Here is a 57,671-nt window from a genome sequence, read left to right as displayed (position 1 = left end):
GTTATTGCCTGAAGTAGAACAACAAAAACCTAAATACAATAAGGCCTACTATGAACGCCTTTAATCGATTACACACCAAAATCCTAAGTCTAATTCTTGCGATGATCACTATCGTACTTGCGATTTCTTTGTGGTCTATCCTAAATCGTACCTATACCCATTCTGAGCAACAGATTTCGAATAGGTTAGCAATTGCATCCAATGTGGTACAACACACACTACAAGCAGACATGGCACTGATTCAACGTTCATTAAAAAACATCGGCCAAGACTTCACTATGAAGCAGCTCATCGCGAGTGGAGAAGACGACCCTGACTCTTTACTCTCTGCCTTCAACAATTTTCAACGTCGTATTGAGTCAGACATTATTTTGGTTATTTCACCGAAAAACAGCATCATTGCCAGCACGCGTCCTCTTAGTACCCAACAGGTTCCCTTTTCTGTTCCCAACTTGGCCGACGCGACATTAACGGTTATCGAACTTGAAAATGTTTATTATTTGGCGAGGTCTGTTCCTGTAAAATACGTAGAGCGCTCCCCACAGCCTGACGCTTGGTTAGTCGCTGGCCTCAAATTAGACTCTATTATCAACCAAGAACTTGTTAATTTATCTGGCTTCGATGTCACTCTTATGACCCAAGGGAATGTCAGTGATAAACAAAAATTCAACGTCCTATCTTCTACATTAAACCAAGAGGTTTACTCTGATTTACAAACTTCAAAAGAGTTACCTCTTGGTAAATTTGTAGCGCTAGACATTGCTTATGAAGGCTATATTGCCCAGCGCTTTTCGTTAGGAAAACAAGGGCCACTTCCTGTTTACCTGACACTGACAACTTTAACTACTGCTGCATTTTTGTCATTCCACAGCTTAATTGGCCAACTCTTTATGGTGATTTTTATCTCATTAGTGCTGGCTTTCTTAATCACCTATTTTGTCTCTAAAGGGGTTACACGCCCACTAAATTCGTTGGTCCTCATAGCCAAAGGGATCAGCCAAGGTGACTATTCCAATAAAATCCCTCCCTCTTCCACCTACGAAGTACAATCTTTATCTGATGCTTTTATTGCCATGCAAGGTGACATTAAAGTCAGAGAGCGGGAAATAAACCAATTGGCCTATTTTGATCCACTGACTCAACTGCCAAATCGTAATCACTTTTATTCACAGCTTGAACAACGTTTAAGTCAAAACACATCACCCGCCTCGGAAATTGCAGTACTCCAAATAGATATAGATAGGTTTAAAGAAGTCAATGACACTCTCGGCCATGATTTTGGTGACAAGCTCTTAAAATCAGTTGCGGAACGTTTACAAACCTTCAGTGATAAAAATGTTTTTATTGCTCACCTTTCTGCTGACGTGTTTGCCGTCATTTTCTCAAAGCTCAATACCGTACCGCTCACTACCATTATTGAACAATTCCACCAATATTTTGAATTGCCCTTTGTTATTGATGGCATCTACTTAGATTTAAACGCCAGCATTGGTATTGCCTGCTACCCAGAGCATGCCGACAATGCCCCTAAATTAATGCAGTGTGCCGATATTGCTCTCAATTCATGTAAAAATAAGCACACCTATTACCAAGTCTACGACACCAAGCTGAATACACATTCGGTGATGCGCTTAAGCTTATTATCCGAGCTAAAAGCAGCCATTGCTAATGATCAGTTAGAGCTCTTTTACCAGCCCAAACTCGACTTAAAACAGAATAAAATTGTAGCGGTAGAGTGCCTTGTCCGCTGGCATCACCCGACTCATGGTTTTGTTCAACCCGATGAATTTATTCCTCTTGCCGAGCAAAGTGGCCATATTCGAGATCTAACGCACTGGGCAATCAAAACCGCACTAAAACAGCATAAGGAATGGAAAGAAGCGGGTTATATTTTGCAAATGGCCGTGAATATTTCTGCCATTGATTTGATTGATTTTAAACTCCCCGTTTATACCACCGAGATGCTGGCCGAATACAACCTCACTCCTGACATCTTAAAACTGGAAGTCACAGAAAGTGCAGTGATGTCTGAGCCTGAACAAGCCATCAAAGCCCTTTCCATGTTAAGTACAATGGGAATCAAACTGTCTATTGATGACTTTGGTACTGGCTTCTCTTCCATGGCTCAGTTGAAAAAAATGCCTGTTAACGAGCTTAAAGTAGATAAGTCCTTTGTGCTTGAACTGACCAGTAATGACGATGATGAAGTGATTGTGCGCTCTACCATTGAACTGGCTCATAATCTTAACTTAAGCGTGGTTGCTGAAGGGGTGGAAGATCTCGACGCCATGAACATGCTGACTGATATGGGCTGCGATGTTGCACAGGGCTATTATTTATCCAAACCTATGCCTAAAGCGGATTTTCCGAATTGGTGGGCTAACAATACTGAAGATGATCAAACCTTTAAACCAAGGTGAACAGACAGCGATCTTTTGAGCATTCAGAAGAAAATTAGGTCAGCGTTAATGACACTGACCTAATAAAATAACACGAACAAAACGCGCATTATTTACAAATATGGATTATTTCTCGACAACTAAACGTGAGTTAATTGGCTGTAATGGACGGTTATTGTCCCCCATCACGTCATGCAGTGATGCCAGTTGCTTTTTAGAAGCTTCCACAGGCTCTTGCAGTACAAACCAACGTACCCCTTCACTACAAGGTGGTGTGGTTAATGAACCCGTGAAACGATAGTAATGCTCCGTATCTGGCAGCAGCTCACTTAACTTAACTTGATTTGATAATGTAACACCTTCTTTGCTGCCCGGAATATCTGCCAGAAGCTTCGTTAAGTTTGCATCACGCTTATCACCCACTTCGTACATCACAGCAACAACGGCTAAATTACCGGCTTCATCTGCATGAACAAAGTGAGCCTCTAATGGGTATTGTCTATTTTTAATGTAGTTTTCAGATGGTGTGTGGAAATGGAATTGTTTTAAGTCGAACTCTTTGCCATCCACCAGTAATGAGTTAAAACCACTGATTTCTGACTGAACCGTATGGCCATTATTAATTAGGCCTGTTACAACACCTTGATACTGAATGTCTAACGAGCGTAAATCCGCATCAACAGCTTGATTAATATTAATTGGCGTTTGGTTTTTTCCCTCACCACAAGTTGCAAAGGTATCGCCCCAATTCTCTGCACCGTGCTCTCCTGTGTATGACCATTCCGCAGCCATCACAGATGTAGAAGAAAGAGCTAATCCAAGTAAAGCAGTAGACAATAACGTTTTTTTCATTACAAAATCCTTGTAGTCACGATGGTTTAAACATTAATTGCGCACTAATGAATGCGTTTGAATATGTTAGACCAAATAAATCAAAGACCTGCAATTTTGTTTGAGAGACTTATCTAAAAAATACCACGTAAAAATGGTTGCTATTTACGTGCTAGTACGAAAAAGGCGCTTTACTGGAAAGCGCCTTCACTATAAATAATTGTATTATTAGCCTTGTATAAAAAGGTGATCTCCCTACTCCCAAAGGTAAACTCTACATAACATCGACATTTACCATCAGAGCCTCAAAGCGTTCGTTACCCCGCAGCATTTCAAAATCCGCCTCTTCTGCGGCTAACTCTCTCAATGAGGTACTTCCTTGAATAGCATGTTCGAGATCAGAAAGTGCTTGATCTTCAACACCTAAACAAGAATAAGCACAAGCTCGCTGATATAAAGCATTCGCATTAGTATCGTCCACTTCCAATACCCTATTACATAAGCTGAGTGCCCAATGAAACTCACGTATCTCCATGGCAGCATCGGCCTTATACGTTAACGCTTCCAAATCACCAGGGCGGATTTTTAAAATCTCATCATAGACTTCCATTTTTTGCTCTGGTGTTTGAGAGCTTTGTGCTCGTAGCCACAAATTATGGACTTCATTAATAATTTCAATTTCTTTGTTATTATCACTAATACTGCGTGTTTTTCTTTTTAGCTCTCGCTCTAGATCTTGAAACTTCTTCTCATATTGATCCGCTATAGTACGCAATTGCTGATCAGCCACTTTTTTTGTATTCGTTCTGATCTCTTTAAGAGACTGCCAGCCAATCAAGGCGATTAACGAGGCAACCCCAGCGATGATGTAGAAGAAATACGTAACCGTAACATTAGCGTAATTTAAAGAACGATCGGCGACAGATAACTCACGCTCTGTGATTTCGATAATTAAACGACGTTCTAAGTCTTGCTGATCATGGCGTAATGACTTCAGCTCATCAAGAACATAGCGTTCCATCAAGGGCTTATCGTAGATACTTTTTTCTGAATAGGCTTCATTTTCAGCACTACTAAAAAAAGGCATCATCAATAACATCAGCATCACTAAAGCCATTCTTAGCATAGGCAGTTCCTTTATTAAGGTATTAACAAAAAAATCACCTTAACAATTTAATAACACAGCCGCCATAGATAATTACCTACACCTTTATGCTTTATCCATTGTTAGTAACCAGCTCTGATACCAGACTTTCAAGCATTCAATAGAGCGTGGTCTACACACCAAGTAGCCTTGAATGAGTGCATTCTCATAATTGTCTGAGAGATATTGGTATTCTTCGATGTTCTCTATACCTTCAGCCACTAATTTAATATTCAGTTGATCCGCTAAATCATATAACGACTTCACTACCACCTGACAAAATGTATCTACGTGAATATTAGTGATAAAGCTACGATCAACCTTCACTTCCGTAAACGGCAAGCTTCTAAGTTGATTGATGTTCGTAAAACCTGTACCGAAATCATCGAGAGATACACCATAACCCATCATTCTCAAACGGTTTAACGATTCCAGTTGGACCGTTGTTTTCAGTGCGTATTCTTCCGTAATTTCTAAAATAACCTGTCGGCTGCTGATCTTATATTTGGTTAATATTTGTTCTAGCTGTGTAGGAAAAGACAGATCAGATAACTGATTAGGAGATAAGTTAAACCCTATTTTTACAGTAGGACCGAACACCTCCTGCAACGTAGCATAATCTGCAGCCACCTCTTCAATAATTTGCAAAGTCATTTGATCAACTAAATCACAAGCTTCAGCTGTAGGAAGAAAGCACCCGGGTAAAATAGGGCTTGTTTGCCCGGGTTTAACAATTCTTGCTAATACTTCGACGCTTTCGACTTGATTCGTCTTAGTGTTCAACTTAGGCTGGTAATAAGGCTTCAACCTTTTATCTTTTAATGCAGCGATAAGCTCTAACTGGGTCAGCTTTTGATATTTAAAAAAGCTTTTCTCTTCCAATTGCTCTAACTTATTCAAAGCTTTAGATAAAGCATCAACCTGAATAGGCTTACTCAAACTGCCGATTAAGCACACCTGATTGCGTTTCGCTATCTGAGAGGCTAACGTTACTACTCGTGAATCCATGGCAGAAATAATAATAATCCCACCTTTGAATTTTGCTTCCCCTAAATGACGGATTAATTCCATACCATCCATGCCAGGCATGTTTAAATCCGTTAGAACAGCTGAAAATTTATCTGGTTCTTCTGAAATTTTATTTAATGCTGCTTCTGCTGAATCTTCAGTATAAACATTGTAACTTTCATACTCTTCCAACACTGATGCCATAAACATTAAAATGGCAGGTGAATCATCAATCACAATCAGGTTTTTCTTTTTCCTCATTGCATGTCCCTACAATATGCAACCAATTTACTAAATCTAGTTTAATTTGCTCATCTTGCCACCATGAAACGAAGAAACAAGACAAAATTATCATTATGACTACATAGAGCCATAAGGGAGGTGGATTATACGTAAGACGATGAGAGTGTTAAAGAATATATTTAACAACAAAATAAAACACTACATGAACAACATTAAAATAATTGAGAGGTCCACCTAGCGCCACCTCGGCGTGGGTAACACCATTGTCTTTCTCGTTTTAAATTTATCTATCATCGCCTCAAACAAACTTCGCTCCAAAGCCGTGGAAAAACAGGCTCTAAGTTCATAATTTGTTTGATAGTTATCTAAAAAAACAATATCGAATCGAGCAGCCATAGACGAAGAAAGAATATAACTAAGTTGGTATTCATCAATGACAACCGCATCAACTCGTTCATGAAACAACTTCTTGACATTTTGTTGGTTATTGGTAGCAAAACTGTATTTTAAATTCTTACCTTTAAATAAAGAAGTCACCGAATCATTAATTTCATTTCCCCTCACCATGCCTATATGTTCAATCTCATTATCAAGATTGCTTTTCTTTACTGCCAAACCCGCAACCGAATGCCACAGCGGCTTAGAAGGGTATAACCCCTCACATCTCACGGCAGGGAACCAAAAAGAAGAGTCTGTTTTTATCGTCCTTTTATCTCGCGCTTTTGGCACTTTTTGTATATTTAATTCAAAACCATTATTTAAAAATGCCTCTCGAATATAATCTCCCATAAAACCGCTATTACTATTTTTCAACTCAGTATCTACGATAATATAAGGCTCATCTTCAGAGGTATATGTATTTAAAACGGACAAATAAGAATAAGAACGCTCATCGGAATAAGACCAGCGCTTGCCCCACTCCTCATACAGATCATCTTGCTTTTTATACCAATAACCTTTTCCTTTCCCGTTTGGAAACACCTCAGGCTTAATTGGTTGTTCACTGCGCCACACAATATCAATAATGCCCGTATCATCCACTTTACCTATATAGGACTCTTGGGAAAAATGATTATTGTTCGGGTGGTACTTCATTTTCCCCGCCGGTGTTTGGTAAGTCCCAGCAAGATTAGGAACAACATGATCAATAAGAGTATTCCCTGCCCGAGTGACAGCTTGAGCCCATACAAGCACACTAGCGTATGAAGAAGCCATAACTGCACTAGCTTCATTAATGGATAACTTACTTTTCAGCTCTTTTTTAAAACTGCGATTTTGTTTGGTATTTAAACTATCAAAATACGAAGAAGATACATAATGGCCGACAATTTCAGAAGTGGGCATTTCTTTGATATCACTTTCCCCTAAACTAAATGACACCACGGGCAGCTCTGTCGCATTAAAACCAGATTCATGAAGGGCATTAAAAAACGTAATATTACTGCTGCCATTTAAGCTATTCAGTATCACATCAGGAGACGTGTTTTTTATATCATTAATAACAACATCAAAGTTACGACTGCCTAATGGCACATACTTTTCTCCCACAATAGTCATGCCATACTCTTTGACATATTGATGGGCAACCAAGTTAAACATTTGCGGAAAAATATAATCAGAACCAAGTAAATAAATACGCTTTTTATCTTGCTCTGCTAGCCACTTTAATACTGGGGTCAATTGCTGGTTTGGGGTAGCGCCCGCATAAATAATATTGGATGACTCTTCCATCCCCTCGTATTGAACAGAATAAAACAGCAATACTCCGCTATTTTCAAAAATAGGCTTCACAGTTTTACGACAAGCTGAGGTCCAACAGCCAAATACGACATCCACTTTTTCATCATGTATCAAGCTTTCCGCTTTCTGCTTGAACTTTTCCCCATTTGAGCCCCCGTCGACAATAATAGCTTCCAATTTACGGCCTAATAATCCCCCCCTATCATTAATTTGTTTAATCGCTAGTATGACTGCATCCACAACGGGAGTTTCGCTTATCGCCATGGTGCCCGACAGAGAATGCAAAACCCCAACTTTAATGGGCTCTTCTGAATGCAAAAAAGAGGAATGAAACAACAGTGCAATAACAAAAGACAAAAAAGAAAAACGCCTTAAAGCACACTGTATCCAAACCATTTATCCGCTCCCTGGTTTCAACCCAACTATAATGAACATTTCATTCAAAAATGTAGCTGACCTATGCCCTACACAGCCGTCATAAAGTACAAGTCACGGTTAACATAATACGCCTGATACATCCCTTCTTTGAGTAATACCAAACCTTGACCATCCGCTTCTGGGATCACTTTAATAGTCATTTGTGTTAACCCCATATCACCTAGAGTATGGTTAAACGACTCTAAAGAATATTGAGTATTTGAAGGGCCAAAAACACCCGTCATTTCACCAGTTTCACTTTCATCGGCAAACGGAGCAAAGTTTTGACTGACTAACTTCAGTGGAGAGGCAGATAGCATGAACGAGCAAAAACAAAAAGACAACAGTAATACTCGCATAAGACTTCTCCTTATGGTTTCCACTAAGCTTAGTGTGAGTTACTGACTTCTGCTACTCGTTCAGAATCACATCAACACCATTAATGATTTGATTTATTGCACCGTAAGGACTTTATTTAATAAGTGTTTAGCAAGTGATGCACTTATTGACTCTGATTTGATAAACACAACCAAATTGGTCGTTATCTCATTTTAGTGGTTAGGAGCAAACATGAACGCAGCACCACCCGTAACAAGCCGCTTAGTGCGGTGCTTGCAAGCTCAATCATCTTTACTATATATCACTTGTTTTTTCCTTCTTACCTTATCCCTGCTCTCTACGCCGACAGCTATAGCTGATAATTTGCCTATTAAAGTCGTTTCCATTGAGCCAACACCGCTAGAATTAAAAGTTAATCGTATTGGTAAAGTGGATTTCAGACATAAAGCGAACCTGTCTTTTAAAACCGCAGGGTACATACAAAAACTTCTGGTCGATGTAGGCCAAACCATGCGATCTAATGCCACGATCGCCACCCTAGAAGCTAATGATTTGGTCGCGAACCAAAAATCAGCTCAAGCAAGCTACCGCAAAGCGACCCAAGATTTAGAACGTGCCCGTAAACTATACAGAAATAGAACCGTCTCAAAAGATTTTTTAGAGCAAGCAGAAACGGCCCAAATTCAAGCTAAGGCACAGTTAGAAAATACCCAATACGACATTAATAAATCTGAAATTCAAGCGCCATTTCATGCCATTGTTCTTGATAGGCTTGTACAACCTGGTGAGCTTGTGGCGGCGGGATCTCCCGTTTATTTAATTGCTTCATCCAACCCTGATAATTTAGTCGTCAAACTGGATCTAACTCAAAGTGAAATCGAGCTTCTGAAGTACTCAGTGAATATTCAAGTTACGCTACCAGACAACCAGAAAGTGAGTGGAGAAATCGCTTCCATTGCAGCCATCACCAATCCACAAACTGGGCTGTATGAAATAGAAATATTGCTCGATATCGATAAAACCAATCGACCTTACGCTGGGCAATGGCTACAAACCACCTTAACCACAACAAACACAGAGCAGTTAGTCTACTCCATCCCTCTTTCCGCTCTGGCAGGCATGAAAGATGAGAACGCAATCATTTGGGTATCAAAAAAGGGAAAAGTGGCCCAGAAGAAAGTGAAAGTACTTCGCCTCGATCATAACCAGTTTTTAATAACAGCCAACCATGAGCCCCTGAATGTCGTTGTACATGGGTGGGGAAAACTAGGACAAGATCTCCCAACCGATAACAAATAGAGGGCAATCGGATGTTTTTACCTAAAGCGGCGTTAAAACATACCCAGTTTACTTTTGTCATTATTGCGCTTTTGGTTGCTCTTGGTGTTGTCTCGTATTTAACCATGCCAAGATCAGAAGACCCTCAGTTTGATTTACCCATTACATTAATCGAAGTGGTGTACCCCGGTGCTACCCCACAAAATGTAGAAGCACTGGTTGTAGATCCTATCGAAGAGGCTGCTTCTGAGCTGGATGACATTCTAAAAATAGCCACCGACATCAATAACGGTGGCGCTCGCATCGAAATCACGTTTGTATATGGTGTCGATCCCGATGATGCTTACGAAGACGTACTAAGAGCGGTGAATAAAGTTCAGCCTTCTTTGCCACTAGAAAGCCAAATTTTTATCCTGAAAGCCTCCCCGACCTCGGTCAATATTTTACAGTTTGCAATGTGGTCTGAGCCGATGGATTATCGCTTAATTGATCGCTATTCCGAGCAATTAGAAAAACAGCTAGAACGCTTTCAAGAGGTGAATAAAGCTGAACGCTGGGGGCTGCCAGAGCAAATTATTGAAGTGACCGCTCAACCTAATGCCCTGACTCGCCACCAGCTTAGTATCAACCATTTAAGCGGGGTACTTGCAGCCAGAGCCGAAAACGTCATCCCGGGCTTTGTGGATGGCGAAGCAAGACGTTTTAATTTAAAAGCCAGTGGCGATTTCGCCGACCTTGATGAAATAAAACAAACCATCATTGCACAAACAGAATTTTCTCCCATTATTGCTGATGACATTGCTGTTATTGATTACGCCAGTAATGAGCCCACCTACTTAGCTTATTTCAAAAATAAACCCGTTGTCTTTATTACTGTAGAGCAAACGAAAGGCTCTAATATTTTTGAAGTCACCGACAAACTACTGAACGATGTAGAACAATTCAAACAATCATTGCCAAGTAATATCCAACTTGAACTGCTTTTCAAACAAGCTGACAGTGTTGAAGAACGGGTTGATGGTTTCTTTGACAACCTGATCCAAGGCCTAGTTCTGGTCGCCCTTTTGTCTTTATTGTTTTTAGGTTTTCGTGCCTCTTTACTCATCACTTTTACCGTGCCCCTTTCGTTTGTTATCGCCATGGGATTTTTAGATATTACTGGCTTTGGTTTAGAGCAAATGTCCATTGTGGGTTTAATCATTGCTTTAGGCTTGTTAGTGGACGACGCAATTGTCGTGACTGAAAATATTCAATCTTCATCGTTTGATTTGCACTCCCCTTTACAAGCCGCCATGTTAGGAGCAAGCCGAGTCGGCTGGGCCAGCACCTTAGGCACATTCACCACTGTATTCGCCTTTTTGCCTATGCTGATGCTGCAAAGCTCCAGTGGCGATTTTATGCGTTCTATGCCAGTCACCGTCAGCTTTGTTTTAATCATCTCGTTGCTGCTGTCTCTTACGCTTACTCCAATGATGGCAAGTCGCATATTAAAAGCTGGAGTACAGAGTAAATGGACACTACAACATCTCATCAGCTGGTTTGCTAATACGGGTTATCAAACCATTATTCACGGCGTATTACGCCATCCTATTATCGTCATCATTATTGCTATTGTGTGCCTAGTCGGAATGCTGTCCTTTTTTCCGAAAATAGGGTTGGCTCTCTTTCCAAAAGCCGAAAAGCCTTTCTTACTGGTTGATATTGAAGCACCACCAAATACTTCTATCGCCCGAACCGATGTGATTGTGCGCTCTGTTGCCAAGCAAATCGAAGAAGAACCATTAGTGTCTTCCACTGCACTCAACATTGGTAATGCCAACCCAAGAATTTACTACAATGAGATCCCACGCAGAGGCCAACCACACTATGGTCAAATACTGGTGCAGCTCAACCATTACGATGCCGATAGCGTAAACCAACTTATCGCCGACTTACGTGACAAATTTGCCACCATGCCCGAAGCCACCGTGCAGATCCGAGAAATGCAGCAAGGCCCCGTCACCGATCCTCCAATCACATTACGCTTAATGGGTGAAAACCTAGATGAACTGGCCATGCTGGCTGACCAAATAGAGCAATACATGAGAAATACTGAGGGAATGGTTAACATCCGTAATGTGATTTCAGAACCTCAAGTTGAAGTGAACTTGAGTATTGATTATTCAAAACTCGCCATGAGCCAAATCGCCGTCACCGATCTCGACTCTTCATTGAAAGCATGGCTGACTGGAACCCGTGTCGGGAATCTAACTGATCCCCAAGGAAATCAATACCCTGTAGTTGTAAAAGGCCCAACTCAAGACATCAGTCAACTTGATTCTATTCGTATTCCGAACTCCGATAACGAATTGGTTCCCTTGCAGCAATTTGTTACCCCAACACTACAAGAAGGTCAGCCAGAATTTTTCCACTTCCAAAAAATTCGCACCGCCAAAGTCTCTGCCGATGCCGCCAGAGGGTACTCGGTGAATAGGCTAACAGTGCAATTGGCCGAACACCTAGAAACCATAGATCTACCCGCTTCGGTTAGATACGAGTTTGGTGGGGAAGAAGAAGCGAGGAAAGAGAACTTCGAAGGACTTAGTCAAGTCATGCTAGTGGCCGTATTCAGCATTTTTGCCTGCTTAGTACTGCGCTTTCGCTCTTTCTTTCAACCTATTGTTATTTTTACTTCCATGCCATTTGCCATTGGTGGTGCTACAGTATGTTTATATGCCACAGGCTACCCTTTTTCGATTATGGCCTTTGTGGGCATGATCAGTTTGTTTGGTATTGTGGTCAATAACGCCATTATTTTGGTCGATACGGTAAATCATAATTTAGATCAGCACCAAAGCTTATTTGACGCGGTGAGTAATGCTAGCTCAAGGCGCTTACCACCGATCACATTAACGACACTAACCACCATTGGCGGTTTGATCCCTCTGACTTTATATGGTGGCAATTTATGGGCACCGCTTGGCTGGGTAATTATTGGTGGATTATTAGCTTCAACCCTATCTAGCTTAATTGTGGTTCCTATGCTCACTTACCTATTTACCAAGGAGCCACCTCACGCGCACACAAACCAATAAACTCATGGATTAGAGTTAAAAGGTAAACCCAATAAAGGAGTAACAGCATTGAATGGATTCATTGGCATCGTTGGTTATGGCGCAACAGGGCTTGGCTACCTCTTTCTCTTTTTGCTACTGCTGACCACACGACAGCACAGTTTGCCTAAGAAAATATTAATGATCTCCAGCATCATTAGTTTAGTGTGGGCACTCAGTGCAATGATTGTGATCCACTTTCAATACCCCATTGAACTGCACCTAAGCCTAGAAACCCTTCGTAATATTGGCTGGTTTTTGCTCTTAGCCTGCGCACTGTCAGATTATAAAAAAATACGTGACGTCATTTTTGCAAGTCCTGCAACAAAAACCATTTCAGCGCTGCTCTTAATCGTAATGGTTAGTGAATTACTCAGCGCGTTTTTTTCTGGTTATTGGTTACTAAGTACGGTCAATAAATACATGCCACTCATTCACTTAGCTCAATCCGTACTTGGTTTATGGTTAATTGAAAATTTATATCGCCAAACTGAACGAAGCGCCCGCTGGACAGTAAAGCCACTCTGTCTAGGCCTTGGGCTTTTTTATGCCTATGATTTTGCTTACTACGCAGACAGCCTATTAACCACGTCTTTTTCAGCCACATTTTGGTACGCTCGTTCATGGGTTGTACTCATGACAATTCCACTTATTGTGCTCACTGCCCGACGAGTAAAAAACTGGTCTGCTCGAGTCTATGTATCTAGAGACGTCATTTACCACAGCACACTTTTGTTAGCCGCTGGGGGGTATTTATTATTTATGGCGTTGGTTGGCTATTACATCAAATACGTTAACGGCCACTGGGGGCAGCTCCTTCAGAATGTTTTCTTCGCCATGAGTGGCTTAATTCTCGCTAGCCTTTTTCTGTCTGAGCCACTACGTCGAAAAATGAAGGTATTTATCACCAAACATTTTTTCGCGAACAAATATGAATACCGTGAAGAGTGGATGCGTTTTGCTTCGATTTTAAACGAACCTCAAGCATCTCCTTATATTGCTGCCCTCAATGCAGTAATGCACCCATTTGCTTGTAGCTCAGGTCTTATCGCCTTAAAGGAAGGAAGTACGTTTGTCACTAAGGCTCAAGTAAATGTCTCAGAACAAGACGAAATGACCCAAGAAATCCTTGATCAGCTATCAAATTTAGCAATCCAATACCATTGGATCGTTGATATTCATGAATTAAAAAATGAATCAAAATGGCAGCCTTTTGCGTTTAATACCAACCTAATTCCAGATAATCTTGCATTTTCCTATATTATTCCTTTCACTAATGCCGAAGGCTTTAATGCCGTTTGTCTGCTTTCCCATCCCACGTCAACCGAAACCATAAACTGGGAGGATCGTGACTTAATGCGTGCCATTAGTGCCCAAATCACCACTTATTTGCATCTATACCATACCAATATTGCTCTTGCCGAAAGTAAACAATTCGATACCTTTAATCAAATGTCTGCCTTTCTTGTGCATGATCTCAAGAATGTCGTTGCCCAATTACACCTACTTTCTAAAAATGCGCAAAAGCACAAACACAACCCAGAGTTCATTGATGATGCCTTTGAAACCGTCGACTCCGCCGTCAACCGACTTACGAAAGTCATGGATCAACTGCGAAATAAACGCACCGCTAGCATACAAACAGAAACGGTGGATTTACATCAGGCCTTAGCGGTAGCTTGCAAAACCCGATCCGGTGATTTGCCCAAACCACAATTACACTTAGACGACAACTTTGAGCCTAGAGTCACCGTCAATAAAGAGCGCTTAACCAATATGTTGTCGCACTTAATTCAAAATGCGCAGGATGCCACTCATAACGATGGTTCTATTACCGTTTCCACATTACAAGAGAACCAGCACTGTATTGTTACCATCAGTGATACAGGCTCAGGTATGAGCGAAGAATTTATTAATGAACGCTTATTTAAACCTTTTGACACCACCAAAGGTAATGCCGGGATGGGAATTGGCGCATATGATGCAAAAAAATTAGTCGAAGAAATACACGGTCATATACAAGTCAGATCAGAAATAGATAAGGGAACACATTTTAAATTGCACTTTCCCATTACAGAAAATCATAAACATACTATTGCACAATAACGACTAAGCCAGATCCAGCGACTATACTTACTAACGGCAGGACGACAATTACACATAAACCAAGGAAAGGTTATTACGTCATGGATACTTTACTCGTAGTTGAAGATGATATCGGCATTCAAAAACAGCTAAAATGGACGTTAAGTGATTACGACGTTATTTTAGCTGGCGACCAAGAGTCAGCCATTAATGCCTTACGACGTCATGAACCCTCAGTGATCACACTCGATTTAGGTTTACCACCTGATGAAGCTAATGCCAGTGAAGGCTTGGCCACTTTAAAACGTATCATAGAGCTCGCACCCAGTACCAAAGTGATTGTTATTACTGGTAATGATGATAAAGAGAACGCCTTAGAAGCCATCTCCATGGGAGCGCACGACTTCTATCAAAAACCCATTGATGACGACACGCTCTCTATCATTATTAGCCGTGCCTTCTTTGTCGCCAACATCGAAAAAGAAAATGAAATTTTACGTAGTGCGTCACTAGACAATAATGGCTTTATCGGCAACAGCCCACAAATTCAGCAAGTATGTCGAATGGTTGATCGCATCGCTCCAACGGAAGTAACCACATTATTACTCGGCGAAAGTGGTACTGGTAAAGAAGTACTTGCTCGTGCCATTCACGATAAAAGCCCAAGAAAAGACAAACCGTTTATCGCCATAAACTGTGCTTCTATCCCCGAAAACTTATTAGAAAGCGAATTATTTGGTTTTGAAAAAGGTGCCTTTACTGGTGCCCATAAAACCACCATGGGTAAAATCGAATGCGCCGATGGAGGTACACTCTTTTTAGATGAAATTGGTGATATGCCCTACCCCTTACAAGCAAAAATCTTACGTTTTTTACAAGAAAAGGTCGTTGAACGTGTTGGCGGTCGCCAAGAAATCCGGATCGACGTAAAAATCGTGTGTGCAACTCACCAAAATTTACAGGGTATGGTGTTAGAAAAAGCATTCCGTGAAGATTTATTCTACCGTATTAGTGAAATCACCATTAATATTCCACCACTCCGGGAGCGTGGTGAAGACATCCTGCTCCTAGCCAGAGCGTTTTTACACAGCTTTAACCACCAGTTGAAACGCTCTATTTCTGGGTTTAATGAAGAAGCCGTTCAAGCCCTACGCAGTCATGTATGGCCAGGCAACATCCGAGAGTTGCAAAATAAAGTAAAATCAGCAGTGATCATGGCCGACGGAAAACACATCACACCAATGGATTTAGCGCTATTCCCTAATGCAGAGGCAACAACAACACCATTAAATTTACGCCAAGTCAGAGAAGAGGCAGAGAAAGAAGCGATCCAAAATGCACTCACAGTGAGTGACGGTAACATGTCCAATACCGCGAATTTATTGGGTATTACTCGTCCGACTCTTTACGCACTAATGGATAAGTACTCACTTGAGAAATAGGAAAACACAGAAAACGGGTAACCCTCAACTATAGAGAGCTACCCGTTTTCATTCAGTGTATTGAGCTTTAAAGGTGCAAGTTTTTTCCAACGCTATTCACTTGCTGCTGAGCAATAGCTCGGTATTCGCCCGAAACCCAACGACCTTCGATTCCCCAATAATCTTCCGCACGTTTACCATTCACCACTGAGTTTGCAGCCATAGTGATTAATGTTGCCTGCCCTTTTTGCGTGGCAATCACATCCGTTGGATATGCCGCCCAATCAATAACAGTATCTAAACGTCGGCCATTCATCGTTACTTTATATGGTTCATAAAACAAACGATCTGCACTTTCAAAATTACGTACACTTCGGTGATCGTATTTATCGATGACTTGTATATTATCCATAGGGCGATAAACCACTGCGAGCAAGATATAACCATCACGTTTTGCTGTATCGATGCTAGTTAAAATATAATTCTCTGCTTTAGGTACGCCATATTGCTTCAAAACTGTTTGAAAATGGGTACTCGCGTGCTTCATGCGACGGAACACTTCACCCGTGTCACCGCTTTCCTGCACCGAAGATAACCGAGTTCCATAAGCAGCTTCGTAGGTATCATCTAATGTGATCTGCGCTTGGGCTGCAATTAGCCCTTTATTAATTTCGTGTACACCAGATGACATGTAGTAAGGTACGGCAGCGACCCCTTCCAATACCCCTGCTGCAATTTGCAAAGGCGATAAAACCAAATTAGCGAGACCAATAAACGCAGATGACATTCCATGTGCAGGGCTAGGGCCGCTTTGATTTGGCGCAGCACATGCAACTAGGCTAGACACACAAATCATGCTTAATAAGAACTTTTTCATTTCATCTTCCTTAACTTTCTATACTGGTCAGAAATAATTGAACACCGTTTTATTGTGGTCCCATTTTTTATAATTTGCAACAAAAGAAATCAACAAAATGTAAAAATTTATTAGGAAGAGAAATAGAACAACAGTGAAATATACAAATTAGAAGAGAAAATAAGCACAAAGAAAAGAAGTAAAATTAAGGGGTAACTACATGATTCTTGGAAAAATCAGGTGACTCTAAAAAGTGCTACCCCTAAAAATAAATGATAGAAAACTAAATCTATCAACCAGATCAACCTACAACGAGTAATCTCTGTTTTTCAGCATTTTTACCAACTGACGCGTAGCGTTAATCAGCATCACTAAAGCAATAAACAGAAAAAATTTTGCGATGTAAAAGCCCGGAAATGCATAAGACATTATGATAAATAAAACGCCCAATAGAGCTGAAATTTTCCACTCACCCATGGGGAAACCTGCAAAAAACTATAATCGACCCATGATACTGTGAAACATTTTTCTTGCAAGAGGTAGAGCCCAAAATTGCAGCAGGCGTTCAAACCTTAATTATGCAGGCTATACAACCATAAAGTATGGTGAATATAAGAATGCATAGAGGAAAGAACAATAAATACTATAGATTTAAAGAATAAAATAAGACAAGGAAATTACGCATTGTGGAAAGAGACTTTTCGAGAAGAAGAAGTAAGGAATATACGTTTTTAGTAAACTAAATGAAGGACTTGTAAGCCACAGCGGCACCGAAAATACTGTGCCTGGGAGATAATGACCAAAATTGACATTAACAAAGAAAAATACCGGAAAAGGGACTAACTCTTTCCTTTAGGATCTTGTTCATTATCTCAAATTTTGGTCAAACGATGATTCAAATTATCATGATACGCCAGCTAAAGTGGGGCAACCCCTACCGCTTCAGACAACTGCATTAACTGGGCTTCACTATCTAAACGAATTGACCACGTCACTCCACTACCTTGAGCAGTGATCACATGAGCTTGGCGGATAAGCTGTATGTCATCGATTTGTGCCTGTAAGGTACCAGAGCAAGGATCTGATAACTTCACCACCAATTCGTGCATATTGGCGATAATTTTACCGCCTGAAAATGAAATAACCACCGCTTAAATCACCAGCTGAGCCATTTCTTTACCACTGCCTCGAATCTCATCCACAAACAAAATGACACGATCATCTAACGATAAAATCGTGGATTCAAGCTGCTCTGCAATCCATACCGGTTTGGCATCTTCATTCGGCAAATCATCCCACTGTTCATCGATGGCATTTGCTAGACGAATTGTTGCAGCTAACGGTGAAAAAATATTATCGACTTTCGGGTGATATTGTTCGCTAATCGCATGAACAAGCTCAGGAGAGAATTTCCAACCTTCTGCTAATTTAGCACCAAGCTCTGCACTATTAGCACCTATAACGGCTTTTTGAGCATCGGGTTTTTGCATACCTTGCTCAATTTTTTCATCAATTTCAGCGACTTTATCAGGCATGATGGTATAGATCATCAAATCGCCAATGTTATGCAGCATGCCTGCCGTGAAAGCGTCGTTTGGATTAATTTTACACGACTGGGCTAAGCCTTTACTTAATAAGGCTATTTCAAAGGTTTTTTCCCAAAACTTCCCTAAATCAATCACTTCAACATAAGGAAAAGCACTCACTAACGCAGAAGCCACAATCAATGTTCTTAATGGCTCCAGTCCTAACCGAATCACGGCATCATCAACAGAAGAAACTGAACGTCCACGACCAAAATGAGCCGAGTTTGCTAAGCGAATAACACGGGCACTAACAACCTGTTCTAATGAAATCGTGCGTGATAGTTCAGACATTTCAACATCATCACGATTTACCATTTCCATTAGCTCACGTACAACCTTAGGGATCTTAGGTAACTCATGAGCACGGCTTAAAATTTTTCCAACTTCCATACCTTAAACTCCGATCTTATGAACTCTTAGGAATATTATTTTTATTCAACACGTTTTTTATCTTTTACAACCGCAACAGTCAATCGACTTGTGCAAACCAAACGTTTTCGCTCATCTGTGATTTCGATTTGCCACACTTGGGTTGTAGTACCAATATGTAAAGGGTGCGCTCTCCCTATGACGACTCCACTTCTTACTGCACGAATATGGTTAGCATTAATGTCTAGACCAACACAGAAGCGTGAATCATCCACACACATATTGGCTGCCACTGATCCTAATGTTTCAGCTAAAACAACAGAAGCACCACCATGGAGCATACCTAAAGGTTGATGAGTTTTTGCTTCTACAGGCATCGTCGCACTTAAACTTTCCGAGTCTACATGGCTATATTCAATGCCTAGATGCTCAACCAGCGTGTTCGCCGATGACTCATTTAACGACGTCAAATCAAACTCTTTTTTCCAAATACTCATGGCTGCCTCAGGTGTATATTCACTCCATCTAAAAACATGCACTGTTCATTTAGTGAAAGCGCTATCGGCGCATAAAAAACCGTTAGTTAGCAATACTTTTAGATGACTATGCTAATTTTTGTTCTAGAATACTGCCAGAGCATAGAAATCGCTAGCACTGAAAGAATACATTTAGCAAATCGATGAATATTTAAACAAATCAATAACTATTCTTTTTGTTTATTTAAGTATAATCATTCAATCCGATATAATAATAAAAATAAAACATTTATAAGGAGTTAGAATGTTCAAACCAACCACTGCCCTAGCTTTATTGTGCACAGCTGTATTATCGGCTTGTTCCACCTCTCCAACTGGTCGCAGCCAAGTTATTTTATTTTCTGAAAGCGACATGTCTCAGCTTGGTGCACAATCTTTTGAGCAACTCAAGCAACAAGAAAAAATCAGCACCAATACAAAAATCAACCAATACGTTCAATGTGTTGCTGGAGCCATTACTCGTCAGGTAGGTGTTCAAAGTGGTTTCTCAGAGTGGGAAGTGGTGGTATTCGATAGTGAACAAGTCAACGCTTTTGCACTACCTGGTGGGAAAATTGGTGTGTATACAGGGTTACTTAATGTCGCAAAAAATGCTGACCAGCTTGCCACCGTTCTTGGCCATGAAGTAGCACACGTTTTAGCTCATCACAGTAATGAACGTATGTCTCGTAGCCAAATTGCCAACGTGGGCCTGAAAGTTTCTAGTGTTGCCTTACAGACCTCGGAATACCACGACATCGCAATGGGTGCCCTGGGCCTAGGGGTACAATACGGTGTTATGTTGCCTTATGGTCGAACTCAAGAATCTGAAGCAGATATTGTCGGTCTCGATTTTATGGCTAAAGCTGGCTTCGATCCAAGACAGAGTGTAGAACTGTGGAAAAACATGGCCAAAGCATCAGGAGGCCAACAACCACCAGAGCTGCTTTCCACTCACCCTTCCCACGATACCCGAATTAGTGATCTACAAGCAGAGCTTACACGCTTACCACAATACGCAACCATAAAACCCAACTGTGTAAAACCTTCATAACGATAACCAAAATACTTGAAGAAAAAAGCCAAATATCCAGAGATATAAACGTTACGCGAATTTATAAACTAGGAATCCAATTTAAATTGAATATTTATGTTGATTACGTGATATAAACCAGCGGGATCAGACGAAATACACATATTTCTCTTCAAAAAACATAAAAAATGATCTAGATCACATTTATGAAAGGCTTTTTTAGATGTAATCGTTTGTAACAAAGCACAACATCGCAACGTATAACTACCTTTGCTCAATGAAGTAAAGGAAACCAACGCAATACTTCGCTTGCACTATAGAAAAGGGAAGGCAATGCGCCTTCCCTTTCTCTATTATCTACATCAATTCAATACGTTAGGTATTTATTATTTCGCTTTCGGGCGAAATGGTTTGATCACGGCTTCATCGCATTCAAGAAATGGCCCTTCCATAAGATCAATGCAATATGGGATTGCAGGGAAAACCGCATCTAAACATTCACGAATAGATTTTGGTTTACCTGGCAAATTCACAATCAAACTGTCTTTACGCAAACCCGCCGTTTGACGAGATAAAATCGCGGTCGGTACAAACTTCAAGGACTCAGCACGCATCAGCTCGCCAAAGCCTGGCATCATACGATCACACACAGCTTCCGTCGCTTCTGGAGTCACATCGCGCTTTGCAGGCCCCGTTCCACCAGTAGTCACGATCAGGCTACAACCTTGCTCGTCTGCCATTTTGATCAATGTTGCTTCAATCACATCTTGTTCATCAGGGATCACCTCGTACACAGGCTCCCACTCTGAAGTCAGATACTCATTCAACGTAGCAATAATCGCTTGGCCTGAAATGTCTTCATACACACCTGCACTTGCACGATCGCTTACTGTCACAATACCAATTTTTGCCTTGGTCATGATTTATACCTTTAAAAAAAGCCATTTCTAAGCAGCATATTATAACCACTTACGCCATGATGAAAAATGCAATTACAGGCTAGTTAAGCCCCATTTCTTTGCGGTTTCTTTAAAAAAGCCCTGTGTTTTTTTCAATTCTACCCAATGATTTACATAGTTGATCCAAACTTGATCATCTTGAGGAAGCAGCATCGAAATTGGCGTCGGGCGGCGAGGCTCTTTAACGGGCACAATAGCCAACTTAGAGAACTTCTCAACCAACGTAGCCGCTTCCACATTCGAGGTTACAGAAACATCAGCACGGCGCGCCAATAACTCCTGAAAATCACGAGCTGGGGCTTCAATAACTTTATGGTTCGCATTTGGGAAAAACTCTTTCACCATTTTTTCTTGAACCGTACCCAACGTTGCCGCAACCGTTACTTCAGCTTTATCAAAGTCGCTCCATTCTGAATACTTTTCCAAATCTTTTTTCTGTACTACTGGCACAAATGCCAAATAAAAATACGGCTGGCTATATCCCGCCACCTTCGCACGAGACATATTCAATGACGCGCTGCCTGTAATGTCGTATTTATTCGCCGTTACACCGCTAACTAGCGTTTTCCAATCCGTTGCAACATAGGTTACTTTCACACCTAAGTCTTTTGCTAGCTCTGTCGTCACATCAATATCAAAGCCACGATAGCTATTCGTCGCTGGATTTTTCATGGTCATTGGGTTCCAATCTCCCGTTGTACCCACTCGTAGCTCCCCGCTATCTAAAATTTGATGTAGACGGCTTTGTGTCGCAGCCATCGCCGTTGAAATCGATGTTAAAGCAATTAAAGACCCCAATAGCCAACTTTTTATTTTCATTATTCTTCCTTAAATCATATAAACAAACTTTGCAAAAAAACCGCTAATAACATAGCATCAGAACGTTAATTATTTTAGTTAATTTAAAGGGTTAGTTTTGTTTTTCAGACAGTTCACCATACTCTTAATCGCGTTACTACTGACCGGATGCACCAACTATGAATGGGGTTGGTATGTACTGGATCCAACCACAGAGCAAGGGGCAACCAACATTGCCTTTCTGGTCGCTGGCTTTAAAGACACTCTGACTATTTCCTTACTCAGTATGCTGCTTGCCATGCTGATTGGGTTATTTGTTGCTCTACCCGCCTTGTCTGACAACAAAGCTCTTCGCGCCCTTAACCGTATCTATGTTGAAATAATCCGTTCTATTCCTGTGCTGGTCCTTTTACTTTGGGTGTATTACGGTTTACCAACATTAATGGATATTTCATTGAATCATTTTTGGGCAGGGGTGATTGCTTTAACCATTGCAGAAAGTGCATTCATGGCAGAGGTATTTCGCGGTGGCATTCAGTCTATTTCACAAGGGCAGCATGAAGCAGCAGAATCCCTAGGGCTAAACTATTGGCAAAAGATGCGACTGGTTATTTTACCGCAAGCTCTACGTCGCATTTTGCCGCCACTGGGCAATCAGTTTGTTTATATTTTAAAGATGTCATCACTGGTGAGTGTGATAGGCCTTAGCGATCTCACTCGTCGTGCCAATGAATTGGTCGTAAACGAATACTTACCACTTGAAATTTATACCTTCCTCGTTTTGGAATATTTAGTTCTTATTCTTGTTGTTTCTCAATGCGTCCGCTTCATTGAGAAAAAACTCGCCTTACCGTCGCACTAGCCCTTTTTAAAGCCTTCCAAAGCCCACTCTACGTTCTTTTATGTAGGGTGAGCTATGCTTTAATCATTAAACATCCATTTTCTCTGATGGCTTTTCCGATACTAAGGTTAATTATTAACTTAATCTAATTCTTTCCATTTCAATAAGTAGGAGTACTTCATGTCAAATATGTCTCACTCCAATTTAGGTTCAACTCAGCCACCTTCTCTCGCTGACATGGTACTGCCTGATAATGTCCATTGTTTTCAAAAAGAGATCCCACATACTAGCACTCCTGTGATCCATGAAAGGTACGAAAGATTAGAGCAATTGCGCGATCGAGAGCGCCCATATACGCACTTTCGACACAGTGCCGACAAGTTATTTGAGCTAATCGCGGACGACATGGCTCCAAACTGGTCAAATCGTGAAGTGATCTTAGCCCCGATTTTTCGAGCAGGGTTGAGTCTACTTCCTGTGTTTATGGCTCGAATTGAACAGTCTCGATTGTGCTCCATTGGTGTAAAAAGAAACGAAGCTACCGCTCAGCCAGAGCCTTATTTATTCAAAGTACCCAGAGAATACGCTGCGGATGCAAAACTGATCATTTTAGAACCGATGATCGCCACAGCAGGCACCATGTGCTACAGCTTAAAGATGCTCCAACAACACGGTTTTGATTTAAAACAGGTAGAGATCGTATCCATCTTTGCGGCTTTAGAAGGCGTCCAGAAAGTACATGGGGCATACCCTGAAGTAACAATTAATGTCGAGGTTGTCGATCCTATTTTAGATGACCAAAAATACATTGTTCCCGGATGCGGTGACTTTGGGGATCGGTATTTCGGCACTTAATTCATTCAATGGAAGGAATGTGATATGAGTGAATATCAACGATCATCGCATGTTGTGTTAACCTCTCATGCGAATCAGACTTGCAATCAATCATTACCCATCGATTGGGGAGCGAAAAATGCTCTACAACGCGGCCCCGTGATTGCGACCATTTCCAGTAAAGAAAACAGAAATGCCATTGGATCTCACAGTGGCAGCTACACTGTCTATCGCGCTTTATCTATCGCATCGGGCTCTTTCCCACAAACTCACATTCCAGATCTCACGAACACAAGCCCTACGGTTCAATGCCAACCAAAAGAGTCGTGGTTGTCCCCTGACAAAATCATTTCTCTCGATCCATGGGGAGCCAGTGTTAATCATGTTTTCCATAATTACTTAAAAGAAGGGTATAACATTCAACCCACCATCGCCATTACTCAAGCACACTTAACCTTGCCAGAAATCTACGATGCCATGGAAAAAGGCCGCTTGAAACCCGATGGAAAAATCTTACAAGACAACAAAGACATTTTTGTTACCAAAGTAGCCATTGAGCCAGTGTGGTACTTACCGGGAATTTCCAAACGATTTGGCATTGATGAAGGTGAACTTAGAAACATTCTTTTCCAAGAAACCGGAGGCATGTTCCCAGAACTTGTCACTCGCCCTGATATTAAGATTTTACTGCCCCCAATAGGCAGTACCACCGCTTACATATTTGGCAATATGGAAGACCTCGCCAATCCAGATAAAGAGCTAACCTGCCGCGTTCACGACGAATGCAATGGCTCCGATGTCTTTGGCTCTGACATTTGTACCTGCCGACCCTACCTGATGCATGGCATAGAAGAAGCCGTTAGAACCGCTCAAAATGGCGGAGTTGGATTAATCGTATACTTTAGAAAAGAAGGCCGAGCTTTGGGGGAAGTAACCAAATTATTGGTTTATAACGCTCGAAAACGCCAAAAAGGCGGCGACAGTGCAGCAACCTACTTTCATCGAACCGAATGTGTTGCAGGCGTGCAAGACGCGAGATTTCAAGAGTTCATGCCTGATGTTTTACATTGGTTTGGTATTCAAAAAATCGATCATCTGGTTTCCATGAGCAACATGAAATACAACGCCATTGTTAAATCAGGTATCAAAGTGCTCCATCGCGTTTCCATTCCTGATGAGCTAATTCCAGCCGATGCTCAAGTTGAAATAGAAGCGAAAAAAGCCGCAGGATACTTCACAGATGATGAAGTGCTTGAAGGGGATGATCTCACCAACGTTAAAGGGCGGGATCTGGAATGACAATACACTCAGCCACCAACAAAGACATCGACTACTTACTGTCCCCGCAAGCGATTCGTGAGCGCGCTTACCGGCTTTATGCGCTCACACTCGAAGGAAAAGGGCATTTTACTGTTAATATCACCCAGCTCGATGCCGTATGTGACTACGTACTGGCCGTCATCGAGCAAAATTATCCTGACTTAAACATACCTTTTCACTCGCGCTGGGGGCATTTTCAAGTTGGTAACATTGATCGGTTAACACCACTCAACCAAGCACTAAGCCATCTATCCCCTATTGAAAAAGCACGCTCTAAAATTGACTTAGCAATCGTTTCTGTTTTATTAGATGCAGGAGCTGGCGAACAATGGACATTCTATGAAGACCGCAGCCAGCAGCATTTCTCTCGTTCCGAAGGGCTTGCCATTGCCAGCTTAGAGATGTTTTTAAACGGCGCTTTCTCATCTAACATTCACAATAAGTTCCAAGTTGATGCCCAAGCCCTTATCAAGGTAACAGAGCATCAATTAGAAGCAGGGTTTCAAGTGACAAACAATAATCCCTTAATTGGGGTTAGCGGCCGAGTTCACCTTCTTAAATCTTTAGGAAAGTGCTTACAGCAATCGCCTGTTTTTTCTGAACAAAGACCAGGAAACCTTTTAGATGCTTTGCTCTCAGCTCACGGAAACCACTTTAAAGCCGAACATATTCTACAAATACTACTCAAAGAACTCGGCCCCATTTGGCCAAGCCGCATCACATTAAACCAAACCAACTTGGGTGATGTATGGCACCATCCGCTGCTTGGCTCACCAGATACCATTAATTCTCTCATTCCATTCCATAAACTGTCTCAATGGCTCACCTATTCGCTCATTGAACCCATTACCGAGGCGGGGAACTCTGTCAGTGGTGTCGAATGCCTAACTGGCCTCGCCGAATACCGTAATGGCGGACTGTTATTAGATAAGGGATTACTCACACTCAAGGATGAAGCAATGCTCTCCACACCCCACCAGCCAAACAGCGCGTTAATTATTGAGTGGCGAGCATTAACCATTGTGTTACTCGATAAAATTGCAGAGCAGATTCGAGCTAAATTACACCGTAATGAAACTGAATTTCCATTAGCAAAAGTACTCGAAGGGGGGACGTGGTGGGCAGGAAGAAAAGCCGCACGAGAAAATAGGCCCAACGGAGAGCCACCCCTTATTTTAGCCAGTGACGGCACTGTTTTTTAATTCTATTTAAAAGGCAGACATAGGAGAGAAGAATAATGACGAAACTCACCATCATTGAGCATCCTATTTTACAACATAAGCTTACGATCCTTCGTAAAAAAGAAACGAAGTCCAGTGAGTTTAGAAGCTTACTTAATGAAATGAGCGGACTACTCGCTTATGAATGCACAAAAGACTTACCTGTCACCACCATCGATATCGAAACACCCTTAGAAAAAACCCAAGGAAAAGTAGTCAACGAAGAACCTATGGTGGTCTCCATTATGCGAGCAGGCAACGCCATGATAGATGGCATTTTAAACATCCTGCCCTTCGCTTCCGTCGGCCATATTGGCATTTACCGAGACAAATTTACTCAAAATACCGTGGAGTACTACTTTCGCCTACCCGATGAACCGACAGGTCGCTCAGTCATCCTAGCTGATCCACTATTAGCCACTGGTGATACCGCCATTGCCTGTTTAGACAGATTAAAACAGTACAATGTTGGAAGCATTAAAATGATCTGTGTGCTGGTTTCAAAAGAGGGAGTAAACAAGGTTCATCACTTCCATCCAGATGTTGAAATTATTACGATTTGCCAAGAACGCGCTTTCACCGACGATGGTTACTTACTTCCTGGTATTGGTGATGCCGGAGACCGACTCTACAAACTGCAAACCTAGAGACAAGAACAGTCTCAATAATAACAGCAGAAGCCTCTCCTCTTTATGTTGAAAGCCGACATTCAACATAAAGAGGAAAAAGTTAGCGTCAGTATTTTTTACACTTCCAAAGCCAGATAAAAAGGACTATTTGTGTCTAATATGTATTTTTCCAGACCTAAATGACTAATTTATTAGTACATTCGATGTCGAAGATAAAATGAAGCAGTTATCGCCACTTCATCCGTTTTTTACAGTTATGCCCAAAAAAACTGACACCTTCTGTACACTTTTCGTATCTAAAAATATAACTCTTTGATTAAAGGCTACATTTAATGCCGTAAGATTAGCTGATTAAATATCATACTCATGGCACCACTATTGCGTTATCTCAATTACCTTATAACAAAGCGGATAACACAATGTCTTCCCTCAACAACTCAGTGACAGCGTTATTGTTTACACCTGTCCTTCTATTAATGAGTGCCACAACTTCAGCCACACCTTTTGCACCAGGTCCACGAGATATTCCTTGTTTTGATCACAAAAGCCCTGGCTGTATGCTCCCCTCCCCTTCCAGTACCATGGGTAAAGAGTATTCTAATCATTACGATGTGAATGACACTCAACCAACCTCCACATTAGATCCAGAACAAAACCTACGCTGGGATGGTAGTGGTGGTAGAGTCGATACCTTCGACTACAGCGGTTCACGTATCGCCAATTACAGTGACAGCGAAGATCGAGAAGTGGATGGCCTTGCTAACAATCACGATCTCTTATTCGATGAAGTCACCAGCGATCTCGTTTGGCTATTATTCTCAACCGATGCTGATCGAAAAATTTACTACGAAGACCCAACATCAGGAGCAGGGCCAACAACAGGCGGAATTTGGGCAACGGGCCCTGAGATTGATATTGATGCCGACAAAGACATTGCTCTTGATGGTGTAGGAACACCCGTAACCAATGTAATGGATGTGGACGGCCTTGAAGTATGGGGCCCAGACCTTGCTGACGACGCCAATCGATATTCACTTGAATTTGACCCTGTCATCGATGCCGCTCTTGGTGGTCGTGTCGCCGTCTTTGATTATGATCCCACAACGGGCACCAGCTCTACCGCCTTTTCAGTATCGGAACTCGCCATGGCGATTGGTGGTTTATATGGCCTAAGCCCTACCGATTTAGGACTACTTGAAGATGAAATGGACCTTGATGCCATGATGACTCACGGCGAAAAAATCATGTGGAGTATTGATCCCCTAACCTTATCCCCCGCTGGACCCGGAGTCGCCTTTGATGGTGGTGAGATTTTTATTTGGGATAGAGCCATTGGCGGTGCCGCTAGCTTCTTAGTGCACGGCGGCCATACATGGGATACCGCTTTCGACATAATGGGTACGTTTGGCACTGAAACGGAAAACATTAACGCATTAGAAGCCGTTGCGGCCATTGTCCCTGAGCCTGAAAGCATCTTGTTACTTTTACTGGGCTTTGGCAGTTGCTGGCATTTTCGCAATAAACGCCTAAATACAAACCGTGAGGAAAGCATCTTATAAAAACGCAAAGACAAGGTTGCAAGTGATGTTTGAAAACTTCCAGAACTGTGCAGAAAGGACATCTTAATATCCGAATTCATATAGTGCATGGTTTTGCAAAGCCACTTGAAGTCACATTTCAGAAATAGATAAAAAATGAGTTAGAGAATTGACTCTAACTCATTCGATTCATATAAAGGAAAGTAACTTAAAGTTGATAGAAATAAGCCTAAACAACCAAGCTACTCAACAGATTTGACAGCCTCCAAAAGGATTTTGTTGAACTCATTAGGTTGCTCTAACATCGGAAAGTGCCCAGACTCCTCAATGTAGTAAATGCTGTAATCTTTAATATGTTTCTTGTTTTCTGCAGAGTTAGTCGGCCATAATCGGGCATTCACCAGTACAACTGGCACCTTGATACTCTCATATACACGATATGACTCACCACTGACATATTGGCCTAAATAATGGCGAAACTGGTTTATCGCGATAGCACTAGGGGCTGACGCCATGTCTTCTCTAACCCAATAGAGCAATTCTGCATCTACGTTTTTCGGTAATGAGTCTTTTACAAATGCCGCAATTCCACTTTGAAAATCGTCTTCAAAAGGCTTCGTCATTAAGTCAAGGTCATCTTGTGAGAACTTTAATGCCACATTTTGTGAAGTATCAACACCAATAATACTAATAACTTTGTTCGGCATTAACTTCGCAGCTTCTGCGATGACTCCGCCACCCATAGAGTGTCCAACCAAGATGGCAGAGTCTATACTTTCTTTCTCAATGACTGCTTTAATATCATTTGCAAAAGAGACCATGGTGTACTCTTCTCGATTGAATGACGAATTTCCATGACCAGCTAAATCAATAGTAATAACTTGGTATTCTTCTGAAAAATAACCGATTTGATTTTGCCAGAGCCTGCTATCCAGACTCCAACCGTGAATAAATATTAGTGATGTTTTACCACTCCCGTTAACGCTATATGCGATTTTTTCAGCATCATTCGATATAGCAATACCAAATTTAGATACTGGGTTATTCTCTAAAGCATTCGCGCTATTTAATGACATACATGCCAGGAATGTAACTGTCAGAATAAAACGTTTCATAATTTATCTTTACCTCTAATTGTCAAAGAAACCAGAGTGATAAGCAACTTCGCCTGTCGGAATATTGTTGGCTAGCGATAGAGCTAGGAAATACTCTGATGGAACGCCTGGAAATGTAAGGTTTGGCTGTGACTCAAAGCCAAATCGGCCATAATATTTTGGTTCGCCGAGTAACACTACACCCTCAATACTTTGTGTTTTAAGTTGTGATAACCCCTCACGAATAAGTGCACCACCGATACCTTCACCTTGACGCTCTGGCATCACTGATACAGGTCCTAAGCCACACCAAACAGACTCCTCGCCATTAATAAGAATCGGTGAAAAGGCAATATGACCAATGATGCCAGTTTGATCTTCACAAACTAGAGATAGTGATAATGCTTTTGCATCACGTAGTTTATTTACGATCAAGTGTTCTGTTGGTTTAGCACCTGGTTCATGGTGTGGATGGTTCTCAAACGCTCGATAAATAAGTGTTTCAATTTCTGTAATGTCTGAGTGATTTTCAGCTCTAATTTTCATGTTTTAACCTTTGTTTTCTAGTACAAATACTTGGTAACCATATTGACCTAAGTATTGTTCGTGTATCTACAGTCTCTTCTGTAGCCTTGGTCGATTTACCTTCCAAGCAGGATTGACATTCTTTAAGAGTTAGTATTCCTGCTTTCAGCTCTTGTAAAAGTTTGATTTGCTATAGATCTTTTTCTGAATAACTCCAAGAGCCATTGCTTTTTCTTTGGCCTGCAATTAATCCAAACTTCTCGTAATAAAGTAAGGTTGAACAGCTTAATCGCACCCGTTGGGCTAATTCAGAAATTCGATATATAAGAACTGTTCCTCTCAACTGATGTGCGCACTATAAACTGTAAAGTATTAGACAGGTCAACATGAATTTTAAGAGAAGTAGAATAATAATAGCGCATCAAGACTACGCCTATTTGAGTAGCTGAGGGCTGTAAGAAAATGTTGACCCTCAGCGATTTGACCACGACTTAAACAGACAAATTGAAACACACTTTGGTGCTGAACCTATTGAGGATAGGTTCAAGAATTGAATACTTTCTATCCTAGTTCTCCAATACTGACATAACTCCCCCCTCTTTATTTAAATAACAAGCGTGGTATGGTGATTTGTTGCAATTTTTTATAAATGGATATCACATGAATACTGAAATAAATGTTAGGTTAGCAAAACAAGAAGAAATTCAGTGGATAAATGAACAGTATGATTCGGTAGGTTTCAAGCACTCGGTCTTTGAACGTGAGTTAATTGCCATAGCTGAAGTTGCTGGTGTTAGAAAGGGACTTGGACGATTACAAAACATAAATGACCTGGATGCAGAATTAGGAGGGATTTATGTAAATGAAGAATGTAGGGGGTTAGGTTTAGCCTCAAAAATAGTAGATTTTCTCGTTGAGAATTCAGCCTCATATAACAAAGTGTATTGTTTGCCTTTTTCCCACTTGAATCAGTTTTATAGCAAATTTGGTTTTACAGATGCAGATAAAGGTGATGGCATACCAGAAACCGTTATTAATAAGCATAAGTGGTGCAACAAAACATATGACAATGAGACTTTGTTATTTGTTTTGAATAACAAAAAATAATATAACTCATAAAAGTAAGTGTCACGTAGCCTGCACTTATCCGAAGTGTAACCCCAGAATTTACTAATGTAAGTATCTGACAATAGAGCAAAAGATCTGACTCAGATTTCTCCAATTATGAGTTAGGCGATTAACTAACGACGGTACACTTTGGTTGCCTAACCGCGTATGTGTAAGATTGGAATAAACCAATCTTACAAACACCATCAGCCTTGAAGCCACGGTTGAACAAGGGATACTTTCTCTTTATCAAAGTTGATTTCTACTTCAACACCTAAAGGTAGCGTCAGCATTGGGTGGGTGTGGCAGCAATCAAAATCGTTCACTATTGGTAGCGCTTGGCCATTAAGCACTTCGAGCAAAATGTCAATTGGTCGTCGTTTTGTTCCCTGATCATCAAACAGTTCGTGTTTACCTAAGATAACCGCTGAGACGTTATCAAACACACCATTTATTTTTAAAAAAGAGAGCGATCTTTCCACCGTTGCGGCATTTAACAGGCTGTCTTCAATAAAAAGAATGTCGCCCTTTTTAATAACAGGCATGTATTCACTGCCCCAAATTCCGCCCATGGTATTTAGGTTACCGCCCACCACTCGGCCTTTAATTATTCCTTGTCCTAAAAACTCACACTTATTAGGGTAACCTTCTTTTGCCCTGTCTTGAATTTCCCAATCAATCCGCTCATCAGTCCAGAATTGAGGCAATTCATACTGATAAAGCCCCGAACAAGGCTTGCAGAGTAACTCATCAAATGAATCATAAGTGCCATCAACAAAAGGAGGAAGCTCTCCAAAAGAAGCCACTAACGCAGGGCCATAAAAAGTAACTAAACCTGTTTTAGAATAGATTCCGAGTAGCAGCGCTGTGACGTCTGAATAGCCTATGATGATCTTAGGATCACGCTTTAACGCTTCGTAATCAATATAAGGTAAGAGAGAATTACTGTTCATGCCACCAATAGTGGACATAATACAGCGAACATTCGGGTCCCGAATTAAGCTATTCAGTTCTTCAGCTCGCTCTTGAATCGAACCGGAACGGTAGCCATCCTGATTCCCGGTTAATTTACCTTCTTTTAATAGAAAGCCTTTATTTTTCAGAAACGTTTTTGCTCTTTCAAACCTTTTAGGAGCAAATACAGTAGCCGGAGATGATGGCGAAAAGAAACCAATGGTATCTCCTTTTTTTAACCCTTTTGGCACGATCATGCGTATATTCCCTCTTTTCATATCTATACTATTATTTTGCTATGACTTAATTCAAAAAATCCAGAAAATAATCAGACACTTTTCTCTAGTTGGTATATTTTTTTATGAGAAATAAATAAAACTTAAATATAAAAAGAAGGCAGCAATGAGCAAAAGAACAATAACACTCAATTGCGATATGGGAGAAAGTTTTGGTAACTGGAAAATGGGTGATGATGAAGCCGTTATGCCTTGGGTTGATATGGCCAATATTGCGTGTGGGTTTCATGCTTCAGATCCCGATGTCATGGCAAAAACAATTGCCTTAGCTCAAACACACAACGTTCGTATTGGGGCTCATCCGGGCTATCAAGATCTTTCAGGGTTTGGCCGTCGTTCAATTCCCCATACCGCAGAACAATTAACCCACCTAGTTAGCTACCAAATTGGCGCTTTGCAGGCACTTGCCAGTCTCTATAAGGCTAAAGTTGAATATATTAAACCTCATGGTGCGTTGTATAACGACATGATGAGTAACCCAATGATTTTAGAATCAATGATAAAAACGGCGGCGAAACTTAAGCTTCCCCTTATGTTACTTGCTAGAGTCAATAACCAGATTGAACAAGCATTAGCAGAACAATATCAAGCAGAATTGCTGTTTGAAGCGTTCGCCGATCGCGCTTACACCGATGATGGCGCGTTAATGCCCCGCCAGCAACCCAATGCTGTCTTACATGATCCCAGCGCAATTCAAACGCAGGTATTACAACTGGCTAATCACGGAACGATTACAACACCATCAGGAAAAACGCTGCATTTACAAGCAGACACAATTTGTGTTCATGGCGACAACCCTGACTCTATTGCAATGGTAAAGCACCTTGCTAAGGCCTTGAAAGAATGATTTTTCCAAAGATAAAACCTGTCTCTGAAACCAATCTTATTATTTATTTTGATCAAGAAATAGAAGTTGAAACCGTCCCCATCATTGGGGCTATATGCGACAAAATCCGAACCGATATTGGTGAGTCTATTGTTGAGGTTATTCCATCTTACACGTCAATTTTGGTTCAATATAACCCCTTCATCATCAGCTACAACCAACTTATCGCCTCACTGACACACATTTTGGCTGCCATTGAAAGTTATGGCATTGAAGCCAAAGGTAAATACATTGATCTCCCGATTTATTATGACTTCAAAACAGGCCCAGATCTTGAACGTGTTGCCAGCTTAAATAACCTCTCCATCAGTGAAGTTATTGAGCGCCATGTAGATCAAGAATACTTAGTATGTGCGGTTGGGTTTGCCCCCGGTTTTGCTTTTTTAGCCAAGGTCGACGAGCACATTGCCACCCCGCGCCATACCACACCAAGAGAACTTGTTCCTGCGGGCAGTGTGGGTATTGCCGATCAACAAACCGCCGTTTACCCCAATGATTCTCCCGGAGGCTGGAACATTATTGGTAATTGCCCTATTCCTCTTTACCAACCAGACCAAGATCCTATTACGCCTTTCGAAGTTGGGGATTCCGTTCGTTTCTACCCCATCACCAAAACAGAATTCATCAATCTTGGAGGTAAACTATGGCAAGATTAGAAGTCATCCGTCCGGGGAATTTAACACTGCTGCATGATTTTGGGCGTTACGGCTTAGCTCATTTAGGGCTTAGCCAAGGCGGACCACTTGATGACTTTTCTTTTTGTTGGGCTAATCAACTGCTTCGTAACGAAATGAACTGCCCAGTGCTAGAAATTACTCTAGGTCAAGCCGAGTTCCATGTTCATGATCACTGTATGATGGCCATTACTGGCGGTGATTTAGGTGCAACCCTAGATGGTGAGCCCGTGAAAAACTGGTCATGCTTTCCAGTTCAAAAAGGGCAAACCCTCAAATTTGGTTTACCTAAAAATGGATTGCGCGCCTATTTAGCCGTAAAGCATGGTTTCGAAGCACCAGAGCATTTTGGCAGTGTTTCTACCGTCACACGAAACAAACTCGGCGGATTAAATCAGGATGGGCAACCACTGCAAGCAGGAGACGAACTGCACTTCTCCGACTTTCAACGCTTAAGAAAACCGCGATATCTTACATTCCGATACACGCCTGATTATAATTTACCGCTCACATTGCGTGTTATTGAATCTTATCAGCATAATTTCTTCGATAAAGCCGCCCAAGCTCTGTTTTATTCCAGTGAGTTTACGGTCAGCCAGCTGTGTGATCGCATGGGCTATCGTATGGAAGGGCCAAAAATTGATTGTGAGAAAAAAGGCATCGTGTCCGAAGGAATAGCTTTAGGTTCGATACAAGTCCCTCCTGATGGCCAACCAATCATCTTGCTCAATGATCGGCAAACCTTGGGGGGATACCCTAAATTCGGTTGTATCGCCCGCATTGATTTGCCTCGGTTAGCTCAAGCAAAACCAGGCCAAAAAGTCAGATTTGTTCAAGGAGATTTAGCAGGACTGCAAGACGTATGGTGCCAATGGGCCAAATTTTTTGGTTTTTAAACCCATGTGTTTTGCACTTAAAATTGGTTGCTGCGATGATGCCAAAATAATGAAAAAACACAGCCTAGGGTGAGTACTTACGAGCACTCACTCTTATAACTAAATCAAACACTAACTATCTGTACTGATACGTAAGTCTTGATTTTTAAGGTACAAATGCGCTTCGTTTCGATCAATGAGTACGATAGCGGATAATGGATTCACAGACAGAATCTCCCCTTTGTTGTATGGAATTGGCAAATCCCATGGGTGGTTCTGATACAAACCCTCTTGATCAAACTGGATGAGTACTTCCATACTAACCTCCAAAATCACGCTAAACACCCACTAATTTTAGACCTAAATGACAGTTTTATTAAAAATATTTCCGGTCATTAACTGCTAACTTTCATGTCATTCATGCATAAAAAATCACCTATTTACTACTTCTAAACTCGGACTTACATTATCAATATCCGTTAGATTAGCTTCTTACGAATATAAACTGCCTGATTTGTACTCGCACAACATCTATAAAATACTTGCGTGCGCCATAGATACTGTCTGCTATCCAAACCTGTTTTGCACATTATTCAAAACTAAGACTATTTTCCCGACAAAACTCAAAACAAAAACTCACGGCCGTTAACGAAAACTTCCCTTATTTCATCACCGTTTCATCAACTTTTTTGAATGAGTTAACCAAAAAAGCGTGATTGTTCCTACACCTAAATCCGTTAAAATCTAATAAAACAAATAATTAGAGAACCTTGCTATGTACCATGCTCACGTATATTTTTCCCATCACCAACAACAATTAGCCGAAGATATTCGCCAAAAACTGCTTCAATCTGATTTTACTGAGATGAAAACTTACCCTTTAGTCACCAAAAACGTTGGCCCACATACAAAGCCCATGCTGGAAATTAATTTCAAGAATAACGATGAAGGCTTCATTGAATGGCTGGATCAACATCGAAATGGGTTATCTGTTCTTATTCATCCACTAACAGGAAACGAAATAGCAGACCACTCCACTGAAGCTTTATGGCTAGGGGAAAAGTTAGACCTTAATTTCGCAGTATTAGGCTGTACGACTTAATTAACTTCTAACTTCTAACTTCTAGGCTATCAAAGACGCCAATTTCCACTTTATTGGCGTCTTTACGCTTATATCTTCGCCACATGCATAATATGCATATCCTTCTTTCCTATTCTTCATTTGTTTCATATTCCCACTTTCTTTAGTATGCGCCCTCACTTTTACCCCTAGGACACCATCCTAGTTATGTAATCAAAACGAGTTTGGGATAAACGATGTTTTCACAATCACTTTTTGCACAGCTACTGCGTATGCTAATACTGCTGATCATCACTCTTATTGGTGTGCATCATTACCCACCTTTACTCAATGCGTTGGCCCAGCATGCAACAAGCGGCGGCTGTCACCAACAAAACACCATTCACCATGACCATACCGAGAATCACCCATGAGCATTTTCCGTTTTCCACTTTTAGTTTGGATGGGCATAGGGACGTTAATTATTAGCCTAGGGATCAGGCAATCATTTGGCATATTCATGATGCCGATTTCAGATACCTTTAATACAGGACGAGAGTTCTTTAGTTTTGCCATTGCACTACAAAATTTACTATTTGGCGTATTTCAACCCTTTGTTGGCATGGCTGCCGATCGCTGGGGTTCACGGCCAATTATCAGCATTGGTGCCATTTCTTACGCAGCGGGATTATATTTAACCTCAATCAGCACAGAATCGGGCATGCTTCTTATAACATTAGGCGCACTCATAGGGCTTGGGCTAAGTGCCACCAGCTATGTCATTATTCTTGGTGCTGTTTCTCGGGTTGTGCCTGCTGAACATACAGCTAAAGCATTTGGGTTAACCACGGCTGCAGGTTCATTCGGCATGTTTGCGGTGATCCCAGGGGCGCAGTCGCTTTTAACTCATTCAGACTGGCAAACCGCCATGCAAGTATTTGCGCTGTTGTGTAGCATCATCATCGCCTTTTCATTTTTTATGAAAGCGGCTCCAAAACCAGCAGAAGGTAAAAACGATCAGACCAGCCCTGCATCAAGTGAGAATTCACAAACACTGAAACAAGCATTAAAAGAGGCGTTCAACCATCGAGGTTATTGGCTCATTCATGCGGGCTTTTTTGTCTGTGGGTTCCATGTCATGTTCATCGCGACACACTTACCAAGTTATCTAGCTGACAAAGGTCTACCCGGCACAACTGCCGCCTTAGCACTGGCCTACGTCGGTATTTTTAATATTTTTGGTTCTTACTTCTGGGGCGTAATGGGCGATAAATTCGATAAACGTTATGTCATGACCTCGCTGTATGTCATGCGCTCTATTGTCATTGCCGCCTTTGTCCTATTCCCACTCAATGTTGAAACGGCCAGCATCTTTGGGGCTGCCATTGGTTTTTGTTGGCTCGGAACGGTTCCTCTTACCTCAGGGTTAGTACGTCAAATTTTCGGTGCTCGCTACTTATCCACTTTATATGGTTTGGTGTTTTTCACTCACCAAGTCGGTAGCTTTTTAGGCGCTTGGGTTGGAGGGCGCATCTACGATTATTATGGATCTTATGATCCTATCTGGTGGGCCACGGTAGTACTCGCTTTATGCGCTGCTCTGCTTCACCTACCAATTAATGCACAGCCAGTTAAACGTCTGGCATTCGCTTCTCAACACTAATGATTGGCTTGCCTTAAATTAAAGGAATTTAAGGCAAGCTTTCAGTCATAAAATGGCCATTCACTCTGAACTCATCTATATTTATTTACTTAACTGGCTAAGTTATAAGGAAAATATTGATGAATCAAAAATGGGCTCTTGTGGTTTGTTGGTTATTAGCTTTTGGTTTGTCGCTATTTCATTTATACAACCAATACCAAAGCTACCAAAACGAAGTGGCACTTCAGCACCGTATCGCGGCTCAAACAGCCACCTCAGCGCTTGAACGCGCCAATGGCATTATAAAAATGCAGCTGCAAGCGTTTGAAACTTCGGCCATTTTCGTTGCTCGATTACTGACAAGAAACCCTCAATTTCTTCATAATCAATCCACTAATGAAGATTATGACAAAAACGAGCTGGATAAAATTCTCAATTTAGCCAACGGAAGAATTGCCTTTATTACTGAGCCTGATGGCACAATTGTTTACCACGACACTTTGTTCGAACGCTATATTGAAAATAAAAAGGTAAACCTAGATTTTCTATTTAAAAGAGCGCCTGATCATGATTTCCCTAGAGTATTTTGGCATCATGGAGACTTAGGTCCGTCACTTTTATCTAAAACTGAATTCCAAGAAGACTCAGGGAAAAAGTATTACCTCGTCATGGATTTCCCTCTCCAATTAACCAAACACATTTTGGCTGACTCCAACTCGAAAATTTACCTTTTAAATAAATATAATACGGGCTTTCGTGTCGGCAACTTAGAGCCAGTTCAATTTACGTTTGAAAACGACGAAACACAGGCTGACATTACAGATAAGGAACGCTTACAAGCCTTCGGTATTGTACCGGAACAAACCATAAAACTGATTCAACATAATAAATATGGGCTTGAGTTTTATAGCTTAGATTCTGAAGAAAATAAAAACCTTACTCTCGTCAGCAAAAGGAAAGTCGCTAACGGTGGCTGGCAGCTACTGGTTTTTTCTAATCGACTCTCTGTATTTTCAAAATTAAAACAAGATCTGTTACATGGCATCTATAAAATCAGCTTAACCTTACTTATTTTCTTCTTGTTTGATCGCTTTATTCGCTATCACTACAACTTAAAAACCTTTGCTTATATTGATCCTTTAACAAAGCTGTACAACCGGAATCATTTTTACAAATCCATTGAAGGATTAGAACAGTTGCACGAACGAGAGAAAGTCAGCAACATTGGCCTATTGGCTCTCGATATTGATCACTTCAAACACGTTAACGACCATTTCGGCCACCTAATCGGAGATCAGGTCTTGGAAGAAGTGGCAAAAATCATCAGAGACAGCTGCCGAAAAAGCGAACTGATATATCGATTTGGCGGGGAAGAATTTCAGGTATTTTGCCTAGGTGAGCAAACCGAATCTTTACAAATTCTTGCCGAACGAATTAGAGAAAACGTAGAACACAGTAAAAAGCTCCGTCGCTTTGTCCCTAAGGGGCTCACGGTGTCTATTGGAATCGCCGTGCGAGTGAAAGGGGAAAACTACGATCAATTCCTCAATAGAGCCGACGAACGGCTCTACCAAGCAAAAGATAACGGGCGTAATCAAGTCATCTTTGAATAGCCCAAATGATATTGAGGGTGGCTAACGCTTACGCCATACTGTCATTTCTGAAATGGTATGCTGGAATTTGCGCTTTGTTTCTCGAATAACAAACGGAATTTCTTTCACAGCCACCAATTCAAAGTGACCGATGAGCGTTTCGGTTAAGCCATCCAATGTCGTGAAATTTTCACCATTGACTTTAATGCCACCCACCCACTTTTCTTTATCGGTATACGTTTCTAACCAAGTATACGGTGACACAATAACCAAATAGCCACCATGGTTGATTCGTTCATGAATCGAGCTTAAAAACAAACCAGGATCCACTAACCGATCAATTAAATTAGCCGCATACACTAAATCATACCCCGAAAATTGAGGTTTGAGGTTGCAAGCATCCCCTTGAGAAAAATCAATCTTAGAAGCGCAATGCTGATAGCCAAATTGCTGCAATGACACGCTCTTAAATTCAACTAACTCACCTTCAGTGCAAATTGTATAACGTTTTTCGCCCTGCTCTGACAATGCATAAGCTTGTTGAATAAAACGAGCAGAAAAATCAATGGCATCCACATGCTCAAAATACTGTGCTAATTCAAAGCTTGCCCGACCAACGGAACAGCCAATATCTAATGCTTTACCGTATCGATGTAATTGAATGTCTTGTAAGCATTGATTCACCGCATTGACGCAAAAGTTAGGTACAGAGAAATACTCTGCGCCGTAATGGAACTCTAAATACTGAGAAATGAGTTCGTCCGTTTCATACACGTTTATTTTTACATCCGTATCTGGTAATTGTTCTGATTCCACATAACGAAAACCAGCATGCTGATAAAAATGTCGTCGGAATGCATACCGAGAAGAGGTAACAACTTCATTCCCTGTCGATATCCAAGAGCCGCCTTTCATCAAATTATGTTTGCCATCAAAAGTCGGGGTAGAAAAATCATCATACAGAGGGTGAACTTCAAAATTATCAAAGCCATCGATTGGGGTTTCAGTCCACTGCCATACGTTACCAACAATGTCATAAAAGCCATTATGCTCAAATCGATTTACAGGACATGAAGAGGCAAAGTACTCTAACTGAACATTACCGGGCACTTCAGGCCACAATGGGGCGTGTTCTGGTATATTTTCCCTTAAAATCATCCACTCAGCTTCCGTTAACAACCGGATAGGCGCATTTAGCTTTTGCTTTTTCCAATTACAAAACGCCTTTGCTTCTAACTGATTCACCTCGACAGGCCAGTTCATTGGCAGAGGGATTTCCTCTGTTAAGTTACGCTGTAACCACTCTCCCTCACGATAACACCAGAATCTAGGAGCCGACGCCCCCGAAAAGGCCAACCATGCCCTTCCCTCACTGCACCAAAATTCAGGCTTACAGTAGCCTTCTTCTTTTACAAACGCCATGTATTCTTGGTTGGATACTAAAAACTTCGACGCCTTAAAATCTTCAACTTCTGTTAAACGAGAACCATATTCATTGTCCCAACCATAAGTCGCGTCTGACGCTTGTTTTCCAAGCGTTATCGATTTTCCTATGACAGGAAGCAGTTCATTCGGTTGTGCTTCACAGCTTTCTTTACAGGCACTCCAACTGGCACTTGGGGTTATATCCGTCAGTGGAAGCTGACGTATGATCACCGATGAAGTTTCTAAATGAATTCTTTCATGCTCAATTCCCATTAAAATAACCCAAGCCGGGCTTGATTGAGTAATCGGCAGCTCCAGTGGCATTTTTTCTATGAATTCATTTACACACGCTTTAACCTGGGTTCGATATTCACGTGTTTGAGTCACTGTTGGCCATTGATAGTGGCTGTCATCAATATCGTCCCACGACATTTCATCAACACCGATAGCAAACATAGATTCAAAATGGCTATTGATGCGTGTTTCTATGTATTTACCAAGTTTTAATTTATTTACATAAAAGCAAGCCGTATGACCGAAATAGAAAATCAGTGGATGTCTTAAAGGCTCTGCTTTTTTAAAATACGCGGCATCGTTATTAATTAAATCGAATAGGGACTCATAAAGCTCCCATGTCTGGTTAAAGTAATGTATTAATTCCGCTCTCTTTTTTTCAGCATTATCTCCTGTTAATAGAATTGTTTGTATATTTTTAACCAAGCCTTCACTCATTCCCTTCCCCTTTTTGTACTCACTGCACGTCGTATTTCGAATTTTTATAAACCTAGTTCATATTGTGCAATTGGTACAATTAGCAACGATATTCTTAACTCTGCTATGCTAAAAACAGGCAATAAATAGAGGAGCAAACGATGACCAGCTGGATAAATGTGATCTCCGCCAATGAACTTCCCGAAGGTGAATACACCACCCTTGAATTACCAGATACTGAGCTGCTTATTATCAAAAGCGAAGGGGATGTCTACGCCGTAGAAAATTTATGCAGTCACCAAAGCTTTGAGTTGGCAGGCGGTGAAATAGAAAATAGCGAAATCACGTGCCCTTTACACGAGGCTCGCTTTTGTTTAAAGACAGGAAAAGCATTATGTGAGCCTGCCGAAGAGAAAATTAAAACCTATCCCGTTCGTATTCATGAACAAATAATTCAAGTGTTCAACAGGCCGATCGAATAGTCCTACAGATGGGTTGGTAATCGCCCTTCTCGCTTTAAACGCTTTATTACCGAACGGCGATACCAACGAGACAGCATTGGTTTAATAATAGGCAAACGCAAACACCACGCAATGGGTTTTAATACGAGCACAGGCTCCATAAGCGTAATATAAGCATCAAGCTCTGATACCACCTTTCCTTCTTTGGTTCTCACATGCAGCTCTGTTAATGCTTTACTGGGTTCAATCCCCAACGACTTAAGATGTTCATCTTGATGAGTTATATCAAACCACTCCACGGTTTCAGCGTGTTTACCCGCTAACTTTTCATACTGCTCTCTGTCTTTCACACAGCGAGGACAAGACCCATCATAGAAAACAGTGACTCTGTTTGCTTCACGCTCCATACGCTTTACCTACCAAGCCAACCCTAAACAAAATCCAATATCGTTTTATCAATATTCTCGATTACTTTAAGGGTAGTTCCTCTGTAATCAGCCATGAATGAATACAAAATAATAATGAGGCTTTAAAGGGCAATTATACTAACTATACTCATGAAGTGTTCTGATAACTAAAACAATTGTGCTGTACACATAACTTATCAGGAGATGTTCTGTTTACGAATTTATATGATGAGTATACTAAGGATATTTATGAAAAAGCTGTTGATTATCATTGGTGTATTTTTCTTCCCTTCTTATTCTTGTTTTAGTCAAAGTAATACACTCAAAGTCATTATTGGCCCAGTTGCAAACTTAACAGGATTAGACCCAATATCAGCTTCAAGCCAACCCGGTACGATATTTACAAAAGAAATAGTAAAGCGCCTTCGACATCAGGGTTATTCTATTGATTACGAGTTCATTGATGCGTGGAAAAGAGCCAATAACCTGTTTAACAATGGTCATGTCCATGTGCTATTTCCAGAAGTAATAGGAGATAGAACCCAGCAAGGAATAACAGGTATGCCCATCACTCGAATTCCAGGCTATGCTATTTATACTCTCACAACACAGCCCAAGCTCCATTCTTTTACAAGCTTAGAAGGAAAAGAAGTTGGCCTATTATTTGGCCGTTATTACCCAGAAGAATTAAAAAACAATCAAAAAATTATTTTCAACGAAGTAAACAAGCTCGAACAAAACTTCAAAAAGCTCCAGCAAGGCAGAATCGATGCCGTAATCGAGGTAATTTCTGAAGGCAATAGAAGCTTAAAAAAATTAGGCTTAACAGAAGTACACCACGGAAACGAACTCCACGCTGCTTACACTGCATATCGATTCCACCCTTCACAACAAAGCTTAGAACTGATGGAAGCGTTTAACACGGTTGTGGCCGACATGATCATTGATGGCACTTATACCGAAATTTTCCAGATGAATAGCAATGCTTTTTATCATAGTTCTCAATAGTTCTATGAAAAAGTCAGCACCAGCTTTCTTTCGTAAACTGGCAACCATAAATCAAACGCCCCACGTACAAAATAATACGCGGGGCTTTTGCCAATTGAACTTAATAAGACTACTGAATCACAGCGCCTTGCTCTACCCAAGTGCCTATCAAACTACGTTCTTCATCGGTCATTTGAGTGAGATTCCCCAATGGCATCACTTTGGTTTGAACTGACTGGGCCATAATGCGCGGAACATTAATTTTAATGTCGTTTGGCGTATCTAAAATTACCCCACCCGGCGCTGTTGCAAATGCAGCATGGGTTGGTGTGGAAGAATGACAAACCGTGCAGCGCTCCTGAATGACAGGGTTAATCTGTGCAAAACTTACCCTATTCTCATCTGATATCGCAGCTGCGTTTTCTTGTACAGGCTCTGAAGTGCTACTTTTTGATGCTGCCGCACTCTTACCCGCTGCTGCACCGTCTACTGAACTATGGCTAGCCACTGGTGTTGGCATCGATTTTATAGTGGTAGGAGACGTCACAAAGGCCAATGTGATCATGCCTAATGCTGCCACCGGGATCGTCCATGCAAACTTTTGACTGCCATGACGTGTATTAAAGTAGTGTCGAACCAAAATACTAAACACCGCTAAAGCCGCCAAAATTAACCAATTGTATTCAGAGCCGTAGGTGCTTGGGAAATGGTTACTGATCATGATGAACAGCACTGGTAGCGTCAGATAGTTATTGTGACGCGAACGTAACAGCCCTTTTGCTGGTAGCGCTGGAGCTGGCTCTCGGTTTTCTTCAATTGCTTTTACCAGATTACGCTGTGCAGGCATGATAACGCGGAATACGTTACCCACCATGATAGTACCAATGATCGCACCAACATGAATGTAAGCACCACGGCCACTGAACACTTGGCTCAGTCCGTAAGCGGCACCAACTAAACCAACAAACAGAACAATACCGAGCAACAATGGGGTTTTCCCCAATGGTGAGTCACACAGCAAATCGTAGATAAACCAGCCTACAACCAAAGAGCCAATACCAATGGCAATTGCGGTTGTTGCATCCAAACCCGAGCCCGGCGCAATCAGATAAATTTCAGCATTAAGGTAGTACACCACCCCTAATAAACCGACCCCCGTGATCCAGGTGAAGTACGCTTCCCATTTAAACCAGTGTAAATTTTCAGGCATGGTTGGCGGTGCAAGTTTGTATTTTTCGAGATGGTAAATACCACCACCGTGAATCGCCCATAAGTCTCCAGACAACCCCGTTTTTGGGTTTACACGGTTTAAGTTATTCTCCAGCCAAACAAAATAAAATGACGCACCAATCCATGCGATCCCCACAATCATGTGAGCCCAGCGTATTGCTAAGTTCAACCATTCTGTTAGATGTGGTTCCATAATAAACTCCTGTTCACAGTACCCAACCAACATCACCTAGGTTGAGTACCTTTTATCCATTTTTACTGCTTTATGCGCTGATATGATGTGACTGCTCCCACATTCCATGATCAACATTATCTAAAGAGAGTTCTACCCGATCATCCACATCAAAATACACTTCATCGCAATTGTTACCAGGGCCTGCTCGATCAACGATCAAAAACTGATCTTTATCGCTCAATGCCAAAACCGGATGATGCCAAACCCCTTTATGGTAATTCACCCCTTGTTTACCATTACTGATAAAAGCACGCAGTTCACTGGATTGTGGTGATTCTCCTTTTGGAGCAACCACAATCAAATACACATTCCCCAATAAAGGAATGAAGGCTTGTGAACCTAGCGGGTGTCGTTCCATCATTTGAATTTGAAGTGGGTATTGCAAAGGTGTGGCTTGGAAGATACTGATGATGGGTTCTCCACCAGCTTCACTTACATCTACCTCAGCTAAACGGTGATAACGTCGAGTTGAACCGTTGTTGATCATAAAAAACTCACTGGATTCTTTATCAATCACGTCTCCAAAAGGCGCAAATGCTTCTTGAGTAAGTGGTTCAATCGTAAGTTGTTTTATTTGCTCTGACGTTATCATGGCCCTTCCTTAAAAATAATTGCAGCTTGCTCTTTCCATTAATTCAGCTCTGTCATTCTCAACGTTCTCTTTTGCATTCGAAAACATTGTGTATGACTAAAAATTCGGTGCTTGATCCATAAAATAACCCTTCAATTAAGTAACGAATAAATGAGAATAAGTATCTAAATTCAGCCTATTGACTGGCTAAGTAACGGAATAGTCGTCTTGCCTCAACTTACATATCCCGCAGGCGAAACAGTGCGATCTTATTGATCTCTTCTATCGCCCTAGCAAACTCAGTTTCACTATCATTTCCTAATCGCATCTCGAAGGACTCAAGAATTTGGTAACGATTGGCTCCCTTCACTGCCATGATGAAAGGAAAGTTGAAGCGATTCTTGTAGCTATTATTAAAGTGAGTAAACTGTTCAAACTCCTCGCTTGAACACTGATCAATGCCCGCCCCAGCTTGCTCTGAAGTAGAGGCTGCGGTTAACTCGCCGTTTACAGCCGCTCTGCCCGCTAAATCAGGGTGAGCATTAATTAACGCAAGTTGCTTTTCTTTACTGGATTCTAATAAGGTTTTTGCCATGCTTTGATGCAACACCTCGATGTGATCTTCTTGATCAGAAAGCCCAGAATCAAACACCGCTTCGGCCACCCAAGGGCTGTGTTCATACACGTCTGCAAAGTGAGCAACAAACTCTTCACGGCTCATTTGTGTTGGCTGACAAAAAGCAAAACGTGCCATATTAAAACTCCTTCATACTTGGGTGTGGGTGATGTTCATGCCAGTGGTTGGCAATATCAACACGACGACATAACCAAACATCATCGTGTTGTTTTACGTAATCTAAAAATCGTTTTAGTGCGGCGATCCGGCCCGGACGACCAATCAAACGGCAATGCAAGCCAACCGACATCATTTTAGGGGCGGTTTCCCCTTCTTCATACAGGGTGTCGAAAGTGTCTTTCAAGTACTGATAAAACTGCTCACCTGAGTTAAACCCTTGTACCGTTGAAAAACGCATGTCGTTAACGTCTAAGGTGTAAGGGATCACCAGTTGGGGCTTCTCACCTTCTTCATGCCAATAAGGCAGATCATCATCGTAGGCATCAGAGTCGTATAAAAACCCGCCTTCTTCTGCCACGATCTTTCTGGTGTTTGGGCTAGTTCGGCCGGTATACCAACCAACTGGGCGTTGACCCGTTACCTTCTCGATGATCTCTATGGCTTTATACATGTGATCACGCTCTTTGGAGTAATCCATGTATTGATAATCAATCCAGCGGTAACCATGGCTACAAATCTCATGGCCTGCTGCTACCATCGCCTTAGCCACTTCAGGGTGACGCTCAATGGCCATAGCAACGGCAAACACAGTCAGTGGTATGTCGTATTTTTCAAACAAACGTAAAACACGCCATACTCCGGCACGGCTGCCGTATTCATAGATGGATTCCATACTGATATGACGCTCGCCCGCAAGAGGCTGAGCTGATGGAATCTCAGATAAGAAAGCCTCAGATTCAGCATCGCCATGCAATACGCAGCGCTCTCCGCCTTCCTCATAGTTAAGAACAAACGACACCGCTATTCGGGCGTTATTTGGCCAATGAGGATGTGGTGGCACTTCACCATACCCGATCAGATCACGTGGATAATTTTGACTCATTTAAAGCTCCTTCTACCAATCTGCCTTATGTGCACATAAACCGCTCTTACGTACCGCTGACAGAGTGGTATTCGCCAACATATCACCAATAAAATGCTCGTCCTTGAGTATGAATGTTCTTATTGGCCCCTAATAATTCAATGTTGTACCACAAATTGTATACAATCCAAACTTAAAATGTAAATTTTTTGTTTATAATATTAAATTATCAAGACAAAAATCATCATAATCCCTTGCTATATATGACGACAGATGCAATCCATGACGGAAAAGAGCCGCGTTGAGATTAACAAATAATTCACAACCCACTTTACTAACAAGGTTAATTGTGTACATAGTTAGTAAAGGTAATGAACAATTATATCTATTCAGTTTGTAAACATGGCCTGAAAGCTGCTTAGTGATAAAGAAACAAAACATCAGTAAGCCTTTGTTTTAAAATGACTTAAAAGGAAGCGTATACCGCTAATGACATTATGGGACAATTAACGACACACGTATTAGATACAGCCAACGGGATTCCTGGTGCTGAAATTAAAATTGAATTGTTTCGAGTTTCTGGTGCTGAAACTCAGCTTATTTCAACCACAACCACTAACAGTGATGGGCGCACAAATGCACCAGTTTTGAGCAGTAATGACTTTAAAAAGGGCAAATATCAGCTGGTATTTCACACTGCGGACTATTTTGCACAACAAGGGACAGAACTACCCGACGTGCCATTTTTAGACGATGTGGTGATTCGTTTTGGCATCGCTGATGAAAGTGCTCACTATCATGTGCCATTACTGGTATCACCGTATAGTTTTTCAACATACCGAGGCAGCTAGCAGTACTTCGCAACACCTAGGTACTTTTAAGCAACACCCACTAAAACGACTGGCGTCATCTGCTGCACGATATGTGTAGGGGATGAGGCATGCCTAAAACAAGCAACACTGCTCACCAATCTAATACTGGTTAACTATTTTACAGCACCGTATTTATAGTAATACGACGATAGAAAGGACTAACGTCATGAACAACACCAAAGCAGAACAGCTCAATAGCAAGGAAAGTAATTCATCCGATTTATTAGAACGATTTTTTAAACTAAAAGAGCACGGCAGCAGCGTCAAAAACGAGCTCATTGGTGGTATCACAACCTTTGCTACCATGGCTTACATTATTTTTGTTAATCCCAGCATCATGGCAGCTTCTGGTATGGATGCTGGCGCAGTATTTGTCGCAACTTGTATTGGTGCGGCCATCGGCTCTCTGTTAATGGGGCTGTTTGCCAACTGGCCCGTCGGACTTGCACCGGGCATGGGGTTAAATGCATTTTTCTCATTCACTGTGGTTGGAGAAATGGGCTACAGCTGGGAAGTGGCGCTGGGAGCCGTGTTCATTTCAGGCATACTTTTTGTGGGAATGAGTTTCTACAAAGTTCGTGAATGGATCATAGAAAGTATTCCTGAAAGCCTGCGCTACTCCATGACGGCAGGGGTTGGTCTATTTTTGGGTCTGATCGGATTAAAAACAGCAGGCATTGTGGTGGATAACCCAGCAACACTGGTGTCTCTAGGTAACTTTGCAGAGCCTAATGCCCTACTTGCAGCCATCTGTTTTCTGATCATTGCGGTATTAAGTGAGCGCAAAATTTTTGGCGCTGTTTTAGTCGGCATTATTAGTGTTACTTTAATTGGTATGGGACTGGGCTTAGTTCAATATCAAGGCATCTTCTCTGCGCCACCAAGTATTGCTCCTACCTTTATGGCCATGGATATTCAAGGTGCTCTGAATATTTCAATGGTGAGCGTTATTTTGGCTTTCTTGTTTGTGAACATGTTTGATACGGCTGGCACACTCATGGGTGTTGCTGATCGCGCCAACCTAATGAACAAAGAAACAGGTAAAATCGAAGGGTTAAGTAAAGCACTAAAAGCAGACAGTGTTTCAAGTGTGGCAGGGGCTTTTGTGGGGTGTCCACCAGTAACCAGTTACGTTGAAAGTGCATCTGGCGTGGCAGCGGGCGGACGAACGGGTCTTTCTGCGGTCTTCATTGCCCTGCTGTTTTTGGCTGCAATTTTCCTTTCTCCATTGGCTGCGATGATCCCCTCTTACGCAACCGCTGGTGCACTGATTTATGTCGCTTTCATTATGATGGGCAGCATGCAGCACATTAACTGGCGCGAGTTTACGGATGCAACCCCAGCGGCCATCACAACATTAATGATGCCACTGACTTTCTCAATTGCGAACGGTATTGCATTAGGTTTTATCACTTACACCGTGTTGAAGGTGGCCACAGGTAAGACGAAAGATGTTTCCATCAGCATGTACATTCTAACGACCGTTTTTGTGGCGAAGTTAGTGTATATCTAATCGTTGTAAACAAACTCTCTTTTTAAGAAGCGCTTGGTGTAATGGTTCAGTCGGGTAAATTGGATGGCCGAGCGCTTCTTAAATTCAAATATAAGTGGTGTTTGTTACGCCACTGCGTTTTCAAACATCACACATTAGGGCCAAATAGATTGCAAGAAATTAGAATGAAAGCCATCTGATGGACATATTTACAATAACTGAATCACTTTAAGTCTTTTTTAAACCTACAGATTCTTCATCAAAAGTTACTGGGTTATCGAAAAGAACCTCATTTCTTGTTGGGCCTTCCCCTTTGATTAGCCATAAAGGTAAATATGGAGAATCAAAGCTAATGGTTTCACCTGTACGACGATAATGAAGGCGCAAACACGCCAACATATGCCGAGGTATTAACGCACTTGAATCCCACAGCTCGTGAGAATCATCCCCCGTCGGCTCTCCCGGTAAAGGGGCATAATCAGCATGATATTCATAACTTGCCTTTAATACATCCATCACGATGTCATCAAGGCTTGATTCTTCCACTCCCCAAGCGCGAGCAATAAAACTTATGAATGGCACAAACAAAAACTGGAACGCAATCTCAGTTTCTATGCAATTTATTTTTTCAATCGCCCCCCGCTCTACCAAAGCCAATGCACGTTCAAGGGCTGCTTTTTTCTGTTCAGAACTTGAACCACCTTCAACGTATAACTTAAACAGGTGGAAAAAGGCGGTCTGCGGCTCATAAAATGCGTTATCTGGGTCATTGTCCGTGATATAACCTTCAGAATAAGTACACAACTCAAGCACAGATTGATCATCATCAATCAGTAAATTGGTACTTACGGCATCAAGCCATACATTAAAAGGGCTGTACCTTCGTGGTCTCGGCATAATAAAGAGCTCACGACCTGCTAACGTGATTGGCGTTGGCTTACCTGCATTCATCAGCATTCGTAAATCCATGGCATGCAGCTCTGCAGAATGCGCAAGCAACCACACACAATGCTCTTTCGGCCAACCGAGTAACAAAGCATAAGTAAAAAAGTCGAGATACTGGTAAGCAATAGAACTGCAAGCATGTTCGATCTTTTCTTCCGTAAATAGCATCGGGAGAGAGGTGTTATTTTTATTTCGGCTCTTTTTAAGTAAAGCTGCCGATCGCTCATGCCATTCAGACACATAACGATGTTGATTGTGGTGTTGAGTAATACCCTTCATTTTTCTTCCATCTTATTTTTGAACCACTATTTTATAATCTAAGCTTCACCAATCAAAGGATCTTCGCAGCGGTACAGCATGATGAATATGCCTAGTTAGCCCCATAAAAAGGCGATTTCCCCACCGATTTTTTGATCGCTTTGGTTTTATCTTCAAAAAAAATTTGAAAATCATTCAACCAAGTGGTGGTTTTTCACCTGAGTCATTTCTTTTATTGTTCATCCCAACAGCAAAACTGCTTAAATCTATTTCTGGAGCCCGTGATGAATATTGTCCAAAACGCGAAAACACGTTACTCAACGAAAGCTTTCAACCCACAAAAAACATTGTCTGAAGAACATGTTCAAGCCATTAAAGATCTGGTTCGCATGAGCCCATCAAGCGTGAACTCTCAGCCTTGGCATTTCATTGTGGCAAGCACTCAAGAAGGCAAAGAGCGTATTGCGAAATCCACACAAGGTGGTTATGAGTTTAATACTCGTAAAGTGTTGGATGCCTCTCATGTATTGGTATTTGCGGCAAAAACTACGATTGATGATCAATACCTAATGGAGCTGTTAGAATCAGAAGATCAAGCAGGCCGTTTTGATAACGAAGAAAGCAAACAAGGCATGCACGGCGGTCGTTCATTTTTTGTGAACATGCACCGTTTTGATTTAAAAGATGCCAACCACTGGATGGAAAAACAACTTTACCTTAACGTGGGTACCTTGCTGCTTGGTGCATCCACCATGGGCATTGATGCCGTGCCAATTGAAGGTTTTAACCCGCAAGTACTGGATGAAGAATTTGGTCTGCGTGAGCAAGGCTTTACCAGCGCCGTTGTTGTTCCTCTTGGTTACCGTAGTGACGATGATTTTAATGCCACGTTACCAAAATCACGCTGGTCTGAATCTCGCGTCTTTACGGAGTGCTAAACCATGATCCATTTAATTGCAGAAATTAAAGCCACATCAGGCCAAGAAGCCAAAGTTCAGGAGTTATTAAAAGGACTGTTAGCGCCAACACGTGAAGAGAAAGGCTGTTGCCAGTATGAACTGTATCAAGATCAAAAGATTGAAGGCCTGTTCATTATGCAAGAGATCTGGTCATCACAAGACGATTTGGATGTGCATTTAGAAAGTAAACATTTAAAAAGTTTCAGCGAACAAAGCCAAGAGGAAGGGCTACTGGAATACGTAAACCTAAGGCCGCTTAACTTTATTGGCTAACAGATCCCCCCAAACCTATGCAGATTTGGGGGCTATTCTATCATCACCGTTAAGTTAACCGAGATATATGCTCCTTGACGATATCTAGCGCAGTTTGTAACTGTGGGCGGCTTAATGGGCTTGCTAACGAAATTCGAACAGCAGCAGGCACTTCATATCGCCCTACTGCAAACATTTCCGCCTCTCTTACTCTTACTCCGCTCTCTCGTAAAGATTGACTAAACTGATAGCCTGTTAACGGCTCAGGCAAAGGTAACCACACATTGTAAGCAGGGACGCCAATAGGAACCTGAGGAAAAGCCGCTTTCCATATTCGATGGCGAGCCTTAAGCTCCATCGCAATTTCTTCATCTACCGTCTGCATTGCTCCGTTCGTCAACCAACGGCAAACCAAATCCACCATTAAGGGGCTTACATGCATGCAGCTGGCTCGTAATGAACGTTGAAGAGACTCTGTCAGAGACAAAGGTAAAATCATAAACCCGACCCGTAACCCACCAGCAAAATATTTTGAAAAACTACTCACGTATAAGGTGATGTCTGGTGCTATGGCCACCAGCGGACTCTTTCGGTGCTCTGGCGGGCAGTAAAGTACATCATCTTCAATGATCAACACTTTATAGCGGCGGCATATTTCAATAATTTTCAGTTTTCGACTATCTGTTAACTGAACTCCCGTCGGATTTTGAATCGCTGGGGTCAAATACAAGAGCTTTGGACGATGCCGCTTACAATGAAGCACCAAATCATCTGGATCTAGCCCCTGCTCATCCATTTTCACTGGCACCAGTTTTCGTTCGGCCTGCTGACAAGCATGAATAAATTCGGGGTAACACAATCCTTCACACAAAATCGTTTCTTTAGGGCGAGTTAAAGCATGAATAATGGTTGATAACCCATGTTGACCACCGTATGTCCACAGTAAACGCCGAGCATCAATGTCGGTATCAAACTTCGTCATCAACCACTGTTGAAGCGTCTGGTTATGGCCTACAATACCGTCTGCGGAGTAATAGCCCAGCACCGCCGTTTGTGCGACAGGCTCATGGCATAATTCTTCTAACGCACTGGCCAGATGCTTAGGTTGCGACAACAACAGAGGTCGGCACAACGCTAAATCAATGCCTTCTTGCTCTGAAGCCGGATGATAAAAATCCCCATGCTCTGCTTCTCTGTCCCGAACATAAGTGCCACTGCCCACTTTGGGTTCTGTCAGCCCACGTTGCTCCAGTTCTTGATAGGCTCTAGTTACTGTTCCTACCGTTACACCAAGCCGATAAGAAAGAATTCGCTGCGGTGGTAACTTGGTTTCTGGCTTCAGCTCTCCACTTTCAATCACTTCTGCAAACGCATCAGCCAGTGCAATAAACTTAGGCCCAGAACGACCAGATATATCTGGAATGAACATTGTCTCTCTCCGCAGGGGTACAATTTAATCTTGAGTACAGGATAAATAAGGGCTAACAAGAATGAAATGAAAGAATTGTCATGGTGACGCATAAACAATAGGGTTAAGCCAGCCAATGCCTTTATTCTCGAAGCCTACACCAGTTCGGGAGAAAGAAAATGACCACAGTATGGGATTTTATGCCAGCGATGAGTTTGTTTGCCTTTGTCACTGCAATGACACCAGGGCCAAATAACTTTTTACTTGCCAGCTCAGGGGCACAATTCGGCTTCAGGAAATCTTGGCGGCACCTGATTGGTATTCGCCTTGGCGTTATTGGCTTGATTCTACTCTGCGCATGCGGCGTTGCTGTTGCTCTGCAATCTCACCCTAGCTGGTATCAAGCAATGAAGTTTGTCGGCTCTGCTTATATGCTGTGGTTAGTCATTAAACTGTTATTCACCAACCCATTTTCAGGAACTGGCACCAAAAGTAAGCCACTGAATGTAACCCAAGCAACTCTTTTCCAGCTTGGCAACATAAAAGCTTGGATGGGCTCTCTTGCGTTAATTACTAGTTATAGCCTTCCCTCTCATTATTGGCTGTCTATCACTCTTATTGCTTTCGTGTTTACTACGGTAGGGCTGTTAGCCAACCTATTCTGGACATGGGTTGGAAAAAAGCTCAGCATCTATCTCAATAGTCCTTTCAAACAGCATTTATTTAATTTCATTCTGGCGGTGATGATCTTGCTTTCTATTGCACCAGTATTAACAAGCTCTATATAGATAGAGGTAATAAAACTCTGAAACATCCAATTTTCTTTCGTCTTTTTTCATTGTTCAACGTCTTACTTGTAGTAGACACTAAAAGAGAGCAATACAGTGAAGAGCTTTAAACTAGCAGCCATACAAATTGATAAGAAAAACATCATCATCAGCCCTAGCGATAACAACCTAGTTGAAGTCGCACAGAAGCTAAAAATTAATATTCCCGCTCCTTGTTTACAAAACAAACGACGTGATGGCTGCTGTAAAGCCTGCCTTGTGGAAATAGATGGCCAAAAAAGCTACGCCTGTTCCACAAAACCCAAAGCAGAAATGAAGGTAACGGTAAGAACACCTGAACTGGATAAAATCAGAAAAGACTCTATCAAAGAGTTTAAAAATCGTATCAAAAATGGCACTACATCTCCTTGCCAAGGGTAACAAATAAGGCGAGTTCTGGTGATTTATAGTTCGCCTCCCTTTAGCATTATTACCATTCACAGGGGCAAGAAAACAGCGCAGTGAATGGCTTTAAAGCTGTTAACTACAAATAGCGCTATTACCCATTGCTGCCCCTAACGCAAACACATAGGTTGCAAAAAACGCAGCGATGCCTTGTAAAACAACTAACACATAGCACCAAATAAATTCTCCACGCATGCCACTGTCGTATTTCCCTTTCATGGTCAAATGCGACTGAAGAGTCAACAGGGCAATAAGGTAAAACGTAATCCCCATGGAAAGCACCGTGCCAGATCCACTACAGAACTCTCTGCTGCTCTCCATTTGAATATAAATGTATATCAGCACAAGGTGATATACAGTCCCACACAAAGCGACCATCCATTACTCCCTAAAATTGAACACCTTATACTATGAGCAATAGACAAAATGCCCACTAAGCCATTCACGCAGAAATGATAAAGTAAAAAATAATAAAACTATTTGCTCAAAAATAAAAATGGCGTAAGCCTTACAAAGACTTACGCCACATTTTTAAAAAATTTAGAGAAAGGCTAACTGGTTTTAAACGTACCTAATTGCTCGACAATATTGTCTGTTACTTCGCTAAGGTAGCGTCCTTGATGCTGAAGTTCAGTGCAGTCATTGGCGTTAGAGCTAGACAGCATTTTTAAAGCTTCAATCTCTTTACTGATGTCTTCCACCAACTTATGAACGTACAAAATATCCACGTTATCACTTTTGCTTTCTTGCCCTATCAGAGGAAGGATTTCATTAATGTTTTCACACGCCAATTCAAGCCCTGACTGGCTGGATATAGTGTATTCAGATAACGATGCGATCGCCGCTGATTGCACTTTCATTTGTTCGCCCGCATCCAAAACCGCTTCAGAAATTCCAGCAATGATTTCGTTAATATCATCCAAGCTTTCTTGAGTGGATTTTGCTAAGTTTCTGACTTCATCGGCCACCACCGCAAACCCTCTGCCGTGTTCTCCTGCTCTGGCTGCTTCTATGGCTGCATTTAACGCCAAAAGGTTGGTTTGATCCGCTAGGTTATTAATAACGGTAACGACCTTTTCAATTGATTGTGTTTGCTGAGAAAGCTGATGAAACTTACTGTGCAAAGCATCGTTATTTTGAATATAAGTACCAATGTCATTCACCATTACGCCCATGGTGTTGTTTGAAGCCAGTAAATCTTCTCGGGTCTGTTCCACTTTAGAACGCGTTTCTTCCGCTTTAGCTTGAAGAGACAATGACGTTTTATCTAACGTTTCAACTTGATTGGTAATCAGGCCAACCCGATCATCTTGCTCTTGGATCCTTGCCGAAATATCTTGGGCTTTAACTTTCAGTAAATCTGAGATTTCATCAGACGTACTGGCCTGTTGCTGTATGTCTATTAAAGCATTTTTCACATTCTCTCTGAACGTATTGATCACATTAAGCACATTACCCATTTCACTGTTGTACTGGCTATTGATTTCACAAGGAACGGAGAGATCTTTTCGTTCAAAGTGCTTCATGTAGCCTGTGACATTTTCTAATGAATCCACACCCCACAGCTTTTCATCTATGTCATGGATGACCAGAAATACAACGACAACATATTGGATAATTTGTGAAAGGAGAACATCTGTGAAAAATGTCGCATTCACCAAAAGTGCAGCTGCACCTAGCCAGTGAATAAACCTCATTCGAATAAAAAGTGAACGCATATACAGCCCCGTTGCAAGTGATGGGTTTTGTCAGAGAGTTAGGCGCTTTCTCTACTGGCTGTATGTCCGTATTGTCAGTCAATGTTGAAATGTCGCCGCTTTCAATATCAATGCATGCTACATAACATGCATTTTTAATGCAACTTTTAGTTGTGAATGAGAAGAAAGAAAAGAAAAAACGAAGAGCCTAAGCCCTCCGCTCCTTTACGAAACACTGAACTGAAGAACGATAATTGGTTAATACGTAACACAAACAGGCGAACCAACTTCTACAGAAACACCACTGAATGTGAGCTCTCCTGTTTCGAGGTTACGCTGAAACGTCGTTAAATTATGTGAATGCTGATTGGCAGCAACGAGCCATTTCCCATCAGGGGTGATCATGAAATCTCTTGGAAAATCCCCTTCAGTCGATACACAAGATTGATATTCGATCTTGTTAGATCTTGGGCTAATAGCAAAACAGCTAATTTTTGATTGATGCCTGCAAGAGACATATAAAAATTGACCATCTGGAGAAAACTTAATCGCTGCTGTCGCTTCCCCTTTTTCTTCATTTGGCAGAGCTGCCACTTCTTGTATTACTCCCCACCCTACTTCACTCTTTTCCAGAACCAGAATCGTTTCTGATAATTCACAAATCACATAAGCGGCGGTTTCATCTTGATTAAATATTAAATGCCTAGGGCCACTACCAACAGGTGCTTTCAAAGTTTGCATTGGCTTATCCTGAAATACCCCCTGAGTTGAATCATAGGTATAAAAGCTAATGCTGTCTGAGCCTAAATCGACCGTGACAAATTGTAATTCTGACTTAAGAAATTGGCACTGATGGGCATGCGGACCAGCTTGTCGCTCAGCATTAGGACCACTTCCCGACGAAAAGAGACTGGTTATCTTCTTATCTAAACGGCCATCAGTATTTAACGAAAAAACATCAAAGCTGCCTGATGAATATTGAGACGTAATAATAAATTTGTTTTCATGATCCATTGCGATATGGCAAGGGTGATCACCAGAAATCGCTACCGACTGCGCAGCTTTACCCGCTTTTTGATCTAAATGAGATAAAAAATACAGCTCAGGACCAGAACACTGATCAACTTCGCTAATAAAGTAGCAACCAGCATCGGTAGATATTGCAAAAGAAGGGTTTCTGCAAGGCACAATAAGCTCTGGTTTCGTCAAATTTCCATTGCTGAGATCAAACTGTACTCGATAAAGGCCTTGGCTCTTGCTCGAAGAATCGGTGTAGCAACCAATTTTTAAGGGTAATGTGTTCATATACCGCCATATTCATTAGTAGATATAGCGATATTGTCTTATAAAAAAGCAAAACAACGAGAGAAAAAGAAGCGATTTATTAGTGACTTGCACTACATATTCAAAATGTACGTTGTGAAAAATAGCCCGCTAATAACGTTAAACTGCGTTATCTTTACAAACTGTCTGCGATTGCAGAGTTTTTTGTTCTCAAAGCCAAAATGCTAGTTTTACCTCTAACTATGCTTTTAAGCTTATAAAATCCAAGTCATATACAGCCCTGCTACATCACTGACCCTATGATTTTTATCATTTTATCTTTTCACATTCATCTTTCGTTAAGCTAAAGAGCCCCATAGACCTAGTTGGGTTAATACTCATAATATT

56 protein-coding genes and 1 pseudogene (2 of these 57 only partly in view) are annotated in these 57,671 nt (G+C 41.5%); 29 read left to right on the top strand and 28 right to left on the bottom strand.

What is annotated here, in order from left to right:
- Together MHO82_RS01395 and MHO82_RS01390 are read left to right on the top strand one after the other, a co-directional pair.
- On the top strand, positions 1-64 hold the 3' portion of the coding sequence (locus MHO82_RS01395) for a methylamine utilization protein (protein WP_239182060.1). It extends 608 nt beyond the left edge of the window; 64 of the gene's 672 nt are visible here — the last part of the coding sequence; its start codon lies off the left edge, out of view; its stop codon occupies positions 62-64.
- A complete protein-coding gene (locus MHO82_RS01390; protein ID WP_239182059.1) occupies positions 51-2,420 on the top strand; it encodes a GGDEF domain-containing phosphodiesterase in 2,370 nt (789 codons plus the stop codon). The genes MHO82_RS01395 and MHO82_RS01390 overlap by 14 nt, the downstream gene beginning before the upstream one ends.
- Before the next feature lie 105 nt (positions 2,421-2,525).
- Here the strand turns inward: MHO82_RS01390 and MHO82_RS01385 are convergent, their stop codons facing one another.
- The 5 genes from MHO82_RS01385 to MHO82_RS01365 form a co-directional block, all read right to left on the bottom strand.
- Entirely contained in the window at positions 2,526-3,251 is a 726-nt protein-coding gene (locus MHO82_RS01385; protein ID WP_239182058.1) for a carbonic anhydrase family protein, read from the bottom strand.
- Between the two features lie 253 nt (positions 3,252-3,504).
- Positions 3,505-4,320, bottom strand: coding sequence for a hypothetical protein (locus MHO82_RS01380; RefSeq protein ID WP_239182272.1), 816 nt, complete (start codon positions 4,318-4,320; stop codon positions 3,505-3,507).
- A 120-nt stretch (positions 4,321-4,440) separates the two neighbouring features.
- Positions 4,441-5,643, bottom strand: coding sequence for an EAL domain-containing response regulator (locus MHO82_RS01375; RefSeq protein ID WP_239182057.1), 1,203 nt, complete (start codon positions 5,641-5,643; stop codon positions 4,441-4,443).
- 216 nt (positions 5,644-5,859) lie between these two features.
- A complete protein-coding gene (locus tag MHO82_RS01370) occupies positions 5,860-7,761 on the bottom strand; it encodes an urea ABC transporter substrate-binding protein (protein WP_239182056.1) in 1,902 nt (633 codons plus the stop codon).
- A gap of 68 nt (positions 7,762-7,829) precedes the next feature.
- Positions 7,830-8,141: a hypothetical protein gene (locus MHO82_RS01365; protein ID WP_239182055.1), complete on the bottom strand. Its 312-nt coding sequence runs from the start codon at positions 8,139-8,141 to the stop codon at positions 7,830-7,832.
- Positions 8,142-8,352: 211 nt separating this feature from the next.
- On the opposite strand from MHO82_RS01365, the gene MHO82_RS01360 reads away from it, so the two are divergent.
- From MHO82_RS01360 to prsR, 4 genes are all read left to right on the top strand, one after another.
- Complete coding sequence (locus MHO82_RS01360; protein WP_239182054.1) at positions 8,353-9,420, top strand: efflux RND transporter periplasmic adaptor subunit; 1,068 nt, start codon at positions 8,353-8,355, stop codon at positions 9,418-9,420.
- 11 nt (positions 9,421-9,431) lie between these two features.
- Positions 9,432-12,473, top strand: a complete 3,042-nt coding sequence (locus MHO82_RS01355) for an efflux RND transporter permease subunit (protein ID WP_239182053.1) — start codon at positions 9,432-9,434, stop codon at positions 12,471-12,473.
- A 48-nt stretch (positions 12,474-12,521) separates the two neighbouring features.
- Complete coding sequence (prsK, locus tag MHO82_RS01350; protein ID WP_239182052.1) at positions 12,522-14,597, top strand: XrtA/PEP-CTERM system histidine kinase PrsK; 2,076 nt, start codon at positions 12,522-12,524, stop codon at positions 14,595-14,597.
- A gap of 80 nt (positions 14,598-14,677) precedes the next feature.
- A complete protein-coding gene (gene prsR, locus MHO82_RS01345; RefSeq protein ID WP_239182051.1) occupies positions 14,678-16,018 on the top strand; it encodes a PEP-CTERM-box response regulator transcription factor in 1,341 nt (446 codons plus the stop codon).
- Between the two features lie 67 nt (positions 16,019-16,085).
- On the opposite strand, the gene MHO82_RS01340 is transcribed toward prsR, so the two are convergent.
- The 4 genes from MHO82_RS01340 to MHO82_RS01325 all read right to left on the bottom strand — a co-directional run bounded on the left by MHO82_RS01340 (position 16,086) and on the right by MHO82_RS01325 (position 19,305).
- Positions 16,086-16,874 (bottom strand): hypothetical protein, encoded by a 789-nt coding sequence (locus MHO82_RS01340; protein WP_239182050.1) that lies wholly within the window; start codon positions 16,872-16,874, stop codon positions 16,086-16,088.
- An 896-nt stretch (positions 16,875-17,770) separates the two neighbouring features.
- Positions 17,771-18,001 (bottom strand): DUF3389 family protein, encoded by a 231-nt coding sequence (locus tag MHO82_RS01335; protein ID WP_239182049.1) that lies wholly within the window; start codon positions 17,999-18,001, stop codon positions 17,771-17,773.
- 3 nt (positions 18,002-18,004) lie between these two features.
- Positions 18,005-18,829: an HDOD domain-containing protein gene (locus tag MHO82_RS01330; RefSeq protein ID WP_239182048.1), complete on the bottom strand. Its 825-nt coding sequence runs from the start codon at positions 18,827-18,829 to the stop codon at positions 18,005-18,007.
- Between the two features lie 41 nt (positions 18,830-18,870).
- A complete protein-coding gene (locus MHO82_RS01325) occupies positions 18,871-19,305 on the bottom strand; it encodes a hotdog fold thioesterase (protein WP_239182047.1) in 435 nt (144 codons plus the stop codon).
- Between the two features lie 283 nt (positions 19,306-19,588).
- Between MHO82_RS01325 and MHO82_RS01320 the strand changes: the two genes are divergently transcribed.
- Positions 19,589-20,377 carry a M48 family metallopeptidase gene (locus MHO82_RS01320; protein ID WP_239182046.1) on the top strand — a complete coding sequence of 263 codons (789 nt, stop codon included), beginning with the start codon at positions 19,589-19,591 and terminating at the stop codon, positions 20,375-20,377.
- Between the two features lie 365 nt (positions 20,378-20,742).
- Here MHO82_RS01320 and mog read toward each other — a convergent pair whose 3' ends face one another.
- Positions 20,743-21,276, bottom strand: coding sequence for a molybdopterin adenylyltransferase (gene mog / locus MHO82_RS01315; protein ID WP_239182045.1), 534 nt, complete (start codon positions 21,274-21,276; stop codon positions 20,743-20,745).
- A gap of 72 nt (positions 21,277-21,348) precedes the next feature.
- Positions 21,349-22,134, bottom strand: coding sequence for a transporter substrate-binding domain-containing protein (locus MHO82_RS01310; protein ID WP_239182044.1), 786 nt, complete (start codon positions 22,132-22,134; stop codon positions 21,349-21,351).
- Between the two features lie 97 nt (positions 22,135-22,231).
- On the opposite strand from MHO82_RS01310, the gene MHO82_RS01305 reads away from it, so the two are divergent.
- The 6 genes from MHO82_RS01305 to MHO82_RS01280 all read left to right on the top strand — a co-directional run bounded on the left by MHO82_RS01305 (position 22,232) and on the right by MHO82_RS01280 (position 28,516).
- Positions 22,232-22,975 (top strand): amino acid ABC transporter permease, encoded by a 744-nt coding sequence (locus tag MHO82_RS01305; RefSeq protein WP_239182043.1) that lies wholly within the window; start codon positions 22,232-22,234, stop codon positions 22,973-22,975.
- 159 nt (positions 22,976-23,134) lie between these two features.
- On the top strand, positions 23,135-23,809 hold the full coding sequence (gene upp / locus MHO82_RS01300) for a uracil phosphoribosyltransferase (RefSeq protein ID WP_239182042.1): 675 nt from the start codon (positions 23,135-23,137) through the stop codon (positions 23,807-23,809).
- A 24-nt stretch (positions 23,810-23,833) separates the two neighbouring features.
- Complete coding sequence (locus tag MHO82_RS01295; RefSeq protein ID WP_239182041.1) at positions 23,834-25,087, top strand: GTP cyclohydrolase II; 1,254 nt, start codon at positions 23,834-23,836, stop codon at positions 25,085-25,087.
- Entirely contained in the window at positions 25,084-26,310 is a 1,227-nt protein-coding gene (locus MHO82_RS01290) for a URC4/urg3 family protein (RefSeq protein WP_239182040.1), read from the top strand. Before MHO82_RS01295 ends, MHO82_RS01290 begins: the two co-directional genes overlap by 4 nt.
- 35 nt (positions 26,311-26,345) lie before the next feature.
- Complete coding sequence (upp, locus tag MHO82_RS01285) at positions 26,346-26,975, top strand: uracil phosphoribosyltransferase (RefSeq protein ID WP_239182039.1); 630 nt, start codon at positions 26,346-26,348, stop codon at positions 26,973-26,975.
- A 401-nt stretch (positions 26,976-27,376) separates the two neighbouring features.
- A complete protein-coding gene (locus MHO82_RS01280; protein ID WP_239182038.1) occupies positions 27,377-28,516 on the top strand; it encodes a PEP-CTERM sorting domain-containing protein in 1,140 nt (379 codons plus the stop codon).
- 221 nt (positions 28,517-28,737) lie between these two features.
- Here MHO82_RS01280 and MHO82_RS01275 read toward each other — a convergent pair whose 3' ends face one another.
- The 3 genes and pseudogenes from MHO82_RS01275 to MHO82_RS01265 all read right to left on the bottom strand — a co-directional run.
- Positions 28,738-29,610: an alpha/beta hydrolase gene (locus tag MHO82_RS01275; protein ID WP_239182037.1), complete on the bottom strand. Its 873-nt coding sequence runs from the start codon at positions 29,608-29,610 to the stop codon at positions 28,738-28,740.
- Between the two features lie 15 nt (positions 29,611-29,625).
- Complete coding sequence (locus MHO82_RS01270; protein WP_239182036.1) at positions 29,626-30,135, bottom strand: N-acetyltransferase; 510 nt, start codon at positions 30,133-30,135, stop codon at positions 29,626-29,628.
- A gap of 94 nt (positions 30,136-30,229) precedes the next feature.
- Positions 30,230-30,439 (bottom strand): annotated as a pseudogene (locus MHO82_RS01265) (MerR family transcriptional regulator); the annotation flags it as partial.
- Positions 30,440-30,774: 335 nt separating this feature from the next.
- On the opposite strand from MHO82_RS01265, the gene MHO82_RS01260 reads away from it, so the two are divergent.
- Positions 30,775-31,221 carry a GNAT family N-acetyltransferase gene (locus tag MHO82_RS01260; protein WP_239182035.1) on the top strand — a complete coding sequence of 149 codons (447 nt, stop codon included), beginning with the start codon at positions 30,775-30,777 and terminating at the stop codon, positions 31,219-31,221.
- A gap of 206 nt (positions 31,222-31,427) precedes the next feature.
- Here MHO82_RS01260 and MHO82_RS01255 read toward each other — a convergent pair whose 3' ends face one another.
- Positions 31,428-32,432: a S66 peptidase family protein gene (locus tag MHO82_RS01255; protein WP_239182034.1), complete on the bottom strand. Its 1,005-nt coding sequence runs from the start codon at positions 32,430-32,432 to the stop codon at positions 31,428-31,430.
- Positions 32,433-32,577: 145 nt separating this feature from the next.
- Here MHO82_RS01255 and MHO82_RS01250 point away from each other — a divergent pair, with 145 nt between their 5' ends.
- From MHO82_RS01250 to MHO82_RS01240, 3 genes are read left to right on the top strand one after another with little or no spacing between them, the layout of a single operon-like run.
- Entirely contained in the window at positions 32,578-33,318 is a 741-nt protein-coding gene (locus MHO82_RS01250) for a 5-oxoprolinase subunit PxpA (protein WP_239182033.1), read from the top strand.
- A complete protein-coding gene (gene pxpB, locus MHO82_RS01245) occupies positions 33,315-34,013 on the top strand; it encodes a 5-oxoprolinase subunit PxpB (RefSeq protein ID WP_239182032.1) in 699 nt (232 codons plus the stop codon). Before MHO82_RS01250 ends, pxpB begins: the two co-directional genes overlap by 4 nt.
- Positions 34,001-34,927 carry a biotin-dependent carboxyltransferase family protein gene (locus MHO82_RS01240; protein ID WP_239182031.1) on the top strand — a complete coding sequence of 309 codons (927 nt, stop codon included), beginning with the start codon at positions 34,001-34,003 and terminating at the stop codon, positions 34,925-34,927. The genes pxpB and MHO82_RS01240 overlap by 13 nt, the downstream gene beginning before the upstream one ends.
- Positions 34,928-35,038: 111 nt before the next feature.
- On the opposite strand, the gene MHO82_RS01235 is transcribed toward MHO82_RS01240, so the two are convergent.
- Positions 35,039-35,224 carry a hypothetical protein gene (locus MHO82_RS01235; RefSeq protein WP_239182030.1) on the bottom strand — a complete coding sequence of 62 codons (186 nt, stop codon included), beginning with the start codon at positions 35,222-35,224 and terminating at the stop codon, positions 35,039-35,041.
- 457 nt (positions 35,225-35,681) lie between these two features.
- On the opposite strand from MHO82_RS01235, the gene MHO82_RS01230 reads away from it, so the two are divergent.
- The 4 genes from MHO82_RS01230 (at position 35,682) to MHO82_RS01215 (ending at position 39,221) form a co-directional block, all read left to right on the top strand.
- Positions 35,682-36,008, top strand: a complete 327-nt coding sequence (locus MHO82_RS01230; RefSeq protein WP_239182029.1) for a DOPA 4,5-dioxygenase family protein — start codon at positions 35,682-35,684, stop codon at positions 36,006-36,008.
- A 215-nt stretch (positions 36,009-36,223) separates the two neighbouring features.
- The gene (locus MHO82_RS01225) at positions 36,224-36,400 is read left to right on the top strand and encodes a hypothetical protein (RefSeq protein ID WP_239182028.1); all 177 of its coding nucleotides are present in this window, start codon (positions 36,224-36,226) and stop codon (positions 36,398-36,400) included.
- The gene (locus tag MHO82_RS01220) at positions 36,397-37,629 is read left to right on the top strand and encodes an MFS transporter (protein WP_239182027.1); all 1,233 of its coding nucleotides are present in this window, start codon (positions 36,397-36,399) and stop codon (positions 37,627-37,629) included. The genes MHO82_RS01225 and MHO82_RS01220 overlap by 4 nt, the downstream gene beginning before the upstream one ends.
- Before the next feature lie 119 nt (positions 37,630-37,748).
- Complete coding sequence (locus MHO82_RS01215) at positions 37,749-39,221, top strand: sensor domain-containing diguanylate cyclase (RefSeq protein ID WP_239182026.1); 1,473 nt, start codon at positions 37,749-37,751, stop codon at positions 39,219-39,221.
- A gap of 21 nt (positions 39,222-39,242) precedes the next feature.
- Here the strand turns inward: MHO82_RS01215 and ovoA are convergent, their stop codons facing one another.
- Entirely contained in the window at positions 39,243-41,357 is a 2,115-nt protein-coding gene (gene ovoA, locus MHO82_RS01210) for a 5-histidylcysteine sulfoxide synthase (RefSeq protein ID WP_239182025.1), read from the bottom strand.
- Positions 41,358-41,497: 140 nt separating this feature from the next.
- Between ovoA and MHO82_RS01205 the strand changes: the two genes are divergently transcribed.
- The gene (locus MHO82_RS01205) at positions 41,498-41,818 is read left to right on the top strand and encodes a non-heme iron oxygenase ferredoxin subunit (RefSeq protein ID WP_239182024.1); all 321 of its coding nucleotides are present in this window, start codon (positions 41,498-41,500) and stop codon (positions 41,816-41,818) included.
- Between the two features lie 2 nt (positions 41,819-41,820).
- Here the strand turns inward: MHO82_RS01205 and MHO82_RS01200 are convergent, their stop codons facing one another.
- Complete coding sequence (locus MHO82_RS01200) at positions 41,821-42,204, bottom strand: DUF393 domain-containing protein (RefSeq protein WP_239182023.1); 384 nt, start codon at positions 42,202-42,204, stop codon at positions 41,821-41,823.
- A 249-nt stretch (positions 42,205-42,453) separates the two neighbouring features.
- On the opposite strand from MHO82_RS01200, the gene MHO82_RS01195 reads away from it, so the two are divergent.
- The gene (locus MHO82_RS01195) at positions 42,454-43,212 is read left to right on the top strand and encodes a transporter substrate-binding domain-containing protein (RefSeq protein WP_239182022.1); all 759 of its coding nucleotides are present in this window, start codon (positions 42,454-42,456) and stop codon (positions 43,210-43,212) included.
- A 109-nt stretch (positions 43,213-43,321) separates the two neighbouring features.
- Here MHO82_RS01195 and MHO82_RS01190 read toward each other — a convergent pair whose 3' ends face one another.
- The 4 genes from MHO82_RS01190 to puuE form a co-directional block, all read right to left on the bottom strand.
- The gene (locus MHO82_RS01190) at positions 43,322-44,614 is read right to left on the bottom strand and encodes a urate hydroxylase PuuD (RefSeq protein ID WP_239182021.1); all 1,293 of its coding nucleotides are present in this window, start codon (positions 44,612-44,614) and stop codon (positions 43,322-43,324) included.
- Between the two features lie 70 nt (positions 44,615-44,684).
- Positions 44,685-45,248, bottom strand: a complete 564-nt coding sequence (locus MHO82_RS01185) for an ureidoglycolate lyase (protein WP_239182020.1) — start codon at positions 45,246-45,248, stop codon at positions 44,685-44,687.
- 217 nt (positions 45,249-45,465) lie between these two features.
- Positions 45,466-45,981: a 2-oxo-4-hydroxy-4-carboxy-5-ureidoimidazoline decarboxylase gene (gene uraD / locus MHO82_RS01180; protein ID WP_239182019.1), complete on the bottom strand. Its 516-nt coding sequence runs from the start codon at positions 45,979-45,981 to the stop codon at positions 45,466-45,468.
- A 1-nt stretch (position 45,982) separates the two neighbouring features.
- Positions 45,983-46,906 carry an allantoinase PuuE gene (puuE, locus tag MHO82_RS01175; RefSeq protein WP_239182018.1) on the bottom strand — a complete coding sequence of 308 codons (924 nt, stop codon included), beginning with the start codon at positions 46,904-46,906 and terminating at the stop codon, positions 45,983-45,985.
- Between the two features lie 476 nt (positions 46,907-47,382).
- On the opposite strand from puuE, the gene uraH reads away from it, so the two are divergent.
- The gene (uraH, locus tag MHO82_RS01170; protein ID WP_239182017.1) at positions 47,383-47,736 is read left to right on the top strand and encodes a hydroxyisourate hydrolase; all 354 of its coding nucleotides are present in this window, start codon (positions 47,383-47,385) and stop codon (positions 47,734-47,736) included.
- A gap of 187 nt (positions 47,737-47,923) precedes the next feature.
- The gene (locus MHO82_RS01165; protein ID WP_239182016.1) at positions 47,924-49,270 is read left to right on the top strand and encodes an NCS2 family permease; all 1,347 of its coding nucleotides are present in this window, start codon (positions 47,924-47,926) and stop codon (positions 49,268-49,270) included.
- A gap of 207 nt (positions 49,271-49,477) precedes the next feature.
- On the opposite strand, the gene MHO82_RS01160 is transcribed toward MHO82_RS01165, so the two are convergent.
- A complete protein-coding gene (locus MHO82_RS01160) occupies positions 49,478-50,473 on the bottom strand; it encodes an Imm49 family immunity protein (RefSeq protein WP_239182015.1) in 996 nt (331 codons plus the stop codon).
- 263 nt (positions 50,474-50,736) lie between these two features.
- Here MHO82_RS01160 and nfsB point away from each other — a divergent pair, with 263 nt between their 5' ends.
- A complete protein-coding gene (nfsB, locus tag MHO82_RS01155; RefSeq protein ID WP_239182014.1) occupies positions 50,737-51,390 on the top strand; it encodes an oxygen-insensitive NAD(P)H nitroreductase in 654 nt (217 codons plus the stop codon).
- 3 nt (positions 51,391-51,393) lie between these two features.
- Positions 51,394-51,684 carry a putative quinol monooxygenase gene (locus MHO82_RS01150; RefSeq protein ID WP_239182013.1) on the top strand — a complete coding sequence of 97 codons (291 nt, stop codon included), beginning with the start codon at positions 51,394-51,396 and terminating at the stop codon, positions 51,682-51,684.
- A 49-nt stretch (positions 51,685-51,733) separates the two neighbouring features.
- Here MHO82_RS01150 and MHO82_RS01145 read toward each other — a convergent pair whose 3' ends face one another.
- Positions 51,734-53,092 (bottom strand): PLP-dependent aminotransferase family protein, encoded by a 1,359-nt coding sequence (locus tag MHO82_RS01145; protein ID WP_239182012.1) that lies wholly within the window; start codon positions 53,090-53,092, stop codon positions 51,734-51,736.
- 158 nt (positions 53,093-53,250) lie between these two features.
- Between MHO82_RS01145 and MHO82_RS01140 the strand changes: the two genes are divergently transcribed.
- Positions 53,251-53,859 carry a LysE family translocator gene (locus tag MHO82_RS01140; RefSeq protein WP_239182011.1) on the top strand — a complete coding sequence of 203 codons (609 nt, stop codon included), beginning with the start codon at positions 53,251-53,253 and terminating at the stop codon, positions 53,857-53,859.
- Positions 53,860-53,955: 96 nt separating this feature from the next.
- Positions 53,956-54,279, top strand: coding sequence for a 2Fe-2S iron-sulfur cluster-binding protein (locus MHO82_RS01135; protein ID WP_239182010.1), 324 nt, complete (start codon positions 53,956-53,958; stop codon positions 54,277-54,279).
- Positions 54,280-54,378: 99 nt separating this feature from the next.
- Here MHO82_RS01135 and MHO82_RS01130 read toward each other — a convergent pair whose 3' ends face one another.
- The 4 genes from MHO82_RS01130 to MHO82_RS01115 all read right to left on the bottom strand — a co-directional run.
- On the bottom strand, positions 54,379-54,681 hold the full coding sequence (locus MHO82_RS01130; RefSeq protein ID WP_239182009.1) for a hypothetical protein: 303 nt from the start codon (positions 54,679-54,681) through the stop codon (positions 54,379-54,381).
- 173 nt (positions 54,682-54,854) lie between these two features.
- Positions 54,855-56,021 (bottom strand): methyl-accepting chemotaxis protein, encoded by a 1,167-nt coding sequence (locus tag MHO82_RS01125; protein ID WP_239182008.1) that lies wholly within the window; start codon positions 56,019-56,021, stop codon positions 54,855-54,857.
- A gap of 237 nt (positions 56,022-56,258) precedes the next feature.
- Positions 56,259-57,305 carry a lactonase family protein gene (locus MHO82_RS01120; RefSeq protein WP_239182007.1) on the bottom strand — a complete coding sequence of 349 codons (1,047 nt, stop codon included), beginning with the start codon at positions 57,303-57,305 and terminating at the stop codon, positions 56,259-56,261.
- A 288-nt stretch (positions 57,306-57,593) separates the two neighbouring features.
- A protein-coding gene (locus tag MHO82_RS01115) for a hypothetical protein (RefSeq protein WP_239182006.1) crosses the window boundary here: on the bottom strand, positions 57,594-57,671 show its final stretch. The gene runs 342 nt beyond the window's last position; 78 of the gene's 420 nt are visible here — the last part of the coding sequence; its start codon lies beyond the right edge, outside the window; its stop codon occupies positions 57,594-57,596.

Source organism: Vibrio sp. Of7-15 (assembly GCF_022347565.1).
Lineage (GTDB): Bacteria > Pseudomonadota > Gammaproteobacteria > Enterobacterales > Vibrionaceae > NORP241.
The sequence above is the reverse complement of the archived record's forward strand: the minus strand, read 5'-3'. Positions and strand labels throughout refer to the sequence as shown.

Bases quoted from the DNA above. Each gene is read 5' to 3' on its own strand.
- MHO82_RS01390 (WP_239182059.1), top strand. From the start codon at position 51: ATGAACGCCTTTAATCGATTACACACCAAAATCCTAAGTCTAATTCTT.
- MHO82_RS01385 (WP_239182058.1), bottom strand. From the start codon at position 3,251: ATGAAAAAAACGTTATTGTCTACTGCTTTACTTGGATTAGCTCTTTCT.
- MHO82_RS01380 (WP_239182272.1), bottom strand. From the start codon at position 4,320: ATGATGCCTTTTTTTAGTAGTGCTGAAAATGAAGCCTATTCAGAAAAA.
- MHO82_RS01375 (WP_239182057.1), bottom strand. From the start codon at position 5,643: ATGAGGAAAAAGAAAAACCTGATTGTGATTGATGATTCACCTGCCATT.
- MHO82_RS01370 (WP_239182056.1), bottom strand. From the start codon at position 7,761: ATGGTTTGGATACAGTGTGCTTTAAGGCGTTTTTCTTTTTTGTCTTTT.
- MHO82_RS01365 (WP_239182055.1), bottom strand. From the start codon at position 8,141: ATGCGAGTATTACTGTTGTCTTTTTGTTTTTGCTCGTTCATGCTATCT.
- MHO82_RS01360 (WP_239182054.1), top strand. From the start codon at position 8,353: ATGAACGCAGCACCACCCGTAACAAGCCGCTTAGTGCGGTGCTTGCAA.
- MHO82_RS01355 (WP_239182053.1), top strand. From the start codon at position 9,432: ATGTTTTTACCTAAAGCGGCGTTAAAACATACCCAGTTTACTTTTGTC.
- prsR (WP_239182051.1), top strand. From the start codon at position 14,678: ATGGATACTTTACTCGTAGTTGAAGATGATATCGGCATTCAAAAACAG.
- MHO82_RS01340 (WP_239182050.1), bottom strand. From the start codon at position 16,874: ATGAAAAAGTTCTTATTAAGCATGATTTGTGTGTCTAGCCTAGTTGCA.
- MHO82_RS01330 (WP_239182048.1), bottom strand. From the start codon at position 18,829: ATGGAAGTTGGAAAAATTTTAAGCCGTGCTCATGAGTTACCTAAGATC.
- MHO82_RS01325 (WP_239182047.1), bottom strand. From the start codon at position 19,305: ATGAGTATTTGGAAAAAAGAGTTTGATTTGACGTCGTTAAATGAGTCA.
- MHO82_RS01320 (WP_239182046.1), top strand. From the start codon at position 19,589: ATGTTCAAACCAACCACTGCCCTAGCTTTATTGTGCACAGCTGTATTA.
- mog (WP_239182045.1), bottom strand. From the start codon at position 21,276: ATGACCAAGGCAAAAATTGGTATTGTGACAGTAAGCGATCGTGCAAGT.
- MHO82_RS01310 (WP_239182044.1), bottom strand. From the start codon at position 22,134: ATGAAAATAAAAAGTTGGCTATTGGGGTCTTTAATTGCTTTAACATCG.
- upp (WP_239182042.1), top strand. From the start codon at position 23,135: ATGTCAAATATGTCTCACTCCAATTTAGGTTCAACTCAGCCACCTTCT.
- MHO82_RS01295 (WP_239182041.1), top strand. From the start codon at position 23,834: ATGAGTGAATATCAACGATCATCGCATGTTGTGTTAACCTCTCATGCG.
- MHO82_RS01290 (WP_239182040.1), top strand. From the start codon at position 25,084: ATGACAATACACTCAGCCACCAACAAAGACATCGACTACTTACTGTCC.
- upp (WP_239182039.1), top strand. From the start codon at position 26,346: ATGACGAAACTCACCATCATTGAGCATCCTATTTTACAACATAAGCTT.
- MHO82_RS01280 (WP_239182038.1), top strand. From the start codon at position 27,377: ATGTCTTCCCTCAACAACTCAGTGACAGCGTTATTGTTTACACCTGTC.
- MHO82_RS01275 (WP_239182037.1), bottom strand. From the start codon at position 29,610: ATGAAACGTTTTATTCTGACAGTTACATTCCTGGCATGTATGTCATTA.
- MHO82_RS01270 (WP_239182036.1), bottom strand. From the start codon at position 30,135: ATGAAAATTAGAGCTGAAAATCACTCAGACATTACAGAAATTGAAACA.
- MHO82_RS01260 (WP_239182035.1), top strand. From the start codon at position 30,775: ATGAATACTGAAATAAATGTTAGGTTAGCAAAACAAGAAGAAATTCAG.
- MHO82_RS01255 (WP_239182034.1), bottom strand. From the start codon at position 32,432: ATGATCGTGCCAAAAGGGTTAAAAAAAGGAGATACCATTGGTTTCTTT.
- MHO82_RS01250 (WP_239182033.1), top strand. From the start codon at position 32,578: ATGAGCAAAAGAACAATAACACTCAATTGCGATATGGGAGAAAGTTTT.
- pxpB (WP_239182032.1), top strand. From the start codon at position 33,315: ATGATTTTTCCAAAGATAAAACCTGTCTCTGAAACCAATCTTATTATT.
- MHO82_RS01240 (WP_239182031.1), top strand. From the start codon at position 34,001: ATGGCAAGATTAGAAGTCATCCGTCCGGGGAATTTAACACTGCTGCAT.
- MHO82_RS01235 (WP_239182030.1), bottom strand. From the start codon at position 35,224: ATGGAAGTACTCATCCAGTTTGATCAAGAGGGTTTGTATCAGAACCAC.
- MHO82_RS01230 (WP_239182029.1), top strand. From the start codon at position 35,682: ATGTACCATGCTCACGTATATTTTTCCCATCACCAACAACAATTAGCC.
- MHO82_RS01225 (WP_239182028.1), top strand. From the start codon at position 36,224: ATGTTTTCACAATCACTTTTTGCACAGCTACTGCGTATGCTAATACTG.
- MHO82_RS01220 (WP_239182027.1), top strand. From the start codon at position 36,397: ATGAGCATTTTCCGTTTTCCACTTTTAGTTTGGATGGGCATAGGGACG.
- MHO82_RS01215 (WP_239182026.1), top strand. From the start codon at position 37,749: ATGAATCAAAAATGGGCTCTTGTGGTTTGTTGGTTATTAGCTTTTGGT.
- ovoA (WP_239182025.1), bottom strand. From the start codon at position 41,357: ATGAGTGAAGGCTTGGTTAAAAATATACAAACAATTCTATTAACAGGA.
- MHO82_RS01205 (WP_239182024.1), top strand. From the start codon at position 41,498: ATGACCAGCTGGATAAATGTGATCTCCGCCAATGAACTTCCCGAAGGT.
- MHO82_RS01200 (WP_239182023.1), bottom strand. From the start codon at position 42,204: ATGGAGCGTGAAGCAAACAGAGTCACTGTTTTCTATGATGGGTCTTGT.
- MHO82_RS01195 (WP_239182022.1), top strand. From the start codon at position 42,454: ATGAAAAAGCTGTTGATTATCATTGGTGTATTTTTCTTCCCTTCTTAT.
- MHO82_RS01190 (WP_239182021.1), bottom strand. From the start codon at position 44,614: ATGGAACCACATCTAACAGAATGGTTGAACTTAGCAATACGCTGGGCT.
- MHO82_RS01185 (WP_239182020.1), bottom strand. From the start codon at position 45,248: ATGATAACGTCAGAGCAAATAAAACAACTTACGATTGAACCACTTACT.
- uraD (WP_239182019.1), bottom strand. From the start codon at position 45,981: ATGGCACGTTTTGCTTTTTGTCAGCCAACACAAATGAGCCGTGAAGAG.
- puuE (WP_239182018.1), bottom strand. From the start codon at position 46,906: ATGAGTCAAAATTATCCACGTGATCTGATCGGGTATGGTGAAGTGCCA.
- uraH (WP_239182017.1), top strand. From the start codon at position 47,383: ATGGGACAATTAACGACACACGTATTAGATACAGCCAACGGGATTCCT.
- MHO82_RS01165 (WP_239182016.1), top strand. From the start codon at position 47,924: ATGAACAACACCAAAGCAGAACAGCTCAATAGCAAGGAAAGTAATTCA.
- MHO82_RS01160 (WP_239182015.1), bottom strand. From the start codon at position 50,473: ATGAAGGGTATTACTCAACACCACAATCAACATCGTTATGTGTCTGAA.
- nfsB (WP_239182014.1), top strand. From the start codon at position 50,737: ATGAATATTGTCCAAAACGCGAAAACACGTTACTCAACGAAAGCTTTC.
- MHO82_RS01150 (WP_239182013.1), top strand. From the start codon at position 51,394: ATGATCCATTTAATTGCAGAAATTAAAGCCACATCAGGCCAAGAAGCC.
- MHO82_RS01145 (WP_239182012.1), bottom strand. From the start codon at position 53,092: ATGTTCATTCCAGATATATCTGGTCGTTCTGGGCCTAAGTTTATTGCA.
- MHO82_RS01140 (WP_239182011.1), top strand. From the start codon at position 53,251: ATGACCACAGTATGGGATTTTATGCCAGCGATGAGTTTGTTTGCCTTT.
- MHO82_RS01130 (WP_239182009.1), bottom strand. From the start codon at position 54,681: ATGGTCGCTTTGTGTGGGACTGTATATCACCTTGTGCTGATATACATT.
- MHO82_RS01125 (WP_239182008.1), bottom strand. From the start codon at position 56,021: ATGCGTTCACTTTTTATTCGAATGAGGTTTATTCACTGGCTAGGTGCA.
- MHO82_RS01120 (WP_239182007.1), bottom strand. From the start codon at position 57,305: ATGAACACATTACCCTTAAAAATTGGTTGCTACACCGATTCTTCGAGC.